A 55,023-nucleotide genomic window follows, 5' to 3' on the forward strand; every position below is an offset into this window, starting at 1 on the left:
AACAGAGCCAGATCCTCGAAGCGCAGGGCGACGCCATCTCGACCGTGCTGCGCGCGAAATCCGCCGAATCGATGGGCGAGCGCGCGATCATCGAAAAGGGGATGGAGACGCTCCAGAGCATCGGCGAGGGCGACTCCACCACGTTCGTCCTGCCGCAGGAACTCACCTCGCTGGTGGGCCGCTACGGCAGGCAGCTCTCTGGAAGCGACGTGCAGGATATCGAAGGGCTCGAAAGCCGGGGCTTCGACGAGGAGACGCGCGAGATGCTCGGGCTCGACAACATCGAGGAGATCCTCGGCGAAATCGACGAGGCGGCGGAGATGGACGTCGAGAAGCTCGAACAGGAGGCGCAGGCGGTCAAGGCCGGCGAGGGCGTGGACATAAAGAGCGCCGAGGAGGTGCTCGAAGAGGCCGAGACCGCCGAGACGACCGCCCCCGGCGACGGTTCGCGTTCGACCGCCTCCGGCGGGCGTCCGGGCGGATCGAGCGCGGACGCCGACGGCGAGGAGACGGAAAAAGAGCTGGAATAGCGAAGCCTTTTCTTTCCCGGGTCGCGTAACCCGAAGCAGATGCCCGAGGGAGTCGACGAGGACAAGCGGGCGACGCTCCGGCGGTTCGCCGCGCTGGGCGCCGCGACCCCGTTCGTGGGGTTCGGCGACGGCGACGGTTCGCGCGAGGGGAGCGACGTCCGCGACGCCATTCTGGGCTACCTCGCGACGACGCCGGGCGCGCACTTCTCGAAGCTCCGCGACGACCTCAAACTCGGCACCGGCGAGACGCAGCACCACCTCCGGCGGCTGCTCTCGGACGGCGCGATCGAGTCGCGGCGCGACGGCGACTACCGGCGCTTCTTCCCGTCGAACCGCTTTTCCGAGTTCGAACAGGTCGCGCTCGGCTACCTCCGGCGGAACACCCCGCGGGGGATGCTCATCCTGCTCCTGCGCGACCCGGACGCGACCGGGAGCGACCTCGCCGCGGCGCTCGACGTGTCGCGGGCGACGGTGAGCACCTACGCGAAGGAACTGGAGGACGCGGGGCTCCTCAGCAGGGAGGACGGCTACGCGGTCGTCTCTCCCGAGTCGGTCATCACGCTCTTGATCCGGTACGCCGACTCGTTCGGCTCCGACGCGGTCTCGTTCGCCGCGGAGGCGGATCGGTTCATCCGGTTCGATCCGTGAGCGGAGGGCCGTCGAGCGTCAGTCGGGGGGTTCGATCGGCGGCGTCCCGAACAGCGATCCGCCGCCTCGTCGGCGGACCGCCGCTCGGGCGCTGGTTCACACGCTGACCTTCCAGGTCGTCCCGGAGGAGTATCCCCACTTCTCGACGGTGATTTCGAAGTCGCCGTTGAGGATGGCGCGCATGTTCGCGCCGACCTCCTTGGCGGTCAGCCCGAGGTCCTCGGCGATGAGTCTGGATTTGAAGTACGTCCGCGTCTCCGCGTTCTCGCGGAGGTACCGCAGGATGCGCTCTTGTTTCTCCGTCAGGTCGGTCGCCGCGGATGCGGTCGCGGTCGCGCTCATACCTCAGTAGTGGTAGGTTCGGCTAATATGGGATTTGGTACGAGCGGTTAACACACCGGAGTCTTGCGATTTCTCGCGAATCGGGTGGTTCCCCCGTCCCCCCGACGCCCGCGTTGGGTACGGTCGCCTAACAGCCGATCGGTCCGCCAGTACGCGCGCCTAGCGCCGGGTGTTATCTCGCCGCAACCGCCCGAAGCGCGTTCCTCGGGGGCTAACGTGCCAGCTCTCGGTCAGAATCTTCTTACGTCTGCCTCCCGGACCGATGCGTTATGAGCAGCCCGGCTGCGGAGGGCGTCGCCGACGCGTCGCGGGTCGACGTGAGCGTCGTCCTCCCTGCCTACAACGAGGAGCGAACGATAGAGCGGACGGTCCGGACGACGCTCTCGGCGCTCGGCGACTTCCTCCCGGAGGGAGCGTACGAGGTCATCGTCGCCGAGGACGGCTGCGACGACCGGACCCCCGAGATCGCGGATCGGCTCGCGGAGCGGGATCCCCGCGTCCGGCACTTCCACAGCGACGAGCGGCTGGGCCGCGGGGGCGCGCTCGAACGCGCGTTCGACGCCGCCCGCGGCGACACGCTCGTCTACTTCGACACGGACCTGGCGACCGACATGAAGCACCTGGAGGAGCTCGTCGAGCGCGTCCGGTCGGGCGAGTACGACGTGGCCACGGGTTCGCGCTGGATGCCCGGCCGCGAGGCTGACCGACCGCCGAAGCGCAGCGTCCCCAGCCGGGCGTACAACGGGCTCGTCCGGGTGTTCCTGCGCTCCGACCTCCGCGACCACCAGTGCGGGTTCAAGGCCGTGAGCCGCGACGCGTTCGATCGCCTCCGGGACGACATCGAGGACAACCACTGGTTCTGGGACACGGAGCTGCTCGTGCGCGCCCAGCGCGAGGGCCTGCGCGTCGCGGAATTCCCCGTCGATTGGACGCCGAAGGGCGACACGAAGGTCGACCTCGTGCGCGACGTGCTCGGGATGGGCAGCCAGATCGGTCGGACGTGGTGGCAGCTGTCGGTCCAGCCGCGAATCACCCCGCAGGTGACCGCGGCCGCGGGACTCCTCATGACGCTCGTGGCGCTGGCGCTCATGAGCGTCTACCTCGATCCGCGGGCCGTCCTCGACGAGATGGCGCGGGCCAACCCGGCCCTGATCCTCCTCGCGGCGGCCGTCTACGTGATCTCGTGGCCCATCCGCGGCGTCCGCTACCGCGACATTCTCGGGGAGCTGGGCTTCCGCGAGAAGGTCGGCTTCCTCACCGGGGCGATCTTCATCAGTCAGACCGGCAACCTCGTCTTCCCGGCCCGCGCCGGCGACGCCGTGCGGGCGTACGTGGTGAAGGCCCGCCGGGGCATCCCCTACCCGTCCGGCTTCGCGTCGCTCGCCGCCGAGCGCGTGTTCGACCTGCTGTCGCTCGTGGCGCTCGCGGGGGCCGTCCTCGTCGGCATCGCCGCGACGGGCGGCCTCCCCGACCTCATCGCGGGCATCACCGGGAGCGGTTCCGTGGGCGACGTCGAGCGGCGCGCAGGGCGCATCGCCGCCTACGTCGCCGCCGGCGTCGGGTTCGCCGCCATCGGCGCCGTCGTCGCCATCGTCGCCAGCGCCCGCTCCGACCGGAGCTACGTCCGGCCGGCGATCCGGCGCATCAGCTCGGACTCGTACGCAGACTACGTCGCGGGCGTCATCGAGCGGTTCGTCGGCGACCTCCAGCGCGCGGCGGGGACCCGCGAGGCGTTCACCCGCGTCGGGGTCAGCAGCCTCCTGATCTGGACGCTCGACGTGTTCACCGCGGTCGCCGTCCTCCTCGCGCTCGGCGTGCGGCTGCCGGTCGTGACGCTGCTCGCGGTGAGCTTCTTCGCCGTCAGCGTCGGCAACCTGGCCAAGGTTCTGCCCCTGTCGCCGGGCGGGATCGGCCTGTACGAGGCCGCGTTCACGGTGCTCGTCGTGGCGCTCACCACGATCGATCCCGCGGTCGCGATCGGCGCGGCGGTGCTCGATCACGCGGTGAAGAACGTCGTGACGGTCCTCGGCGGCGTCGGATCGATGGGCGCGCTGAACGTGTCTCTCACCGAGGCGGTCGAGGAGAGCCGCGACGTGCGCGAGACCGCGGAGCCGACGCAGGACTGACGCGGCGATCACCTTTTTATCGACGTCAGCGAATCACGCGGTGTGTACTCCCGCGCAAACCTCGACGACCTGGAGAGCCGAGAGATCGACGGCGTCGAACCGTCGCTGAAGGCGGTCGGATACGAGCTCCGCCCCGAGCGGATGCGTCCGAGCGTCTGGGCGTTCGAGGCCGGCGAGTCGAACAACCGACACTACCAGCGCGAGCAGGAGGAGCTGTACCACGTCCTCTCCGGCCGGTTCGAGATGGCGGTCGACGACGAGACGTTCGAGATCGGCCCCGGCGAGATCGTCGTCGTCCCGCCGGAGGCGGAGCGACAGCTGACGGCCGTCGAGGCCGGCGAGGTGTTCGTCGTCGGCGCGCCGAACGCGAAAGATGACGGCGTCGTGGTGGAGGAGTGAGTCGAACGCGGTCGGGGACGGGGTAGAGTTCGACCGAGGGAGAGGTCGACCGAGACAGAGTTCGAACTCAGCCGTACAGGTCGGTCACGAACGGCCCGAACGCCCCGGCGGCCGCCGCCGAGAGCGCCGCCTCCCGGTCGATCCGGCCGGCGGTGAGCGCGCCCGCCGCGCCCTGCTTTTTCGCCACGTCGTCCGTCCCGAGCACGTCGTCCATTACCGGTCCGAGCTCCTCGCCGGCGCGGATCCGGTCGGCGATCGATCGGGGGAGTTCGAGGCCGGGGCCGGCCCCCCGCCCCGTCCGCTCGCCGTCGGTGACGGCGGCCCACATCACGAGGTACAGCCCCTCCGCCCCGTCGAACGTCGCGACGCCCCCTTCGACGCCGACGCCGTAGTCGTACCCGCCGGCGTCGAGGACCCGCCGCGCCCGGTTCTCCGCGCCCGCGACAGTCTCGGCGTGGCCGACGGGCTGTTCGCTCACGCCCGATTCGACCGGGACGGACTCGACCGTCGCGTCGCCGTCGACGACCGCCTCGACGGCCCGTCGCTTCACCGGATTCCCGCTGCCGACGCCGATTCGCATACCCGGTCGTCCCGGCCGACGGCCTATCGCTCTGTCGGAATTCCCCCGTGGAGGGCGTCGGCGAGCGCCTCGATCCCCTGGATCAGGTTCGGGCTCGGCTGGTTGAGGAGCGCGTTGTCGAGGACGTGGATCTCGGCGTCGACGTTCCAGTCGCGCTCTGCGACGACCGACGGATCCACCCGATCGCCGCGGCCGCAGACGTGCAGGACGACGTAGTCAGGCGCTTCGGCCTCGACCTCGGCGGCGCTCACCTCGCGCGAGCGCGCGCCGGGCTCGACGAACGGGTAGGAGCCGCCCGCGGCGACCGCGGCGTCGGGGACCCAGTTGCCCGCCGCCATGGGCGGGTCGGACCACTCCTCGCAGTACACGGTCGGTCGCGGCCGACCGGCGACCCGCTCTCCCACCCGATCGAGCCGCTCGCGCGCGCCGGCCGCGAGGCGCTCGCCCGCGTCGGGGCGGCCGATCGCCCGCCCCAGGTCGGCGAACGACGACAGCACGTCGTCGAGCGTCGCCGGCTCCGCGTGGTGGACCCGATAGCCCCGCCCGCGGAGTTCGTCGCGAATCTCCGCCTGGAGCGCGTCGCAGGTGCAGACGAGATCGGGATCGAGGTCGGCCACCCGGTCGTAGTCGGGGTTGAGCCAGCCGCCGACGATCGGTCGATCCGCCTCGCAGTGGGTCGTCACGCCGACGAGCGCGTCCGCCGCCCCCATCGCCGAGATGGTCGCGGTCGCGCTCGGAGCGAGCGAGACGATCCGGAGTCCGTCGGTCACACCGTTGTGACGGTGCTCCGAGGACAAATACGCTCCGCCATCGCTCGTATTTTTAGCGTTTGCTATTCAAAACCAAAGAACGTCGTTTCGGCGCTCGATTCGACGGAACGCGCGCAAGACACCAAACGATTTAAATACCTTTCGACCCTCTTTCGCCCAAGGAACGCTTCCGGTTTTTTCAGGGCATTCGCCCCCGGCAGCACCGGCCGTCCCATCTATGAGTGAAAAGACGCACACACAGACGCGAACGAACGAACGAGAGTCCACGCGCGGCGAGGCGCTTCAGTGTCCCGAATGCGGGGGACACGTCATCGCCGACGAGGGCCGCGGCGAGACGATCTGCGCCGACTGCGGCCTCGTCGTCGAGGAGGATTCGGTCGACCGCGGTCCCGAGTGGCGCGCGTTCGACGCCGCCGAGAAGGACCAGAAGTCCCGGGTCGGCGCGCCCACGACGAACACGATGCACGACAAGGGCCTGTCGACCAACATCGACTGGCGGAACAAGGACGCCTACGGCAACTCCCTCGGCTCGCGGCAGCGCCAGAAGATGCAGCGGCTGCGCAAGTGGAACGAGCGGTTCCGCACGCGCGACTCCAAGGAGCGCAACCTCAAGCAGGCGCTCGGCGAGATCGACCGCATGGCCTCCGCGCTCGGCCTCCCCGACAACGTCCGCGAGACCGCCTCGGTGATCTACCGCCGCGCGCTCAACGACGGTCTCCTGCCGGGGCGCTCGATCGAGGGCGTCGCCACCGCCTGCGTGTACGCCGCCGCCCGGATGGCGGGCGTCCCGCGCAGCCTCGACGAGATCACCGACGTCTCCCGCGTCGAGAAGAGCGAGGTCGCCCGGACCTACCGGTACGTCGTCCGGGAGCTCTCGCTCGAAGTCAAGCCCGCCGACCCCGAGCAGTACGTCCCGCGGTTCGCCTCCTCGCTCGGCCTGTCGGACGAGGCCGAACACCGCGCCCGCCAGCTGCTGAAGAACGCGAAGGAGAAGGGCGTCCACAGCGGGAAGAGCCCGGTGGGGCTGGCGGCCGCCGCCGTGTACGCGGCCGCCCTCCTGACGAACGAGAAGACCACGCAGGCCGCGGTGAGCGAGGTCGCCGACATCAGCGAGGTTACCATCCGCAACCGGTACCACGAACTGCTCGAAGCGGAAGAGAGCCTCGGCGTGGCCTGAGCGGGCAGAGAGCGACGCGACTTTCGGGGATCGCTTCGTCCCCGCTCCGGCTCGGCTCGGGATTCGGGTCCTCGGTTCCGTTTTACGAGGTCCAGTACGTGCGCGTGAGCAGCACCAGCACGGGGATGATCTCGATGCGGCCGATCCACATGAGGAACGTCATCGCCAGCTTGGTGCTCGTCGGAAAGTCCGTGAACCCGGCGAACGGGCCGGCGATCCCGAACGCCGGCCCGATGTTGAGAAACGTCGCCGCCGCGGCGCTCATCGCCTCGAACTCGGTGAGCGACAGCCCGGCCCGCGCGCCGTCGGCGACGATGAACACCGTCGCGAGGAAGAAGATCACGATGCTAAGCAGCGTGTACCCGTAGATCTGATTCACGGCGTCCTCGTCGACGACCTCGCCGCTCAGCCTGACCGGCCGAACCGCGCGCGGGTGAACCGTCGTGAAGAGCGTCCGGCGGAACGCCTTGAGGACGACGAGCCAGCGGAGCGCCTTGATGGAGCAGGTCGTGCTGCCGGCCATCCCGCCGGTGAACATACACAGAAAGAGGACGTTCTTGGCCGCCGGCGACCACGCGTCGAAGTCCGCGCTCGCGTACCCCGTGGTGGTCACGATCGACGTCACCTGAAACAGCGAGTGCCGGAGGACCTCCTCCGCCGTCAGGTCTCCCTGCGCCGGATCCGCGACGAGAAGGGCCGCGACGACGAGCGTGAAGAAGACCAGTACCCCAGATAGAAGTGTAACTCCTCGTTCCGCCGGAGGCGCGAGAACTCCCCGCGCGTGACCTGGTACAGGAGGACGAAGTTGACCGCACCGACCGCCATGAGCGGGACCGTCGCCCACTGAACCGCGGGCGAGAACGCGGCGATGCTGTCCGCCCGCGGCGAGTAGCCGCTCGTCGAGACGGCGGTGAAGGCGTGTGCGACCGCGTCGTACAGCGTCATCTCGGGGGCGAGCCCGGCGAGCCGAAGCCCGTAGAGGGCGCCGACGGCGAGGAGCGTCAGCCCGAGGTAGAGCTTTCCGAGGAGGGCGGCGGTTTCGGCGATCCGCGGGGTGAGCTTGTGGAGGTCCCGCGTCTGCGTCTCCGTCTCCATGAGCTGCGCGCCGCCGTACGAGAGCGTGCTGAGGACGGCGATCGCGAGGACGAGGATCGAGAGCCCGCCGAGCCACTGCAGCAGCGACCGCCACAGCATGATCGCCCGGGAGTGCGCCCCGAAGTCGACGACGACGGTCGCGCCGGTGGTCGTCACCCCGCTCATGCTCTCGAACAGCGCGTTCACCGGGTGCGCGAGCACGCCGTTGCCGGCGAGGACGAACGGCACCGCGCCGACGAGCGCGAGCGACAGCCAGGTGAGAGACACCATGAGGAACGCCTCCCGTCCGCCGAGGTCGGGGTCGGGGTCGAGGCGCTCCAGCAGGCCGCCGAGCGCGACGGCGACGGCGATCGCGGCCGCGAACGGGGCGACGTCCTCGCGGTCGGCGACCGCGACGAGGAGGGGCAAAAGGAGCGGGCCGGCGCTCCACTTCTGGATGGTCCCGACCGTGCTGAGGCTCGCGCGCCAGTCGACTCGAACCGCCATCGGCGTTCGTCCCACGCGGGGACCACACGCCGTTCGCGAAAGAACGCTTCGGTCGACCGACGAGCCGACCGCGAGCCGTGGGCGAGCCGAGGGCGACCCGCGAGCCAAAGACACTAGTCGCAGGCGTGCGCAGAGGCCGGTGATGCAGACGGAACACGCCCTCCGCGTCGGCGACGCGGCCGAGATGAGCGCCGTCGCCGACGAGTCGGTCGAGCTGGTCGTCACGTCGCCGCCCTATCCGATGATCGAGATGTGGGACGACCTGTTCGCGTCGCGCGACCCCTCGATCGGGGCGGCGCTCGAACGCGGCGACGCCGAGGCGGCCTTCGAGCGGATGCACGCCCAGCTCGACGCAGTGTGGGACGAGGTGGTCCGCGCGCTCGTCCCGGGCGGCATCGTCTGCGTGAACGTCGGCGACGCCACGCGCTCCGTCGGCGGCGGCTTCCGGCAGTTCCCCAACCACGCCCGGATCGTCGACGCCCTCACGGAGCGCGGCCTGCGGCCGCTTCCGGACGTGCTCTGGCGGAAGCCGACCAACCGGCTCACGAAGTTCATGGGTTCGGGGATGCTCCCGCCCAGCGCCTACGTCACCCTCGAACACGAGTACGTCCTGATCTTCCGGAAGGGCGGAACCCGCGCGTTCCCGGCCGGCGACCGCGCCCGGTACGAGAGCGCGTTCTTCTGGGAGGAGCGCAACGAGTGGTTCTCCGACCTCTGGGAGCTGCAGGGCGAGGGACAGTCGCTGTCCGACTCGACGGACCGAGAGCGGTCGGGCGCGTTCCCGCTCGAACTCCCCCTGCGGCTGATCCGGATGTACTCGCTGTACGGCGACACGGTGCTCGACCCGTTCGCCGGCACCGGAACGACGGCGCTCGCCGCGATGCTCGCGGGGCGCAACTCGCTGGGGCACGAACTGGACGCCGACCTGATCGCGGCGTTCGACGAGCGACTCTCCGACCTCCCCCGGCGCTCGCGGGAGCGGATCGCGGCGCGGCTGGACCGGCACCGGACGTTCGTCGCCGGGTGCGAGGAGCGGCCTTCGTACGAAGCGGTCCACTACGACTTTCCGGTCGTCACGAAGCAGGAGCGGCGGATCCGGCTGTACGCCGTCGAGTCGGTGAGCGAGAGGGCGACGCCGACGGACGATCGCGGCTCGCGGTACGTCGTCGAGTACGTCCCCGTCGACGGGGACTCGGCGGCCGACCACGGTTCGCCGGTCGACGACGGCTCGGCGGTCGACGGTACGTCGCCAATCGACGGCGACTCGCCGGCCGGATCCGGCGGCTAACGCTGCCACGGGGGACAACCCTTTGCGTCCCCGGCGCGGGGGTCGACGTATGGATCTGGACTTCGACTCGTTCGTGCTCGCCGCCAGTGCGGCGGACCTCGGCGAGGAGCCCGCCGCGCGCGAGCGCGCCGACGCGATCGAGTTCCGGATGGACCTCGCGGCCGACCCCCTCGGCTCGCTCGCCGACTACGACGGCGACCTGCCGATCATCGCGACGAACCGCGCCCGCTGGGAGGGCGGCGAGGCGTCGCCCGACGGGCGGCTCGCCGCGCTCTTTCGAGCCGCGGAGTTCGACGCGGTCGCGGCGATCGACGTGGAACTCGCCTGCTTCCGCGCCGACGCCGTCCCGCGGTCCGAAGCGCCCTCCGTCGACTCCGGCCGCGCGGCCGACCTCCGCGCGCACGCCCGCGACCGCGGCGCCGCGGTCGTCGTCTCCGTCCACGACTTCGAGTCGACGCCCCCCGAGGCGGACCTGCGGGACCTTCTCTCCGCGGCGGCCGCGGAGGGCGACGTGGGTAAGCTCGCGGTCACGGCCGCCGGACGGGCCGACGCGCTCGCGCTCCTGTCCGCGACGCACGGCGCGACGGCGGCCGGCGAGCGGGTGGCGACGATGGCGATGGGCGAGGCCGGCCGGCACACGCGGGCCGTCGCGCCGGTGTACGGCTCGAAGATCGGCTACGCGCCGGTCGATCCGGCGAAGGCGACCGCGCCCGGGCAGTATGACCTCGACACGCTAGCCTCGCTCGTCGAGCGGCTGTCGTGATCGGCCTCGCCGAGGCGCGCCCGCGGAGGATCGCCCGTCGCGGCGGACAATCCCGAATGTTAAACACTGTGGCGACTAACACGGCGTAAGACATGGCAGACACACGACGGCGGGCCGTGATCGCCGCGCTCCTGGGCACCCTCGGCGCGCTCGCCGGCATCGCGGGGTTCGGTCACGTCTACCTCCGGGAGTGGCGGCGGGCGATCGCCTGGTTCCTGTTCGTGCTGGGCGCGAGCATCCTGCTCATGGTCGCGTTCGTCGATCCCGAGGTGCTCGCCACCGACCCGATGTCGATCACGGCGGACGACCTGCCGATGACCGTGATCGGGCCGATCTTCCTCCTGCTGTCTTTGAGCATCTTCGACGCGTACTACGTCGGTCGCCGCGGGAACAGGGGAGGACGCGGCGACGACGACGGCCACGCCTGTCCGCACTGCGGCCGGGAGGTCGACGCCGACCTCGATTTCTGTCACTGGTGCACCGAGCGCCTCGACCGCGCGGTCGAGCCGACGGACGGAACGGACGGAACGGACGCCGACGCGACGAAGTAGCCGACGAGGTGCGAAGCGGGCGCGGCCGGGTTACGTGGCGGTAGAGGGGGGGGGGTCGGGTTCAGTGACGAGAGAGGGATGTTGAGTGACGAGAGAGGAACCGGGCGCGCCGACTTCGTCGCGCCCGATCAAGTAACGGCGACACTCCCTCGGACGGGGACCGAGGGGCGGTCAGCTCACTTCTCGATGATGCTCTCTTCGACCGCCTCGCCGAAGTGCCGCGCGGTGTCCTCGTAGTAGACGAGCACTTCGTCGCCCGCTTCGAGGTCAGTCACCGCCTTCCGGCCCTCGCTGGTGGCGACTTTGATCGTCTCCGCGTTCTGGAGCAGCGTCTCGACCCGATCCTCGTCGTCGTCGGTCTCGACGCGCGCCTGGATCCGGAACATGGGGCGCTTTTCGATCTTCACCCGGCCGACGATCGCCTCGCGGGTCCGCCCCTCCGTGTCGACGATCTGCACCTCGTCGCCGCTTTTCAGCTCCGAGAGGTACTTCGTCCCCCCGCCGGGCGTCCGGACGTACGCGTGGACGGCCCCCGCGTTGACGCGGAACGGGCGGGAGGCGACGTAGGGCGACTCGGCGGTCTCCGCGTGGACGAAAAACAGGCCGCGACCCATGCTGCCGACGAGCATCCCCTCGTCGTGCTCCATGAGCGAGCCGGTGTCGACGCAGACGCGGTCCGCCATCCCCGTCCGGTCGACGGCCGTGACCTCCGCCCACCGGAGTTCCAGCGTCTCGCGCTCGGTCGCGTCGCGCACCTCGACGGTCCGGCGGATCTCGTCGGGGTCGTCCGCGTCGAGCAGGACGCCGTCGGCGCCGAGTTCGAGCGTCTCGAACGCCGTCTGCGCCTCCTCGGCGTCGGTCACGCCGGCGATGAGCTCCGTCTCCTCGCCGATGCGGGCGATCAGGTTCTCCAGGGGGATGATCTTCCAGTCCTCCCCGATCACGATCGTGTACTCGGCGTCGGCGGCGGCCTCCTCCGCGAACGACTCGTACTCCTTGTCGATAATGCGGACGTACGCCCCCTGCGCCCGGTTGTCGTACCGGCGGAGGGTCGTCAGGTCGGCCGATCCGGCGAAGTCCGGGGGGAGGGTGACCGTCCCGTCGCCCTCGCCGCCCTTGCCGACGACGTACGCGTCGGCCGTCGCGTCCGCCTCGGCCGCCTCCTCGCCCTCCGCGCCCCCGTCGACCCTGTCGATCAGCCCCTCGTCTTCGGCCTCCATGACGTGGGCTTCGAGGTCGGTCAGGAAGGCGGCGACCTTCACGTCCCCGAGTTCCCGGACGCGGGCCACGTCCGACTCGTCGACGAGCACCCAGTCGACGCCCGCTTCGAGCCCGGCCGTGATCCGCTTTTTCCTCGTCTCCCAGTCTCCGACCGCGTCGTCGGCTTTCAGCCACACGCTGCGTGTCATTATCGGTGGCACTCGGCGGCACGGCTTGAACGTGGCGGATGACACAGATCCGGTGGAGCGCGGCGGGGCGAGGGGACGCGACGGTCAGCAGATCTGCCAGCCGCCGTCGACGTGCAGCAGTTCGCCCGTGACGTACCGGGCGTCGTCGCTGGCGAGAAAGAGCGCCGCGCCCGCCACGTCCTCCGGCGTCCCCGCCCGCCCCAGCGGGATGGGTTTCAGAAGCCCCCCCGTCGCGCCCTTCTCGGTCGCCTCCTCGGTCCACCCCTCCGCGAACTCGGTGGCGATCTGTCCGGGCGCGACGGCGTTCACCCTGACGCCGTGCTCGGACAGTTCGAGCGCCGCGCCGCGGGTGATCATCCGAACCGCCCCCTTGGTCGAGTCGTACTGCACCTGCCCCTTCTGGGCGAGGTTCGAGCTGATCGACGCCGTGTTGACGACGCGCCCCGGCTCGCCGCGGTCGAGCATGTCCTTCGCCGCCGCCCGAACGCCGAAGTAGACGCCGCGGACGTTCACCGCGTGGATGCGGTCGAACTGCGCTCTCGTGATATCGAACATCCGGCCCGGGATCTGGACGGCGGCGTTGTTCACCATCACGTCGACGCCGCCGAACTCGCGCGCCGCCTCGACGACGGCCTCGATCTGGTCCGGGTCGGACACGTCCGTCTCGACGTACTCGGCCTCCCCGCCCGCCTCGCGGATCACCTCGTGGGTCGCCTCGGCCTCGTCGAGGTCCTTCGGCGCCTCGCGGACGTCCGCGACGACGACCGTCGCGCCCGCCTCGCCGAACCGCCTCGCGATCTCCCGGCCGATGCCGGAGCTTCCGCCCGTCACGATCACCGTCTCGTCCGCGAAGTCGTAGGTTACAGACGCCATGCCCTCACATCTCGCTCCGGGGTCAAAAACGCCGACCCGGAGGGGGATGGCGACGGGGGCGCGCGCTGGCGGCCGGAGATCGCGCGCTGGAGGTCGGTGGTTGCGCGCGGGGGATCGAACCAGGGTTACGCGCTGGGGTCGCACCTCCGACTGCGCCTCGGAGGTGCGTTTCGGGGTTACGCCTCGGCGGACAGCCCCGCCCGACCGAGCGCCTCCTCCGCGCTCCGGTTCTCGTGGACGACCGCGGAGACCGCGCGCGCGATGGCCTCGGGGTTCTCGTGCTGGAAGATGCTGCGGCCCATCGAGACGCCGGCCGCGCCCGCGTCCATCGCGCCGCGGACCATCTCGACGGTGCGGCGGTCGGTGCCGCGGCTGCCGCCCGCGATCACCACGGGCAGCCGCGTCGACTCGACGACGTGCCGGAAGCTCTCGGCGTCGCCGCTGTAGGCGGTCTTGATCACGTCCGCGCCGAGCTCCTCCCCCAGGCGGACGGCGTGGCCCAGGCTCTCGGCGTCGTGTTCGTCGACGCCGGGACCGCGGGCGTAGGTCATGGCGAGAACGGGCATGCCGAGCCGCTCCGCGTCCTCGGTCACGCGCGCGAGGTCCTCGATCTGCCCGGGTTCGTGGGTGCTGCCGACGTTGATGTGAAAGGAGACGGCGTCGGCGCCGGCGCGGACGGCCTCCTCGACGGTGCCCGTGACCCGTTTGTCGTTCGAGTCGGGGCCGATGACGGTCGAGGCGTTCAGGTGGACGACGTACCCCTTGCCGTTCTTGTGGGGGTGAACGCGCGGGGCGATCCCCTTCTGGGTGAGCACCGCGTCCGCGCCGCCGCGCGTCACCGCGTCGATGGTTCCTTCGATGTTCTTGAGGCCGGTGACGGCCCCGAGCGTGATTCCGTGGTCCATCGGGACGATGAGGTACCGCCCCTCTGTGGAGATGCGATCGAGTCGAGAACTGATTCCTGCGTCGGTGATCATGGTATGTGAAACTGTGACAACACGCGGTTATGTGCGTTCCGGATGCGGTACACGTTGCTCCGCCCCGCGTCGCGCGCCCGCCTTCAGCTCGCGGGCCTTCTCTTCTAAGCGCGCGGCGACGTCGCTCGTGGCGGCGTCGTTCTCGTGCCCGTCGGCGACAATGTCCACGAGGGCGCTCCCGACGATAACCCCGTCGGCGCCCGCGGCGACGACGCGCTCGGCGTGCTCGCCCGTGGAGATGCCGAAGCCGACCGCTTTCGGCACGTCCCAGTCGGCGAGCCTCGCGAGGCTCGCGTCGGTCTGGTCGGACACGTCCGCCCGCGCGCCGGTCGTGCCGAGCCGCGCCTGCACGTAGACGTAGCCCGACACCCGCTCCATGATGCGCTCCAGGCGCTCGCCGCGCGTCGTCGGGGCGACGATGAAGATCAGGTCGCGGTCGTGGGCGTCGCACGCCGCCCGGAGCGGGTCGCTCTCCTCGGCCGGGAGGTCCGGGACGACGAAGCCGTCGATGCCGACCTCGGCGGCGCGGCGGACGAACGGTTCCGGCCCCCGCTCGTCGCCGAAGCGGTAGATGAGGTTGTAGTAGGTCATGCAGACCAGCGGCGCGTCGACGTCCAGCTCCTCGACGAACCCGAAGAACCGCTCGGGGGTCATCCCGGCCTCCAGCGACCGGACGACGGCGCTCTGGATCGTCGGCCCCTCGGCGACGGGCTCCGAGAACGGGAGGCCGAGTTCGATCACGTCCGCCCCGCCGCGGGCGAGCGCCTCGACGTATTCGAGCGACGACTCGTAGTCCGGATCCCCCACCGCGAGGTACGGGACGAACGCGGGGCCGGCGGCGAAGGCCTCCGGGACGCGGCTCATCGGAGTCCCCCCGTTCCGCCCGCGAACACGTCCAGGTCGGGGGCGTTCTTGACGTCGCGCTTCGCCGTCTCCTCGATCACCGATTCGAGGTCCTTGTCCCCCCGCCCGGAGACGTTCACGATCACCGTCTCGCCGAGGTCCTCGCCGGCGTCTTCGAGGTAGCCGAACGCGTGCGCCGTCTCCAGCGCGGGGATGATCCCTTCGAGCTGCGAGAGCCGGTGGAACGCCGAGATCGCAGCGTCGTCGTCGACGTTCACGGGCGTCACCCGGCCGGCGTCGACGAGGTGGGCGAGTTCGGGACCGACCCCCGCGTAGTCGAGGCCCGACGAGACGCTGTGGGACTCCATGATCTGCCCGTGACGGTCCTGGAGGAGCTTCGTCCGCGCGCCGTGGAGGACGCCCTCGCTGCCGGTCGTGAGCGACGCGGAGTTGGGCGCGACCCCGGCCTCCTCGTCCACGTCGAGGCTGCTGCCGCCGGCTTCGACGGCGTAGAGGTCGACGCCCTCGTCGTCCAGAAAGCGCGCGAACGCGCCCATCGTGTTCGATCCGCCGCCCGCGCAGGCCAGGACGCTGTCGGGGAGGGTGCCCGCCCGCGTTCTGATCTGCTCGCGGGCCTCCTCGGAGATGACCGCCTGGAAGTCCCGGACCAGACTCGGGAAGGGGTGCGGGCCGACGACGGAGCCGATGACGTAGTGGGTGTCCTCGACGTTCGTCGCCCAGTCGCGCATCGTCTCGCTGATCGCCTCCTTGAGCGTTCCGCGGCCGACGGAGACGGGATTGACCGCCGCGCCGTTGAGGCGCATGCGGAACACGTTGGGGCGCTGGCGGTTGATGTCGCGCGTGCCCATGTACACCTCGCAGTCGAGGCCGAGGTGCGCGCAGGCCATCGCCGTCGCGGTGCCGTGCTGACCGGCGCCCGTCTCGGCGATGATCCGCTCTTTGCCCATGTACTTCGCAAGGAGCACCTGCCCCAGCGCGTTGTTCAGCTTGTGCGCCCCGCCGTGGACGAGGTCCTCGCGCTTAAGGTACACCTCGCGGCCGTAGCGCTCCGAGAGGCGCTCGGCGCGCTGCAGCGGCGTCGGGCGGCCGCCGAAGTCGCGGAGCCGGCACCTGAACTCGTCGAGAAAGCCGTCCTCGTTTTCCACCGCGTACCGCTCGTAGGCGTCCGCCAGCTCCTCGATCGCCGGCATCAGCGCCTCCGGCACGTACTGTCCCCCGTAGTCTCCGAATTTTCCGTCGTTCGTACTCATGCGTTCCCGCCTCCGTCCCGCGGCGTCTTCGATCGATCGTCTCCTCGACGGGCGCGCTCGGCCCGGACGAACCGTTCGGTGTTCGCCCGCACGTCCCCGTCCATGATGGCGGTCCCGACGAGCAGGGCGTCGGCGCCCGCCGCCCGCATCCGCCGGGCGTCGGCCGGCGTCGTCACGCCGCTTTCGGCGATCAGGGTCACGTCCTCGGGGACCGCCGGGGCGACCGCCTCGAACGTCCCGAGGTCGACCTCCAGCTTCGCGAGGTCGCGGTTGTTGACCCCGACGATGCTCGCCCCGGCGGAGAGCGCCTCGCGCAGCTCGTCGGCGTCGTGCACCTCGACGAGCGCCTGAAAGCCGCGCTCTTCCGCCGCGCGGAGTAAGGACGGGAGGTCGTCGACGAACCGCGCGATGAGCAGGACGAGATCCGACTCGACGAGGTCGAGCTGATCCTCGCGCACGACGAAGTCCTTGCGGAGCACGGGGACGTCCACCGCCTCGCGCACGCGCCGGAGGTTCTCGACCGATCCGCCGAAGTGCTCCGGCTCCGTCAGCACCGACAGCGCCGCGGCGCCGCCGTCGACCATCGCCTCGGCGAGTTCGACGGGGTCCTCCTCGCGCCGCCCCTCGGTCGTGGGGCTCGTCGGCTTGACCTCCGCGACGATCGGCACCCGGCCGTCCGCCTCCGCCGCGGCGATCGCGTCCGGCAGCGACCGCGCGGCGATCGACAGGCGCTCCTCCCCGCCCGATCGCTCGCGCGCGGCGTCGAGGATGGAGCGGACCGCGGGCGCCATCGATCCCTCATTAGCGTTCATCGTTGTACACTACTGTGCTGTTTTGGACATAAGGCTTGCGTCCGAGGCTCAACTTTCATGGGGGAACTGCGCGACGGTACCGACATGGACGACACCGGCATCTACGCCCGCGAGTCCGCCGCGCTCGGTCGAGCGGTCCAGATCGGCGTCGCGAGCGGCCGCGTCATCAGCGTCTCGTTCCCCGAGTCGGTCCCCGAGGACGCGGAGTCCGATCACCCCCTGCTCGACCGCGTGTTCGACTACGTCGGGGGTGCCGAGGACGACTTCGAGGACGTGGCCGTCGCGCTGACGGTCCCGACGGAACAGCGCCGGGTGCTCGACGCCGTCCGAAACGTGCCCCCCGGCGAGACGGTCTCCGTCGAGTTGCTCGCCCGCGCGGCCGGGCTGGACGCCGACGACGAGGGGGACCTGGCGACGGTTCGGGAGGCGCTTTCGGAGAACCCGACGCCGATCTTCGTCCCGGATCACCGGGTGCGGGACGCGTCGGGCGCGACGCCACCGGACGTGGCGGAGCGGCTCCGGGCGGTCGAGTGAGAACGCGCGGAGGCCGACCGCGTTCACCGCCGAAACCGACGCACGAGATACAGCCCGAGTCCCACCGCGAGCAGCAGGTCGGAGGCTGCGCCGGCGGCCGACGCGCCGGTCGCGAGTTCGATCCCCTGGGCGACGCCGGATCCGGCGAGCGTCGCGGCGGTGAGGATCCCGACGGGGTCGTCGCCCCACCACGTGAACGCGAGGACGCCGAACACCACCATCACGACCGCGAACGCGACGTCGACGGCGAAGAGCGCGAGCGGATCGCCGGTCGCGCCGGCGTACAGCACGAGCGCGACGTACCCGACGACGAGAGCAATCTGCGCCAGCGTCAGCGGATCGCTGAGGTCGAAGCCGGACGGGGATGCGGACATACCGGAACGCACGACCTCCTTCACCTTACGCGGTGGGTTCGGCGAACCGCCCGCGCTCTATCTCCTCCTCGTCTTCCCCCTCACGCCCGTTCGAGCGCCGCGGCCCCGAACGGGACGCCGAACCGGTCGCACCAGATGCTCACGCCGTCGTACTCGTTCGGGTCGACGTCGTCCGGCAGCCGCTGGACGAACGTCCCGACCTTCGTGCTCTCGCCGCCGTCCGCGCCGCCGTCGACGAGCACCCGCGTCCCGGCCGCGACCTCCTCGCCCGTGTCGGGGTCCGACGAGGGGGTGAGGTAGACGAACACGTCCGGTCCCTGGGTCTGCTCGTACTCCTCGAAGAGGAGGAAGTAGCCGTCGCCGTCGCGGTACAGCGTCACGGTTCCCGAGACGTCGTGGCCGGCCTTGCCGACGAACGTTCCGGTCTTCAGCGCTTCGGCGTCGTCTCCGACGGGCGATTCGTCCACCGCGGTCACTCGCTCGGGGACGAACAGTTCGGCCGCGAAGACGCCGCCCGCGGCGACGAGGACGACCGCCAGCGCCCCGACGAGGATGGTCCGCCGTTCCATGGGTGGTAGAGGTTCGCGCTGGTATTCTCCGTTGGTCGGTAGTGCGCGCACCGTGCCCACACCGCACTCGGCTCGTCGACGGACTGTCGTGCTCGTGTTCGTTCCACGCCCGCGCGGCCGTCGAAGGGGCCCTCGGCGTTTCGGGAGTCCCGCCGTCGTCGAACCCCGGCTACGACGCCCACTCGACGTCGAGCGCCTCGTGGACGACGAACTCCAGGGCGTTCACGAGGTAGTGCGCGACGACGACGACGAGCAGGCTCCCCGTGAGGACGAACGCCGCCGCGAGGACGAAGCCGAGCAGGCCGGTGACGACGACGCCCGCCGGCCCCTGCGCGCCGTGTCCGAGCGCGAACGCGGCGGACGAGAGCACCGCGAGGAGCCACGGCGAGAGGCCGAACCCCGCGCTCAGCGCGCCGACGAGCGCCCCGCGGAACAGGAACTCCTCGAAGCCGGCGATGATCGGGAGGACGACGAGGAGCAGCACGGCCCACCCGGCGAGCGTGTCGGGCGCGAGCGCCTCCCGGAGCTCCTCGGACCGCCCCAGCCCCCACCGATCTCCGACAGACGCGCCGACCTCGTTCAGCGCGTAGAGGGCGATCCCAAGACCGATCCCCAGCGCCAGGGACGTCGGACCGACCGCGTCGGGGGACGCGCCGAACGCCCAGGCCGGGATCTCGGCGTACCACGCCCCGGCGAGCAGCAGGGCGCCGAACAGCCCCTGCGAGAGCGCGACGTTCGCCAGGAGCGCCCCGGTGGAAAACTGCGCCGCGGGCGGCGTCGGAGCCGCCGGGTCCGGCGAGGCGGCGTTCCGGGGGCCCGCCTCGGCGGGTCGGAAGCGGTCGGAGTCGAAGCTGTCACCGTCGAAGCGGTCGGAGTCGCCGCCGCTCGGTGCGGGCGTCCGCTGCGTTTCGCGCGGAGAGTCGCCGTCGGCTCGGCGGTGGTCGGGACGGTCGTGATAGTCGGGATGATCAGGACGGTCCGGACGGTCACCGGCCGGACGGTCGGGACGGTCGGAACGACGATGGTCAGGACGGGACCGGTCAGAACGATCGGGACGATCGAGACGGTCGGAGCGGTCGCCGTCGTGGACGAGATCCTGCGACGCGCGCGCCAGAAGGAGCAACAACCCGAGGACGACGCCCGCGAAGCCCGCGAACGTCGTCCAGTCGGCCATCGACGCTTACTGGGGGCTGGGGCTGCTCGGTCCCTTGCTCACGCTCTTGTCCGAGAGCGCGGAGCCGGTGATGCTCTTGAGCCGGTCGACCAGCGAGTCCTTCTCGGGTTCGCCTTCGAGGGCGACGTCGAGCACCTCGCTGATGTGGCTGACCGGCACGATCTCGATCATCTCCTTGTACTCGTCTTCGATCATCACGTCCTGGAGGTTCGCCTTCGGGATGATGACCGTGTCCATGCCAGCCTTCGCGGCGGCCTCGATCTTGTGGGTGACGCCGCCGACCGGGAGCACGTCGCCGCGGACCGACAGCGAGCCGGTCATGGCGATGCTCTGGTCGATGCCGACGTCCTCCAGCGCGCTGATGACCGCGGTCGCCACGGTGATGGAGGCGGAGTCGCCGTCGACGCCGCTCTGCCCCGCCTGGACGAACTGGATGTGGATGTCCTTCTCGGAGATGTTCTCGTCGGAGAACTTCTTGATGATGGCGGAGACGTTGTCGACGGCCTCCTGGGCCATCTCCTTCAACTGGCCGGTGGCGATGACCTCGCCGGGGCCCTGCGAGGGCGTGACCTCGGCCATGACGGGCAGGACGATCCCAGAGTCCTCGCCCATGACCGCGAGGCCGTTGACGCGGCCGACCACGTAGCCCTCGTTGACGGAGAGCTCGTAGTCCTTGCGGCGCTGGATGAAGTCGTCCGCGAGCTGCTGTTCGATGCTGCGCGAGCGACCCTTCGCCTGCAGCACATGCTCGCGGGTGACCACGTCGGCGCCCTCCGCGCGGGCCATGTCGCCCGCGACGCGGACGAGCCCGCCCAGGTTCCTGAGTTCGAGCGTCAGGTGGCCCTTGCGCCCCGCGCGGCGGCGGGCTTCGAGGATGACCTCCTCGATCGCCTCCTCGGAGAAGTCGGGCAGGCGGCCGTCCTTGGCGACCTCCTGCGCCACGAACCGGGCGTACTTCCGGCGCATCTCGGGGGTGTCCTCGATGGTGTCGTCCATGTACACCTCGTACCCGTAGCCCTTGATACGGCTGCGGAGCGCGGGGTGCATGTTCTCCATCGCGTCGAGGTTCCCCGCCGCGACCATGATGAAGTCCGTCGGGACCGGCTCCGTCTGGACCATCGCGCCCGAGGACCGCTCGGACTGGCCCGTGATGGAGAACTCGCCCTCCTGGATCGCCGTCATCAGGTGCTGCTGGCTCCGGATGTCGAGCGTGTTGATCTCGTCGATGAACAGCACGCCCTTGTTCGCCTTGTGGATGGCGCCGGGCTCGACGCGGTCGTGGCTCGGCGTCTCCATCCCGCCGGACTGGAACGGGTCGTGGCGGACGTCGCCGAGCAGCGCGCCGGCGTGGGCGCCCGTCGCGTCCTCGAACGGCGCCGTCGTCGTGTCGGCGTTGTTGACGATGAGGTTCGGGATCATCGCGTCGCTGCTGCGGCTGCCGTAGCGGAACGCGAGGTAGATGATACCCGCCGCGAGGATGCCGAGCAGGATCTGCCCGGCGATGATGAGCGAGTAGCCCAGGACCACCGCGATGATGATCCACATGAGGAACGAGCGCATCTGGTTGCGCTTGCGCGCCTCCTCCTTGTGGGCCTCGACGATCTGCTCGCCCTTGCCCGCGGGGACGGTCCGCACCTTCGGGCGGTTGCCGTCGTCCGGGTTGTGGTAGACGAGCACGTCCTGAAGCTCCTCCTTCGGGAGGAGTTCCGCCATCGCCTTCGCGAGCATCGACTTCCCCGTCCCCGGGGAGCCGATCATCATCACGTGCCGCCGCTGCTTCGCGGCCTTCATGACGACGTCGCGGGCGTGTTCCTGCCCGATCACCTGGTCGACGAGTCGGTCCGGGACTTCGATGTCGGCGGTCGAATCGACCATCAGTCCGCCGAGGAGGTCGTCCTCGTCGATCTCGTCCGCGACTTCCGCCTCGACTTCGACCTCGCTGCCGAGGTCGTCGAGGGTCGGCTCGTCGGAGGCGGACCGCTCGTCGTCTCCCCCCCGGTCGTCCGGTGCGGGAGCCCCGTCTCCCCGGTCGCCCGATGCGGGAGCCTGTTCGCCGCCGTTCGTGAGTTCGTCGGACACGGCCTCCTCGCCGTCGTCCGGCTGCTCCGAACGGTCGGGCGTGTTCGCCTCCTGCTCCGGGAGGCTGTCGTCGTTGTCCATGTCGTTGCTCATAGAACTATGTCGCTACATAAACGGTGGGTCGCGCAACTGATATACTTTCTCCCCCAGGACGAGCACGCCACAAGCACGCGTACTGACGTGTCGGGACTCCTACTCCCGGAATTCGTTGCCGTAGTCGTCTCGTCGTTTTTATAAATGGGCGTGCGAAACAGACGTGGTATGCGGGGGTTCTACATCGGCCGGTTCCAGCCGTACCACAACGGCCACCACCACATGGTCGAGGCCATCGCCTCGGAGGTCGACGAACTCGTCCTGGGCATCGGGAGCGCGGGTGACTCGCACACGACGCGCAACCCGTTCACTGCGGGCGAACGTATCATGATGCTCACGAAGTCGCTCGCCGAGTTCGACCTCACGACGTACGTCGTCCCCATCGAGGACCTCGAACGCAACTCCGTGTGGGTGAGCCACGTCCAGAGCATGAGCCCGACGTTCGACGTCGCCTACTCGAACAACCCGCTCGTCATCCAGCTGTTCGAGGAGGCCGGCGTCGAGGTTCGGCAGTCGCCCATGTTCCGCCGCGAGGTGCTCGAAGGGACGGAGCTGCGCGAGCGGATGATCGAAGGCGGCGACTGGGAGGGCCTCGTCCCGGAGCCGGTCGTCCGGGTGGTCGACGAGATAAACGGCGTCGAGCGGATTCAGCGGATCGCCGACTCCGACGCCAACGGCGACACCGGGACCGACCCCGAGTGATCGGCCGTGATCACCATCGCTTCCGACTTCGGCACCCCGTACCCCGCGGCGATGAAGGGCGTCATCCTCCGGCGGACCGACGCCCGGCTCGTCGACGTCGCCCACGACTTCCCCCGGCAGGACGTGCGCGCGGCCGCGTTCTGGCTCCGCGAGGTGCTGCCGTACTTCCCCCCGGCGGTCCACCTCGCGGTCGTCGACCCGGGCGTCGGCACGGACCGGGCCGCGGTGGTGGTTCGCGCGGGCGACCACGCGCTCGTCGGCCCCGACAACGGCCTGTTGCTCCCCGCCGCTCGACGGATCGCGGCCGAATCAGCGGGGTCCGACGGCCGGAACGACGGCGAGGGTGACGTGGACGACGGCGACGAGGACGAGGCGGGTAACGACGAGGTGGAAGTGTTCGAGTACGCCTACGAGGACCCGGACTCGGCGACGTTCCACGGGCGGGACGTGTTCGCCCCCGCGGCCGCCGAGGTCCACGAGGTCGGCGTCGACTCGCTGGAGGCGCTGGACGCGGTGTCGCCGGCGTCCGAATTCGTCGACCTCGCACTCCCGGAGCCGGCGGTCCGCGAGGACGACGAGACGGGCCGGGTGCTCGCGGTCGACGGCGAGGTGCTCGTCGTCGACGACTTCGGCAACGCGATCACGAACGTCCCCGGCGCGCTCGTCCGGGGACGCGACGCGGTGACCGTGAACGGCGAGCGCGTCCCGGTCGGGGAGTCCTTCGCGGCCGTCGGGGCCGGCGAACGGCTGGTCACGGTCGGCAGCCACGGGTACGTCGAGTGCGACGTGAACCGCGGTCGGGGCGACGAGGCGTTCGGCCTCGCGCCGGGCGACGCGGTGACGATGCAGTTCGACTGAGCCGGGCTGGCGACTCAACTCGACCGAACTGGGCCGAGGACTCGACTCGATTGAGCGACCGTTCGGCGAAGATCCGATCCGTTCGGTGAGTGCCGAGCGTCAGATGACGACGACCGGCAGTTCTTCGACGACCTCCGAGTCGGTGTCACCGGTGTAGAGAGCCGAACAGTCGTACAACTCCCTCGCCACTCCTCGCTCTCTACCTCTCAGTCTCGCGCCACACTTTCTGTGACTTCTTTCCGTCGCGTCGCTACGGGCGTTCCACTCGGGTCGAACAAAAATCGGGAATCGCTTCCGCGAGGGTTACTCGGCGGCGATGACGTCGTCGATGCGGACGATCATCGTGGCCGCCTCGGTGGCGGACTCGACGGCCTCGCGCTTGACGGCCGCGGGGTCGATGATGCCCCGCTCGACGGGGTCGCCGATCTCGCCGGCGCGGCCGGTCGAGATGATGCCCGCGCGACCCTCCTTCTCGTACAGGGCGCGCAGGTCGACGAGCGCGTCGATCGAGTCCATGCCGGTGTTCTCCGCGAGGGTGCGCGGGAGGCTGTCGACCGCGTCGGCGAACGCCTCGACCGCCAGCTGCTTGCGGCCCTCGATGCCCGCGGCCGCGCTGCGGACGTGGTCGGCGATGGCGATCTCGGTCGCGCCCGCGCCGGGGACGACGCCGCCCTTGTCGATCGCGGCGATGACCACGTCGACCGCGTCGTTCATCGCGCGCTCCAGCTCGTCGACGACGTGTTCGGTGCCGCCGCGGAGGAACAGCGTCACGGCCTTCGCCGCGGAGCCCCCCTCGACGAAGGTGAGCTCGTCGTCGCCGTACTTCTCGACACGGACGCTCTCGACGTGGCCGAAGTCGGCCTCGTCGAGGTCCGACAGCGAGCCGAGGCGCTTCGCGCCGGTCGCGCGGGAGATGGCCTTGGCGTCCGACTTCTTCACGTTCTTGAACGCGAGGATGCCCGCGTCGGCGAGGTAGCCGGCCACGCGGTCGTCGATCTTCTTCGAGCAGAAGACGACGTCGACGCCGGCGTCGGCGAGCGTCTTGGCGTAGCCGCGGAGTTCGCTGTCCTCCGCCTCGATGGCGGCGTTGAGCTGGTCGACGCTCGTGATGTTGTACTCGGTGTCGACCTCGCCCTTGCGGACCTCGAGCTTCATGTCGAGGACGGCGACCGTCGCGTCCTCGACCCGCTCGGGCATGTTGTCGTTCGCCGGCTCCTTGTCGATGATGACGCCCTCGACGAGTTCGGTCGCGCTCGAACTCGCGCCGGTCTGCGTCTGGACGTGGATGTCGTCGCGGTCGATCCGCCCGTCGTCGTCGGCGACCTGCCGGACGGCGGTGACGACCTGCTTGGCCAGGACGTCGGCGGTCACGTCGCCGGTTCCCTTCCCGGTCATGCTCGACTCCGCGACCTGTTCGAGGGTGTCGTCGTCGAGGTCCGCGGGACTCGACGAACCGTCGTCGTTGAGGTCGACGTCGAGCACCTGCGCGTCGATGGCCTCCTGCGCCAGGCGGGCGGCCTCGTGGTACCCCTCGACGATGACCGTCGGGTGGAGGTCGGAGTCGAGCAGGTCCTCGGCCTGCGCGAGGAGCTCGCCCGTCAGGACGGCGGCCGTCGTGGTCCCGTCGCCGACCTCGTCCTCCTGCGTCTCGGCGACTTCCACGATCATCTGGGCCGCCGGGTGCTCGATGTCCATCTCGTTGAGGATGGTCGCGCCGTCGTTCGTGATGACGACGTCGCCCGACGAGTCGACGAGCATCTTGTCCATCCCGCGCGGCCCGAGCGTCGTCCGTACCGCGTTGGCGACGGCTTTCCCGGCTCGGATGTTTGAGTCCTGCGCGGCCTGGCCGCGGGTGCGCTGGCTACCCTCCGCGAGGATGAACAGTGGTTGCTGCATCTGTGTTGCCATGATGAGTAAACCTCACCGGATCCAAGGATTGCGGTTCTATATATACTTTTCCATCCGTTTCGATGAAACCCCCGGACGCAAGCAACCACGCCTGCCTGTGACTCGCTCGCCTCCGGCGCGGTCGCGGGAGCCGTCGTCGACGGAGGGGCCCCTCGTTGACAGCGGGTGGCTAGTATTCACCTCAGGGCCCAGAACCCACCTCAAAGTATACATAACGTCCGATACATGTCGGGCGTACGATGCTGGAACTGGAGCACGGCTTCCGGGTGGTCGACGTGCGCGCGCGGCTCGACCCCGATGCGAACGACGTGGCGACTCACGGGCGGGAGATCTCCCCGGAGCGGCTGGAGCGCGAGATGCACCAGGCGGGGGTCGTCCGGGCCGTCGTGTCGCCGGGGCCGCGTGAGTCGGGGGAGGGGTACCTGAGGGCGAACAACGCGGTCGCCCGGCTGAGCGTCGACCGGCCGTTTCTCGCCTTCGCGCGGCTCAACGGCGCGAGGGACGTGGCGCGACGGCCGACCGCCAGGCTTCGAAACCTCGCCGCCTCCCGGCAAGCGCACCACGCCGCCCCGGACGACGTCGAGCGATACGCCTACGACGACCGCTTCCACGGGTTCGTCCTCGATCCGGCCGCGGACGGGTTGCCCGACGACGAGGTGCTGGACGAACTCGACGCGGTCGGCCTGCCGGTTCTCGTGCGCGCCGGCGAGCGGTTCGCGCCGGACGCCGCGGCGGAGACGCTCCTCGGGCGGTCGTTTCCGGTGGTTCTCACGAGCTTCGGGGGGTTCCCGCTGAACCGGGAGTTGATGAGCGAATCGCTCGACCTGCTCGACGAGCACGACCAGCTCCACCTGGACACGAGTTTCGTCGGCTACCGATCCCTTCTGGAACGCGGCCTGCTGGAGCACCCCGACCGGATTCTCTTCGGCAGCGGCGTCCCGGACGCGCATCCGAACGTCGGGGTCATGGAGATTCTGACGTTGAACGTGCCGGAGGACGCGATGCGGCGCGTCTTCTCGAAGAACCCCTCGCGGGTCGTGCCGGGGCTCGGACCGGGCGAGGAGCCGTAGTTCGACCTACCAGGAGCCGTCGTCCGTCTGCCGGATGAGACTGATCCGCCGGACGAGACCGGTCCGCCGGGCGAACACGATCCGTCTGTTCGGTCCCTTCACCGCCGATCGTATCTCGCCGCCCTCACCGCCAATCGTACCGCGCCACCGCCCGGTCGGCCCGCTTCGAGAGGCCGTGCGGGTTCCGCGCGGTGGTTCTGTCCCGTGCTCGTGCGACCAGCCCGTCGGAGGCCCCGGTGGCGATTCCGGCGACCACGTCGCGGCCGGTGCCGAACCACGTCGTCGGTGCAGCGTTGCCGCCGACGACGTCCTTCGCGGTGGAGACGGCGTCGCTCGCCGCGTGCGAGAGCGTCCGCCGCACGACGGTCGGCCGGAGGCCGTAGTTCTTCACGAGGCGGTAGGTCAGCGCGCGGTACTTCCACCCCCAATCGTGCTCCTCGACGCCTCCGTCCGCCTCGTACTCGCGGCGGACGCACATTCTCGGCTGCCACCTCACGGTCGCGTCCATCCCGGCGACCCGGTGTGCGGCGTCGCGCGCCCCGCCCGTTTCGAGGTACTCGTCGAAGCCGTCGATCGCGCCGAGCGTCTCGGCCCGGAACGCGACGTTGTTGCCGCTGAAGTACGTCACGCGCCGGTGCGCGATCTCCCGGCGTTCCGGCTCGTCTGTCGTCATCCCGACGCGGAGCGTCTGGTGGGTCGGCCCCGTGACGACGTCGGCGTCCGCGAGCCCCTCGACCACGGCGCCCAGCCAGGACTCCTCGATCACGAAATCCTGGCCGAGAAAGGCGATCGCGTCCCCCGACGCGGCCTCGATCCCGGCGTTCCGCGCGACGTTCAGCGTCCGAGCGGAGATCTCGACGAGCACGTCGACGTCGTCGCGCTCGCGTACCATCCCGGTGGTGCCGTCCGCGGACGGGCCGTTGACGACGACGATCTCGGCGTCCGGCGCGTACGCTGCCAGCGAATCGAGGCTGGCCGCGAGGCGATCCCGCCCGTTCAGGGTCGGGACGACTACCGAGAGGTCCATACGGGGACGTATACGACCGAACACTTAAATGAACGCGTCTCGCGTTCTTTCCTCCTCGCGCCTCCTCGATCTCGCGCTCCCCCCGGTTTCTCATTTTCTCACCTCCTCCCTCTCTCGCCCTCTCATCTTCTCGCTCTCTCTCTCTCGGCCGATCTCCTTCTCGCTATCCCGCCCGGTCCGCGGTGGGTCGGTGGTCCGGTTGCGATGCGGACGGGACGACACCCCCACCCCCCTGCTTCCGGATAAATAGGGGAAGAGGGTAGACCGACGGGAGGACGCTCGGAGTGGCTCGGTGGCGAGCGTAGCTCGGGGACCCCCGTGTTTCCGGATAATTTCCAGGATAGCTTACGATCGCCCGGTTCGTCTCTCTCATCTTCTTACCTCCTCCCTCGTCGGCTCGCCGTCGGTTTCCCGCCCGGTCCGCTACCGGACGGTTTCTCGGAGCGCATTATGCGGAACCAGGGGGGTCCCCCCGTCCCTCCTGGGCGGAACGAACACGGTCGAGGCGAACCTATCCGCCGTTCGGCCGGAGCGGTGGCGAGAGCGCGCAGTTGTGACAAGGAATCAGACGGACGGGGAACTGGACGAGCGGTAGAATCGGAGACGCGGCGGATCGGGCGAGCGATGGAATCGGGAGAGCGGCGAATCGGACGAGCGCGCGATCGTCGGTCGGCGGCAGACGACGGACGGCCGACGGCGGCGCGCTCTACGTGTTCAGGAAGTAGACCTGCTTGCGGGCGTCCTTGAAGCTGTAGCGCGACCCGACCAGATCCGAGTCCTCGAGCCGGTTCAGGGCGTACCGTACAGTGCGGTCGGGGAGCAGGGACTCCTCGGCGAGTTGCCCCTGCGAGAGGGGGGCGTCGGTTTCGAGTACTTTCGCGACGAGTTTCGCGCTCGGGGGAAGTTCGCGGAGGCGGTCGCGGAACTCCTGTTCCGAGAGGCGGTCTTCGTGGTTGGGTTCTGCGGTGGTACTGGTGCTCATGCCCGTAGTGTGAAAACCCTGCGTGGTAAAGGTTAGCTACATATGCGACAAAAGGCTGAAGATTCCTTAAAGTCCTTATATCTGTCCTAACTGCCGCTCCCCTCGTACGTTTTTACGCATCCACCCCGATAGTTCGTGTATGATCCCGGAGTCGCACCGAGAGATATTCGAGAAGCAGTCGTTCGCCCACCTCGCCACGCTGATGCCGGACGGCACGCCGCACGTCACCCCCGTCTGGGTCGACCAGGAGGACGGGGAGTACGTCCTCGTCAACACCGCCCGCGGTCGGCGCAAGGAGAAGAACGTCAGCCGGAATCCGAAGGTCGGCCTGTCGGTCGTGGATCCCGACGATCCGTACCGGTTCGTGTCGGTGCGCGGGGAGGCGACGCTCTCGGAGGAGGGCGCGGTCGAGCACATCAACCGGCTCGCCCAGCGGTACATGGGCGTCGACGAATACCCGAATCTCGGCCAGGAGTCGGGTCCGCGAGTCATCGTCAGAATTCCGACCGAGGATATCGTCACCGGCGGCGACTGATCCGCGATCGCCGACTCAGTGTTCGAGCGTGTCCGTGTCTGGGTCGTCCCCGTGCCGGCGATACCGCCCGAGCAGGCGCTGACACTCCGGGCAGTGAACCAGGAGAACGCCCGGTCGCTCGTGTCGGATCAGTTCCGACGGCTCCCGCTCCGCCCCGCAGTACTTGCAGGTGGGCATGCCGAACGGTACGCCGGTCAGTCACATAAGCGCAGTCTCGACGGCGGATCGACGACAGGATCAACTCTATCGACGGCGGAATCGACGATGGGGTCGACGACGGATCAACGGTGGAATCCACGGCGGGTCGACGGCGGGTCGGTCCCCGGCGCGAGATTCATCCAATACGCCTTTAATCCTCGGGCGAGGATCCGTCAACAACGTGAAAGGGAAGGAGTGGTACCAGGCCGACGAGATCGCCGAGGAGTACGACGCCAAGCGCTTCTCGAAGGGCGGTCAGCTCATAGACCACCGGGAAAAACAGGCGGTTCTCGAAGCGCTCGGCGACGTCCGGGACAAGCGGGTTCTCGAGATCGCCTGCGGGACCGGCCGGTTCACCGTCATGCTCGCGGAGCGGGGGGCGGACATCGTCGGACTGGACATCTCGTCGGCGATGATGGCGCAGGGTCGGCAGAAGGCTCGCGAGGCGGGCGTCTCCGACCACATCGAGTTCATGCGCGGGGACGCCGCGCGCCTGCCGTTCCCCGACAATCACTTCGATTCGGTGTTCGCCATGCGATTTTTCCACCTGGCTGACACGCCGGCGAAGTTTCTCGCCGAGATGGCTCGCGTCTCCCGAAATCAGGTGTTCTTCGACACGTTCAACCGATTCAGCACGCGCAGCGTTTACAACTGGCTCCTGCCCATGGGGTCGCGGCTGTACGCCAGAACCGAGGTCGAGCGGCTACTCGGAGACGCCGGCTTAGTGCTGGCCGGCGAAGACCACGACTTCGTCCTCCCGTACGGGTTCTACCGGGAGATTCCGAACGGGCTCGCGGGACAGTTCAGGGATCTCGACGCCACGCTTCGGGACAGCGCGATCGGCGAGAAACTCGCGTCCGTCTCCTACTGGGACGCTCGCGTCCGCTAAAAAAGCGCAGGTCAGAAGTCGTCGTCGATGATCTCCCCGACCGCGAAGTTCGATTTCACCTCGGTGATCTCCACCTTCACCCGCTCGCCGATCTCGGCGTCGGGGACGATGATGACGTAGCCGCGTTCGACGCGCGCGATGCCGTCCCCCTGCTTGCCGATGTCCTCGATCTCGACGTATCGAAGCTCTCCGACCTCCACCGGCGGCTGCGGCTCCGTCGACGCGCCGCTGCCGCCGCTGCTGGCGCTGCCTCCCTCGCTCGCGGCCGCGGCCTTTCGGGAGATGAGCGCGACGCGGTAGACTTCGCCCGCGTCGATCGAACCGGTGTCGACCTCGCGGCGGGGAACCTCGACTACGTACTTGTCGTCTTCCGCCCGCACCTCAGCACTGAACAGACACAGGAGCTTATCTGAGATTTCCAACGTGCAGACCTCCGGTTTGTACTCGGTTTGCGTGGTTAAAGGTGTACCGCCGCCAGACGGCGTCGCTGCGGCGCTCGCCGTGCCTGTCGGCGCGACCGCGCCGATCGTTCCTGCCGCGACTGCCCCGCCCGTGAGTGACTGCTCCGCCCGTCGGCGACTGTCGGCTGCTCCGCTCGTTCGAGCCTCAGCGCGCGTGCGCCGTCCCGCACCGCCGACGTGCGCTCACTCGCGCCGCCTCCGCGCCGTCCCGTCGGATCGCGGCGTTCCGTCGGCTCGCTTCGCGCCCTCGGAGTCGTGGACGACGACTTCCCCGGGCTCCGCCTCGGCCGGGCGGTACGCGTCGCGCACGGCGATCGCCTCCTCCAGTTCCCGGACGGCGCGCGCCTTCAGCGCCTGCGCGAGATCCTCGGCGTCGGCGCGGGAGATGTCGCGACCCAGGCCCTCGCACTCGTGCGCCCGGACCACCCCCTCTTCGTCGACGGCTTCGCCCATCGGCTGACTCGTCCCGCCGAGCGCTCCGTCAGCGCCTTGCGCTGACGCGCCCTCGCCCCCTTCGCTCGCGAGGACCACGCTGAAGGGGTACGTCTCGCAGATGAGCGGCCGATCGTCGTGGACCGAGCAGGCGCCGACGCCGTCGGCGTTCTCCTCGTAGAACGTGCAGTCCCCGCAGGAGTCGGTCTGCAGCGCCCACTCGAACGTCTCCCCTTCGAGATCGCCGTCGGCGTTTTCGGAGAGTCCGTACGGCATCGGGCGGGCGACGTCGCGCCAGTCGTAGTCGGTGACCGACTGGAGCTCGCGCACCTCGTCCGGAAATACCGTGGCCGTGTGCGGTTCGCGCTCTCCGTCCGGCGCGTCTTCGGTTTCTTCGGTTTCTTCGGTTTCTTCGGGGTCGTAGCCCTTACAGCACGCCCCGCAGCGGGTGCACTCGAAGCCGATGGACTCGATCGCGTCGGCGAGGTCGGAGACGCGGAGGTCGCGGGCGCGGTCGAGTTCGGCTTCCAGGCTCTGCATTCGTGTGGTGTGCCCTCGGGGACGCGGGCTGAAAACGGCGTCGGGATGGACCTCGATCTCGCGGGAACGGAAACTCGGTTACGTCGGTTCACCTGTATCGACTGCGTCGGCCCTCCGACGTCTTTCGAACGAGTCGGCTCTCCGGTATCGTCTCTCGCCCGGGTCCGCTCTCTGGCATCGACTGCCGCCGCCGACAACGACGAGACGCCTCGGACCTCCCCAGCCGTCTCCCTCGCTCGCTCAGTCGCCCCTCGCGCGCCGCGGTCGCCCCCGACGGGGCGACAGCGCGCGCCGGACGGACGGGCATCCCCTCCCGAGCCGATCCGGCGGACGTTTCTCTCCGTCTTTCAGCCGCCGTTCGTCCCCTTTCGACGGCGACGAACGTCGCGGTGAGGATTCACGGCGAGGATTCACGGCAAGGACTCGCGGCGAAGACGCCTCAGCGGGGTCGGACCGTCGCCCCGTCTCCCGGCGTCCCCCAGCCGGACCCCGCTCCGTCCAACGCCACCTTTCCCTCGTGGGCCAGCTTCTCGACGTGCGCGACGACCGTCGCGCGCGCGAGGTCCCGAACCCCGCCGAGATCCTTGTCGTACGCCGCGTCGAGGATCGCGTCCGGGTCCGACGCGCCCTCCCGAACCGCCGCCAGCACCCGCCGCTCCCGATCCAGACGGTGCCGGATCAATCGTACGAGCGTCGCCCGCGGGTCGTCGATGACGGGCCCGTGCCCCGGCAGCAGCCGCGACGGATCTCGGGCGTGAAGCCGCCGAAGCGCCGTCAGGTACGCGCGAACGTCCCCCTCCGGCGCCCCGACGACGACGCTCCCCTCGGCGACGGCGAGATCGCCGCAGAGGACGTCCCCGCCGACCGCGAACGCGACGTGGTCCGGCGCGTGTCCGGGAGCGTCGAGCACCTCGACGCGTCCGTCCCCCACCGCGATCTCCGTCCCCTCGCCGAACGTCCGGTCCGGCCGGACGCCCGTCGCGGCCTCGAACCGATCCTCCCTGCCCCGGCGCGCCCACACCGTCGCGCCCGTCTCCGCGGCGTAGTCGGCGACCGCACCCACGTGGTCCGGGTGGGTGTGGGTGACCGCCACGTGCGCCACCTCCCGATCGGCGACCGCCTCGTCCAGCTCGTCCGTCCGGGCAGGCGGGTCGACGAGCAGCGCGTCCGTCTCGCCGACGAGGTACGCGTTCGTCCGCCCGGTCGGCGCGCGGGTTGCCACGGGGACCGAAACGCGGTCTATGCGGGTTCGCATCGGCTCAGTCCGCGCTCTCCGCGCTCCGTGCGACCGCGAACTTCGAGAGGTCGACTCCGCTCCCGATCTCCTCGGGGGACTCGTACGGACGGTTGACGATGATGTCGCCCGCGCGCCGCTTGCCGAGGCCCGGAATCGCCGTGAGCTCGTCCATCGTCGCGCGGTTGAGGTCGAGGGGGTACGGAACGCCCGTCACGGAGCGGTAGCCGTGGTCGACGACGGCGACGTCCACCGTCGTCCCGAGTTCGCGCTCGCCGGGAATCGCCACCAGCAGCGGGTAGGTCCCGAGCTGGCGGCCGAACGTCCGGCCGTCCCTGTGGTATTCGAGGTGGACGTCCGGCAGCACCGTGCCCGGCGGCGCGACGCGCTCCAGCATCGGTCGGTCGATCTCCTCGCGCACCTCCCGCTTGTACCTCTTGAACAGCTTCTTGTGGTCCTTCGCTATCTGCGCGCCCGTGTCGGACATCTCCGTCCCGGCGAACGCCATCACCTGCCGGATGTTGATCCGCCGGAGCATCAGTCCCTCGTCGTAGACCCGCCGCAGGAAGCGCTTGTTGCGCTCGAACGTCTCCTCGCGCTCGCCCTTCAGGCCGTGCAGGAGGTTGATACCCGGCAGGAGCTTCGGCAGGCGATTCGCCGCCGACTCGCCGTGCGTCGGCGCGGCGGACGGATCCTCCCCCGGTCGCCACCCGGCCTCCTCGTTCACGATCCTCACGGCCTCGAAGCACTCGTCGGCGCTCACGTTGAGGTTGTTCTCCTCCTGCACGACGGGATCGGCCGATTCGAGCCCGAACGCCGCCGTGTCGCCGGCCGTGTTGTGCTCGGCGATGATCCGGATGCACTCGCGGCTCTCCTCGGGCCACCGGGCGATCGTGATCGGGTTCATGTTGTCGAGGTGGAGCGTCCCGAGGTCGGGCGCCACCTCCCGGATGCCGCCGTAGAGCCGCCGGAGCGCGTCGGGGTTCGGTGACTCGCCGTCGCCGCCGAACGCGAGGATGTCCGCCTGCCTGCCGAGTCGGAAGTGGCGCGCGCCGCGCTCGTAGAGCCGCTCGACCTCCTTCACGACGGACTCGACCGCGCGGAACGCCGGGTTGCCGTACAGCGGCTCGGTGCAGAACGAACAGCGGTAGGCGCAGCCGCGGGAGGTCTCCAGCTCGCAGATGAGGTAGTCGGGGTGGTTCGGGTGCTGTTCGATCACGAACGCGCCTTTCGCGGCCCAGCGGTCCAGCTCCTCGTTGTCGCGGACGCGGTCGCCGAACCCCTCCAGGCCGTTCTCGACGAGGTCGTGCGCGGCGGCCTCGACGTCGCCCTTCGCCACGAAGTCGAAGTCGAGGTCGCGGCGCTCCGTGTCCGTTCCGCCCGCGTTCTCCTCGCCGACGCCGAAGCGGATCGGCCCGCCCATGAGGGACGTTCCCTCGGCGGTCCAGGCGAGCTCGCGCACCTCGTCCGGTTCGGCGGGCGTCCCGCCGACGTACTTTCCGGGCACGGTCATCCCGCCGAGGTAGATCAGCAGGTCGGCGTCGGCCACGTCGCGCCACTTCCGGCGGTCCTCGCGGAGCTCGTCGATCGTGTGGTAGGTGACGTTCCCCTCCGGAACGCCGGCGTCGACTAGCGCCCCGGCCGTGAAGCGCGGGTACGTCGAGACGTACGGCGGCACGCCGAAGTGCGCCGGCTCGTCGACGTACCCGTCGACGAGCGTGACGGACACGTCGGCGGGGTGCGGCGGCGCACCGCCGCCCGCACCGCCTCTGCCGTCGCCACCGCCTCCGCCGCCGAAGTCGGCCGGATCGGTCATACGCCCCGCTTGTCGGCCGAGCGGTAAAACGGTGCGGTTCCGCGCTTCGACAGCGTCGCTCCGCGTCTCGACGGTACGGTTCCGCGCCCCGACGCCGCGGTTCTCGCCACGCGGACGCGACCGCGGAACGGACTGCCGCAGTTCGGATCGCGGTCCCCGCGGCCCTGGCTCCCCGCCCCCGCGTCACTTATCAGGGTGGGCGAACTAGCTCCGGGTATGCCGGCCACGCTCGAAGTCAAGTGTGCGAATCCCGACTGCGAGCTCGACATGTTCGAACTGCACTACACGTACGACATGCCGGACGACGTCGGGGTCGAAGACTTCGCCTGTCCGTACTGCCGCGAGACCGAGACGCTGGAGGAAATTCGGGTATGAACGGGCTCCGCGAGCTGGGCCGATCGACGGCCAGCGCGGTGCTCGAACGCGTCGGACGCGGGATGAGCAAGGTCCAGGAGCGAAAGCCGCTCCCGCACGACGTGCTCGAGAGCGACGACGCCTACCTCGTCGTTTTCGACGCCCCCGGCGCGACGCGGGAGGACGTGCAGGTCAGATTCGTCGACAACGAGGTGCAGGTCCGAATCGACCGCTTTCGCGACTTCTACGAGGGGTTCGAGATGCGCTTTCCCGGCCGCGGCCTCTCGCTCGACGGCGCGGCGGAGCTCCCCGACGACGCCTCGGTCGAGGCGGGCGAGCCGAACGCGACGCTGACGAAGAACGGGGTGCTCCGCGTCCGGATCCCGAAGGACGACCGCGGACGAACCGTCGCTGTCGAGGAGGAGGAGGAGGCGGGCGAGGAAGGCGAAGCCGACGTCTCCGATATCTCCGAAGCCTCCGAAGCCTCCGAAGGCGACGAATCCGGCGAGGAGTAACCGACGAACGAAGGGCCGAACCGGATCGAATCGCCTAGTCGATCACCATCCCTTCCGCGATCTCGAACTCCTCCGAGCCGTCGAACCGGTTCGGATCGAACGCCGTCGGCAACGCTCCCTCCTCGCCGAGCATCGCCGCCGCGACGGCTTCTCCGATCGCCGGCGCTCGCATGAAGCCGTGCCCCTGCCAGCCGGCGGCGACGAAGACGCCCCGCTCCGCCCCCGGAGGCGCTCCCTCGGATCCGAGTTCGCCGAGGAGCGGATTTCCGTCCGGCGTCGCGGTGCAGAGTCCGGCCCAGGCCCGCTCGACGCGGAGATCGTAGCCCGCCCGCTCGCGCAGCCCCGATCGGATGGCCTCGACGAACCAGCCGTCCGCGGTGCGGTCCCACGCGTCCGGATCGGCCTCGACCGGCTCCGTCCCGTCACCGGCCAGCAGACCCGTCGGGTGCGGCCGGAAGTAGATCCCCGCCGTGGCGTCGTAGCACATCGGGCCGTCGTACCGCGCGCCGCCGGTGAGCGCCTGCACGCGGTACGGCTTCAGCGGGACCGCGACCCCGGCGTCCGCGAGGACCCGCTTGGTGTGCGCGCCGGCCGCGACGAGCACCGCGTCGAACCGCTCTCTCTCCCCTCCGGCGGCGACTCCCGGCGGATCGAGCAGCACGTCCGCCGCCGCGCCCGTCTCGAACCTCGCGCCCGCGGCGGCCGCCCGGTCGGCCATCATCGAGACGTAGTTCCCCGGGTCGGTCCAGCCGGCGTTCTCCGCGACCGCCGCCGCCTCCGCGCCGCCGGTCAGGGTCGGGAACCGCTCGCCGAGTTCGGCCGGCGACAGCGGCGAGACGTCCCGGCCGCGGCGCCGCATCCGCTCTGCGCTCTCTTCGATCGCGGCGGCCCGCTTCGCGTCGCCCTCGCGGGCCAGGAACACGTACGGGCACTCGACGAACTCGAAGTCCCCCTCGCCGGACAGCTCGCGGAAGCGTTCGAGCGCCCGCGCGCCGATCGCCGCGTCGACGTCCCCGGCGTAGGCGTCGTAGAGGACGCCGGCGGCCCGCCCGGAACTGCCGCTTCCGGGCTCGCCCCGGTCGTACACCGTCACGTCGGCCCCCGCGGCGGCGAGGTCGTGAGCGGCGGTGACGCCGACGGCTCCGGCGCCGACGACCGCGACGCGGTCCGTCATCGGTGGTCTCTCGGCAGCAGATCCTCGAACCGCTGGTCGGCGAGCCAGCCGACGAGCGCGTCCAGTTCCTCGCTCGCCCGGTCGAACAGCCGACGACCCGCCTCCGGGGACCCGTCGGTCGGCGTCCCGGTCGCGCCGCTCTCGCTGAAGTCGGCCGTGTCGAAGCCGACCTCCGCGCCGTGGACCCGCTTCCCCCAGACGGGGCTCGCGCCCGCCTCGGCGTCCGGGAGGGCGTCCTCGCGGACCAGTTGCGGGTTCACCGCGTACATCATACTCGTCTCCATGGCGTCAGCGTGGCCGATGCCCTCGACGCCGAACAGCTCCTCCGCGAGGTCCGAGAGCGCGCCCCACCAGCTCCACGGGGCGACGAACGCCGTCCCCGCCGCGCGGAGGCGGCGGGCGACCCGGCGGAGCGACTCGACGTTCCCGCCGTGACCGTTCACGACGACGGCCTTCGAGACGCCGTGGCTCGCGACGCTCGCGAGCACGTCGGCCACGTAGGATTCGAAGGTCTCCGGCTCCGCCCAGAGCGTCCCGTCGAACTGCCGGTGGTGATCGCTCACGCCGACGGGGATCGTCGGCAGGACGACGGCTTCGTCGCGGTCGACGTTGCGCGCCGCCGCCTCGGCCGTCATGAAGTCCGTTCCGAGCGGGAGCGCCGGCCCGTGCTGCTCGACCGCGCCGACCGGGAGCACCGCGACGGTGCTCCCGCCGTCGAATCGCTCCTTCGCGCTCGTTGTCGTGCGTTCGGCTAGCAGGTTTCGGCTCATACCCGCCGGTCGAACGCCGAGAACTTAGCTGTGGCCGGCGCGGTAGTTCGTTCGGACCGCCCGCGCTAGCCGAGGAACTCTTCGACGCCCCGGGCGGGGTACCCGACGACGACGTCTGCGCCGGCTTCCTTGAGCGCCCTGACGCGGTCGCCCACTTCGGCCGGCGCGCCGACGAGCGCGTAGTCGCGGGCCGCAGAGAGGAGCACCTCGCGGGCGCGACCGGTCGCGGACGAGTCCGCCGCCGCGCCGTCGGGCAGCGCGCGCGCGACCGGTCGGCGGCGCGAGACGTAGGCGCCCACCGCGTCGAGCACCGCGTCCTCGTCGTCCGTCAGCACCGTGGGGGCGTACACCGCGAGCTCGCCGTCGAAGCCGGCGGCCCGGAGCGCGCGGAAGCCGCGCTCGGTCGTGCGCGAGAGCAGCTCGTACTGCGTCCCGCCCGCCGCGAGCGCGACCCGCTCGACGCCCTCCGTGCCGACCCACGCGTCGGGGACCCGCTCTCTGGCCGCGCCGAGGCGCGGCGCGATGGCGCGCGAGCGCTCCCCGTCCGTGAGGTACGCGGGGTGACCCGCGACGAGCACCTGGCCGACGCCCTCGGGCACCCAGTCGTAGAGCGAGTCGTCCCCGAGGGGGTCGAACCCGTCGGCGCGGACGGGCGTCGTGAGCCGGACGTCTATCTCCCCGGCGAGCTCGCGGAGCGTCTCGGCGTCGGGGAGGCGTTCGTGCCCCTCGTAGTCGATGGCGACCGACCCGAGCGGCAGGTCGAGCGCCCGCCGCACGTCGCACTCCGCGGGCTTCAACGCGGCCGCGTCCAGCCCCGTCTTCGCCAGCGCGCGCTCACCGGTCAGCATCGGCCGTCACCTCGTTCGGTATCACTGTCGAGAAGATCCTGTTCACCGTCGCGGAACGCGATCCATCGTCTGTGCGACCATGTGATCTCCCGTACCGCCGTCCGCAAAATAAGGTTGTCGTTGCGCCCAATACTCCGATCCGAGCGCCGATCGGCGATTGCCGCTTCGTCGCGGGCGCGCGGCGGCGGTTCGCCGCGGTCGCCAGCGGTGGTTCGCCGTAGGCCGCCGCCCGCCGCCTCACCGCGGCAGGTCGGCGTCGGGGTCGACCACCCGATCCACCTCGGGCGGCATCCGCCAGTCCGTCGTCAGTTCGAGCAGCTGGACGAGCATCCGGGCCGTCGCGCCCCAGACGGTGTAGCCGTCGACGCGGAAGAAGTGCAGGCGGATGTCGCCGTAGTGCGGGTGGTCCCGGCGCTCCGACTCGTAGTTCCGTCGGTCGGTCAGGTCCGCGACCGACAGCACCGCGATCTCGGCCACCTCCCGCTCGTCGGGGGTGTACTCGCGGTCGGGGACGCGCGCGACGAACGGCCGCACGGAGTAGTCCGTCACGGTTCGGATGTCGTCCAGTCGGCCGACGATCTCCGCCTCGTCCGGTCGCAGTCCGATCTCCTCCCGCGCCTCGCGGAGCGCGGTCGCTTCGAGATCGGAATCGCTCGGCTCGCGGCCGCCGCCGGGGAAGCTCATCTGGCCCGCGTGTTCGCCGAGGTGGTCCGCGCGCTTCGTGAACAGCACGTGCGGCTCCCCGCCCCGCTCCAGCACGGGCGCGATGACCGCTGCCCGGCGTCCGGCGTCCTCGACCGCCTTCGGCGCGTGGCGCCTCACCCCCGAGAGATCCATATCCTTCCCTCTCGTTCTACGCTCTTATCTTGCCGGGCTTCGGTCGGTGATAGTGTTCGGCTAAGCAGTCACCCCGACGAATTCCATCAGGGACCACCAGAAAGCCTTCGGACGGGTCGGCGAACCCCGGCGACGCAAGCACGTGAGCGACCGCCGGGAGCGACCGCGCGCAGCGAGCCGCGGGAGTCGACCCGCCCTTGCCCTTTCAATCCACCAGGACGACGGCTGAGCGACTCCACGGAACTGACGGCGGTAACGTCCGTCTCTGAACAGTGCCTCGATCGGTCGCCCACCCCTCGGCATTTCTAGCGCTCAGCTTTTTCGGTCGCGCAGCTCTTTCAGCTCCCTTTCCGGTCGCTCAGCTCTTCCAGACCCTCTGGTTTCTCGCCCGATCCGTCGCGCCCGAGCGCGTCGTTCAGCCGCTCCCGCGCCGAGCCGACGTCCACCGGCGCCCACGCCTCCAGGTCGTAGCTCACGTCCAGCAGGCGGTCCATCCGCTCGTCGTCGCCCGCGGCGGCGGCGCGCGCCGCGTCGGCCAGGAGGCGCTCGCCGACCTGCCGCCCGAGCGCCTCCCGGTCGATCCGCCGGGGCTCCACGTCCATGATGTGCGGGAGGTCCTCGGCGTTCTCCGGGAGCGTCGGGAACGCGACCGGTCCGGGCGTCAACAGCGGTTCGTCCTCGGAGTCGCCTCGCTCGCCGCGTTCGTCCGCTCCGTCGTGTCCGTCCGCTTCGTCGCGTTCGCCCGTCCCGCCGCACTCGCGTCCGTCGTCGCCCTCCGACGCCCGAGTCCGCTCGTACTCGACGAGGTAGTACGCGTCGACGGCGTCTTCGATCGCCGCGGCCAGCGCCTCCGGGTCCGCGTCCGTCCCCCGCTTGAACGCGAGTTCGTCCAGCGCCCGCCGCAGCTCATCCCGCGTCAGCGCGCCGAACAGGTCGACGACGCCCGCGAGCTCGTCCCACGCGGCGGGGCTCGCGCCGGTCGGTTCGCCTCCGCCCATCTACCCGACCCCCTCGAGATCCTTCACGGCCGCCTCGTGCACCTCCGCGGACGTAACCGGCGCGTCCTTCCACGCCGGGAGGCGGCGATCCGCCGACGGCTCGACGATCGACTCGGCGTACCGCTCGACCTGTTCGCGCTCGCCCGCGCGGTCGAAGTCGAGGCCGTTGAACGCCGCGTCCAGCGCGTAGCGTTCGACGAACTCCAGGGCCGTCTCCCGGTACCGGTCGGGCAGCGTCGCGTAGTCGGGCTCGACGCCGTGGTCCGCCGCCGCCCGCAGGACGGCGTCCCCGACCGCCCGGCTCATGTCGGACAGTCCGGTCGGGCCGCCCACCGCGCGGTGGTCGTGCTCGTACCTGCCGAGGTCGACCTGCGCGCTCCGCTCGAACCCCGCGGCGGCGAACGCGTCGCCGAGCGTGCCGACTTCCAGCCCCCACGACCGCTGGACGCGGAGGCGCTCCGCGAGCGCGCTCGTCGCGGCGAACTCGCCGGCCAGGGCGTAGCGGAACGACGCGAGGTAGTCGAGTACCGGGGCGTCGCACTCGTCCCGCAGCGCCCGGACGAGCGGCGCGTAGAAGAGCCGGAAGAGGCGACCGTAGAGGCGGCCGCTCTCGACCCGCGCGTAGTACCCCTTCGAGAAGGCGTACCCCTCGAGGAGCGGGAACAGCAGCCGCGGCACGTACGAACGGGTGTAGCTTCGGGCGTCCGCGTCGTGGACGACGACGAACTCCGAGTCGAGCGCCCGGCCGAGCGCCAGCCACACGTCGCGGCCCTTTCCTCGCCCGCCGTCGAGGCCGTGGGCGTCGAGGAGCGACTCCACCCGCGGACCGTCGCACCAGAGCACCTCGACCGGCAGGTCGTACCCGGCGAGCCAGTCGCGGAACGACCGGACGCGGTCCGGCGGCGCGCGCAGGGGGACGATCACCCGCTCCGGGTCGACGCGCTCCAGTTCGGAGAGCGCGTGCTCCGCCGCGAGCGCCCCGTACTCCCGCTCCGTCATCGGCACGACGACGGCGGCGTCGTCGGTCGGCGCGGCGGGATGCGGGTCGCCGAGGTCGTGCAGCGTCGCGACCCGCTCCTGGACGTACTCCATCATCGGCACCTCAGGACTCGCCTGGTAAAAACGAGCCGGTTGCGTCAGAACGGTCCGGCTCGATTTCGCGCCGTCGGCTGATCGGCTCACCCTCACGCCGGGAGCCGTCCGGCGCGCCCGAGACCGCACAGCGCGACGCCGACGACGCCGAGAACGCCCGCCATCCCGGCGAAGATCGCGTCGTACGCCACCCCCCGCGCGACGAGGGAGCCGACGGCGGTCGACCCCGCCGCCTGCGCCAGCATCATCCCGCCGCTGTAGACGGCGTACGCGCCGGCGCGGTTCTCGTCGGGGAACGCGGCGAGCAGGAACGCGTCGACCGCCGGAAAGAGGCTGTGGACGAGGTAGCCGACGGCGGCCGTGACGACGAAGAGGGGGAGCAGACCGTCGGTCGCCGTCAGCAGGAACACGCCGCCGACGAACGTGAGGAGGGTGCCGAGGAGGTACGGGACGGACGGCAGCCGGTCGGCGAGTCGGCCGCTGAGGTAGAACGCGGGCACGCCGGCCGCGAAGACGACGGTCAGCATGTTCTTCGCGGCCGCGTCGGAGAGCCCCTTGTCGATCATGTACAGCTCGTAGAACGTGAAGAGGCCCTGCCAGACGAAGCCGACGAGTCCGAGGACCGCGACGCCGAAGGCGATGAGCCGCCACTCGGAGGCGGCCGCCCCGAACAGATCGCGGCCGCCGGCGCTCGCGCTCGGCAGGGCGGCCCGTCGGGCGGTCCGGTACAGCGCGACGGTGACGAGCGCGGCCGTGACGCCGATGAGGGCGAACGTCAGCCGCCAGTCGTAGACGAGCGTGAGCGTGACGAACGGCGCGGCGATCACCGCGGCGACCTGCGCTGCGGTGCCGTGGACGCCCATCACCCAGCCGACGCGCTCGGGGTAGAGTTCGCTCAGGAGGGGGTTGGCCGCGACGAAGTAGACGCCCGTCGCCAGCCCCATCAGGAACGCGCCGAGGGCGAGCGTGACGACGGACGTCGCGGCCGCGGTGAAAAGCGCCGACCCGGAGAGCACGACGCCCGTCCCGAGAACGACCCGGTGGCGCGGAACCTTCGTCAGCAGCCAGCCCGCCGGGACGCGCGGGAGCGCGCTGCCGACCCAGACCACGGTGGCGAGCAGGCCCGCCGTCGCCTCGTTGATGCTGAACTCCACCATCAGTTCCTTCAGGAGCGGCGCGAACACGACCCGGGCGAGGTTGACGAGCAGGACCAGAGAGCAGAGCGAGCCGAACAGCCGTCCGCGTGACACGGCGCTCCTTTCGCGCGCGGCGGGTCAAGCGTTCCGGAATCGGCGCCCCCTTTCCGATTCTTTCGACCCTCCTGATTTTTGACCTGTCGCGTCGAACGACGGGTATGCGATCGACCCGTAAGGGGCTCCGGGAGGGCGACCTGTACAAGGACACGTACGAGCGGCTGACCTGTTCAGACTGCGACGAGTCGCTGAAGAAGCGCAGCGACCCGGACGAGATCTACGCGGTCCGGACCTGCCCCGAGTGCGGGGCCGCGTGGAAGGAGCTCTGACCGCCTCCGGGGCCGTCCGCTCACTCGAACACCGCGTCGAACGCCTTCGCGCCGAGCGGGTCGAACGTCCCCGCGGCGACGTTCTCGTCCACGTGCTCCCGCCGGCTCATCCCGACGAGCGCGCACGTCACGCCGGGGGCGCTCCGGGCGAAATTGATCGCCCGCTGTGCCGCCGTGTCGCCCCGGAGCTCAGCCGCGATCTCCTCGGGGAGCGACGCGGCGAGGTCGCCCTGGGCGATGCTGGCGCTCGCAAACACGGAGAGTCCCGCCTCGTGGGCGTATTCGAGCGCGCTCGCCGGCCCCTCGTCGGTCGGGTGGGCCGCGACGGTGAACGCGTCCGCCATGGCGACGTTGAACGGGAGCTGCACGGCTCGCAGGCCGACCTCCTCGTTTCCCGCCGCCTCCGCGGCCCGCCGGGCGCGCTCTACGACCTCGGGTAGCGACAGGTAGCTCGGGTGCTCCGGCGGGACGCGGAACGCCTCCCACGTGGCGACGCCGTAGCCGCCGACGTCGCCCTCCGCGACGCGCTCTTCCAGCGCGGCGAACGCGGCTTCGAGCCGCTCGTACACCTCCTCTCTGCTCCGCGCGGCGAGCTGCGTCTCGGGGTTGTGGACGTAGTAGAGGTCGACCGTCTCGACGCCGAGGTTGTCGAGCGACCGGTCGAGCATCGCGTCGAGGAAGTCGGGGGCGATGCAGTGGCTCCCGCGGGCGAGGTCTGCGGGGTCGACGAGCCCCGTCTCGACGAACGCCTCCCGGATATAAGCGCTCGGATCGTCGGGGGGGCTCCCGTCGAAGGGGAGAAAGCCACCCTTCGTCGCCACTACGACCGACTCCCGGTCGGGGTCGGAGTCGCGCAGCGCCCGGCCGACGACGCGCTCGCTCCGCTGGCAGCGGTAGTTGATCGCGGTGTCGACGACGTTGATTCCGTTGTTCAGCGCGGCGACGAGCGCGTCGCGGTAGCGCTCGTCGGCCCCGTCGGTCGGCTCGCCGAGGTACGTGCCGACGCCGACGCTGGAGACGACGCCCGGACCGAACCGCCGGAAGTAGGTGCGGCCGAATCGATCGCCGAACCGGTTCCGATACCCCCACGTCCCGCTGTGGGTTGCCATGCCCGAGCTACGGCGGGGCCGATCAAAAGGAGACGGGGTCGCTCATAGGGAGTGTCGGAGCCGGCCGGCGGTTTCGAAGCCCGTCCCTGGGTGATGTCTCTCGGTTCTTCGCCGAGGATCGCTGCACTCCTCCGAGACTCCCTATCAGATGTCGCCCGCCATCGACTTGAAGAGCCGATCGACGAGGTCGGTCCGCGTGATCCCCCGCTGGTCCTGCACTCCGCCGGCGTCCTCGCCGCCGTTCGGGAGCGCCTCCGGCCGCCGTATCTGCCCGCCGCCCATCCGGGCGTGCCCGCCGGCGCTGGCGTTTTCGACCCCGTTCAGGGCGGCCTCCAGCGTCCGCCCCATGTGGACGCGGTCGTCGCGGGACCGCCCCGAGAGGTACACCGTGCCCTCGCGTTCGCCGCAGACGACGACCGCCGTGACTCCTTCGAGCTGGATGAGTTCGTCGGCCGCCTGCGGGATGGCGTCCACGTTGGAGAGTTGCCCCACGTCGCTCACGGCGAACGAACCCCGGATCTGCCTGCCGGCGATGGCTCTGGCCTTGATTTCGAGCACCTCCGCGCTCACCTGGGGGTTCGCGATGCGGTCGAGGATGTCCTCGTCGACGCCGGGCGAGAGGTAGGCGCTCGCCTCGAAGTCGGCGGCGGCGCAGCCGGACGTGAGGTGTTTCGTGTCGGCGAGGATGCCGTACAGGAGGCCCGTCGAGACGGTCGACGGGATCGTGTAGTCGGCGTCGATCTCGCTCGCGTGCTGGTCCGGCGGCACCGGTTTCGCGCCGATGTCGCGGAAGTACCCGGCGACGATGCTCGAACAGGAGCCGTAGTCGGTTCGGACGTCGGTGAACTCCTCGCCCGCGCCGTCTCCGGGGTGGTGATCGACGACGGCGAAGGGGAGCACCCCGCCGGCCCCCGCGAACCCCCGCGGGACGTTGTGGTCGACGAGGACGACGTCCGCCGAATCGAGCTGGGAGACGTGGTCGATCCTCTCGAAGTCGAGGTCGAGCACGGTCCTGAACGCGCGGTTCTCCTGGTGGCGGATCTGACCGGCGTACGCGATCGTCGCAGCGGTCCCGACCTGGTTTGCCAGGCAGGACACGCCGATGGCCGCGGCCATCGCGTCCGGATCGGGGTTGGGGTGCATCAACACCGCGATCTCGTCGCGGTCGGCCAGCACCTCCTTGAAGCGCGCCCCCATCGGCCGCTGGAACCGAAGCAGCGCGTAGGCGCCGAGAAGGAGCGTGAGCGCGCCCACCACGAGCACCGCCGCTAGCTGCGGGTCGATCCCTGCAAACGGCTCTATCTGGCCGGTGATCCCGGCTTCGGCGGGCCAGCGGCGCATGTTCCCCCTGACTGTTTCGACCTTGAAGAATGTTCCCCCCTGATATCGGTCCGGTGGAACGATAAACGCCGAGTTACCCGCTCTCCGCGGTCACGCGGAACGTCGCTCGCGGTACGCGACAACGGCGTCCTGGTAGCCCTCGCGGTAGGTCGGGTAGCGTAACGCGTAGCCTAACTCCCGGAGGCGGGCGTTCGAACACCGCTTGCTCGTCAGAATCCGTCGCCGGGCGGCCTCCGAGAGCTCACCCGCGGCCAGCCGTTCCTCCTTCGTCCGCTTCGGCGGCCGCTCGACGCCGCACCGGTCGGCCAGCCAGTCGGCGAACGCCCACTTCGACGCCGGTTCGTCGTCGACGACGAGAACGACCTCGTCCCGCGCGCGGTCCTCGGTCAGGAAGTGCGCCACCGCGCCCGCCGCGTCGTCGCGGTGAATCATGTTCAGGTACCCCTCGGTGACGGGCCCCTCCAGGTACCGTTCCAGCCGGTAGCGGCCGGGCCCGTAGAGGCCGGCGAAGCGCGCCACGGTCCCGTCGACGCCGCGGTTGGCCGCGTACTCGCGGGCGACGCGCTCGGCCTCCGCGAGCACGCGGGTCTTCTCCGTCGTCGGCTCGACCGGCGTCGACTCGTCGACCCAGTCGCCGCCGTGATCGCCGTAGACGCCCGTGCTCGACGTGTAGACGAATCGATCGGGCGCTGATTCGCGCGCGGCGAACTCGTCGAGGGCCGTCCGAACCCCCTCGACGAACACCCGCCGGGCCGCCTCGGCGTCCCGGCCGCCGGAGCTCGCGGCGAACACGAGCCAGTCGGCGTCCGGAACCGCCGCGAGCGACTCCGCCTCGGTCACGTCCGCCCGAACGGCCTCGAACCCCGCGGCCTCGACGGCCCGAAGCCCCTCCTCGGACCGTCGGACGCCCGTCACGTCGTGGCCGGCCGCCGAGAGCTGCCGCCCGAGCTCGAGCCCGACGTAGCCGCAGCCGAGAACGACAACTCGCATGGGCTCAGCGGTCGTTCCGCTCGGCGACGTACCGGTGGATCGCCGCGAGTTCGTCGAGCGTCATCGGGATTCGCCCCTCGATCGCCTGCTGTACCTCCTGGCCGGTCAGGTCGGCGTCGATGTCCGAGGCGATCGTGTCCACGTCGAGGACCCCGGTCGTCATTCCCATCAGGAGGTGGTCGCGGACCTCGAGGACGATGCTCCGGGCGTCGGGATACTCCTCGGACGTGGCGAGGACCGCGGCGGCCTCTTCGAGGGTGAGCTCGACCGGTTCGCCCGCAGCGACCGCCTCGACGGTTTCGCGGTCGAGTTCCGACTCCGCGGCGACGGCGTCGACGCCGACCTCGTCGACGACCGACCGGAGCTCGGCCTCGTACGCCTCGCGCAGTTCGGCCGCCGTCAGCGATCCGGGGCGCTCGGCTGCGTCGTAGAGCATACCCGACCGTGGACGGCCCGCGGGCAAAACGGTTGTCACTCCCGTCGGCACGCCGCGTCGCCGCGGTCTTCACATCCGGGGGAGGGCCACCCGGCCGACCGCTCGTCGGCGTTCCCGTCGACGTCGCCGACGCCGGTGCCGCCCGGCGGAACCGCCACGACGACGATCGTCCCCGTCTCGAACGACACGCGCTCGTTCCGCCCGAGGCGTTCGTCGTCGCCGTCCCCGTCGACGTCGAGCGCGACCGCCGCCCCGTCGCGGACGTACCGGACGGTCGCCCCGCCGCCGTCGGGTGCGCCGGTTCGCGCCCGGACGGCGAAGCGGTGGTACTCGCCGCGGACCGTGACCGTCCAGACGTTGACTGTCGCATACCAGTACCCGGGGACGGGCGCGACCGGCAGGCCCGCGGGGGCCGCTCCGAGCGCGTCGCCGATCCACCGCGTTTTCGCCCGCTCGGTCGCGTTTTCCAGCCCGCGCGAGACGAGTCGTTTCACCGCTCGTCGACCCAGTTCGCGGGTCGTCGCCGCCGTGCGGTTCGTCGGTCGCTCCGCGACGCGGGCGGCGTCGCTCCGCACCGCCCGTCCGAGTTCGACCCGGAGCAGCACGCCGAGCCTGTCAGCCCGCCGGCGCGAGAGATCCCCGCTCGCGCGCGCCTCTGCCGCGATCGCGCGCGCGAGGGACCCGTTCGACGCGGCGATCGCGCGGCGGCCCCTCCCGTCCCACCGCCGCACGGCCGCGGTCACGACCGCTCGGCGCTCCCGCGCCGACAGCGCGGTTTCGCGCCGGAGGACGCCCCGCGACTACCGGCGGACGACGGCGAGCGCCCGTCCGACCGACTCGTCGAGACGATCCCGCCGCCCTCGAAGGGTTTCGTTCCCCGTCGCGGCCAGCGTTCGGTTCGCGGCGACGAGCGCCCGGCCCGCCGTCCGCAGCGCGACTCGATCGTCGCGGCCGAGGAGCGCGTTCACGACGCCGTCCGCCGCGTCGTCGTAGGGGGCGGTGAAGACGTTCACGTTGCGCGCCGTCAGCGGCCGGTGCGATCCGCCGTCGGGAAGGGCGTCGACGCGGTCGCCCTCCACGGTCGAGAGCGTGAGATACCCCGGAGATCCGTCCGGAACGACCGGAAACGGGTCGCTCGGCCCGTCGGTTCCGAGTTCGGCGCGAGTCGGTCGCGTCGCGTTCTCGCGCGCGGCGAGGACGGCCCGCAGTCGATCGCCGGCTCCGACGCCGGCGTCGCCGAGGGCGCGCTCGAACCGCCCGTTCGTCCGCGAGGTCCGCTCCGCCCGCGCGTCCAGCGCTCCGATCACGCGGTCCAGGTACGCCGCCCGCGCCGCGACGCGCGCCCTGTCCGCGGCGCCGGCGGATCGATCAGCGCCGCCCGACGCTCGCGGAGCTCGGCGGCGAGCCGGGCGGGCGGATTCGCTCTGCCGGTCGCAATCGCCCCTCCGGAGGCGACGACCGAGACGTTTCGAACGCGCTCCCGGAGCGCCGAGACGTCGCGGTACGCCCACGTCGAGAGCCGGTCGGGGCGCGTCCCGTACACGATTATCGAGGTCCGACGGAGCGATCCGTCGACGGCGCGCCGGGCGATCGCGTCCGGGCCGCCGTTGGCGTCGACGAGGCGCTTCCGCGCGGTCGCCGGAACGTCGGCGAGGTTGGGGCCGTCCACCGCGCCGCCTGGCTCGAACGTCGGCCGCGTGGGCCGCGAAGGCGCGCGCCCGTGGGGATCGTACTGCCCCGTGAGAGCGATCGTGACCCGATAGCGGTCCCGTCACTCGGCGCGGCGCTCTCTCGTCCGATTCCCCTTCCGCCACGTTCGGACGATCCGGTGGTGCACCGTGACGTCGCGGGCGTCCGTCTCGAATATCGAACTCGATACGGACGGGTCGTTCCGGTTCGCCCCCGATCCGATTCTGAACGAGTCCCCGACGGCGGGGCGACGGTCGCCGCCGGTCCTATCGACGGTGATCCGATCCGCCGTTCGCTCCCCCGCGAGCGTCCAGTTCGGACCCGGCGGTCGGCGGCGCGGCCTGTCGCCGTCGCGCGTTTGAGTCACGTCGGTGCGAAGCCTCGCCTCGGTGCGGTACGATCCGCGCAGCGTCCCCTCGAAGGACTCCTCGTCGCCCGCGGCGACGAACGCGGCGAACGCTTCGTCCGCGGACCGGTTCACGCCGACCGTCACGCCGTCGTCGGCGTCGCGTGCGGGGGCCGGATCGAGCCGGGGGATCGGACCGTCCTCGATCGGTCCGTTCGGCCGCACGACGACGGTTTCGGCCCACTGTTCTCCCCGCAACGGGGTCGCCGCCAGGAGGTCCTGCACGCCGACCCGGGCGGTCGCGCGGGCGAGTCCCCGTCCGGCGGCCGGATCGCTCCGCCCGAACACCGATCGCTGGACGGCCAGGACGCCGCCGTTCGCCGAGAGTTCGACGTGGCGGTTGGCGACGACGTTCTCGATCGGAGCGCCGCCGTACTGGCCGTAGCCGCGCGCCCACGCCACCGGGTACAGTCGGGCCGTCAGCTGCCGACCGAGTCCCGGTCCGTCGAGCGGCCCGCGGTTCAGCCGCCGCTCGAACGCCCCGGTTCGCTCGTGGAGCGCCAACACCGGCGCGGCGACGGTGAGCGTCACGCTCCGGGACTCGCGGGCGACCGTCCTGCCGCCGCGCTTTGCCGTTCTCGCCACGTTTCGGACGACAACGCGCAGCGCCGTTCCGTCGGCGACGGGCTCGACGCTCACCCGACGCTTCGCCGGGCGAAGGTCGGCCGCACCGTCGACCGCCGGGAGCGACGCGACCGCGACGACGTCTCCCCGGCGGTAGCGCGTCTCCTTGAGCTTTGCCTCGGCCCGGAGATAGATCCGAATCCGGAGCGCGTCGCGGAACGGCGCGGTTTCGTTCAGCGCCCGCCCGGCCGGCGTCGACGCCGGCGCGGTCACCGGCGCTCTCGCGGCGTCGCGAGCGGCCTCCCGGACCGCGCTCCGAAGCGCCGTCGCGGCGTTCGCCTCGACCCGATCCATCGCGGCCTCGACGGCGCGGTCCTCGATCGTCGGCCCGCGGGTCGACACCGTCGACGCGAACGCGGCGCTCGTCACGAGCAGCAGCACGCCGACGAGCGCGAACGGTACCCGCGCCCGCCGGTCGTCGGCGAGCTTCACCGTCGAGACCCTCCCGGGGTCACGGCGACCACGTCCGGACGGTGATTCGGACGGATCGAACGTCCACGGTCCTGGCGGCGGCTCGCGGGGTCTCGAACCTCCGGCGGAGGTCGCGCTCTATCGCCGTCGACAGCGCCTCGGCGAGCCGGTCGTTCGCCGCCCCCGTCCGGTCCCGCCTCGCGGCGTTCTCGACGTCGCCGGCGTCTGCGCCGTACAGCGCCGCCGTTCGGAGGTACCTGTACGTGACCAGCTCCGGAAGCGGGTAGTCGTCTCGAAGCGCGAACCGGGTCCGCTCGGGCGGGAACAACCCGCCGACGATCCGATCGGCGACGACCCCCGCGACCGCCCCGAATCCGCCCCGCTCCGCGGCGGCGATCGCGTCACTGCGGGCCGCCGGCAGCCCGCTCGGCGCGGCGAGCGTCGCCGCGTGGACGGCGGCGCCCGCAGGAGGCGCTTCCCCGACGGCGAGCCTGCCCTGCAGGTGCGAACCGGGGTACGGCCGCCATACCGCGACGACGTGCGCTCTCGGACCCGTCGCGTTTCTCACCGCGCGACGCACCTTCCGGGCGAAGTCGTCGCCGGTTCGGGTGAGACGTTCTCCCCGAACGGTCGGCCGCTCGACCGCCGCGTCGGCCAGCAGCTCGGCGTAGGTCCCGTGGGCCGTCCGATCGAACTCCGGTCCGTCGGTCTCCGGAAACGGGACGAGCCGCTCGTCCGCCCGTCTCGCGCCGGGCGCCAGCGTGTACCGGACGTTCGTCGTGCTCGTCGCCAGCACTTCCGCCGTCGCGTCGGCGGTTCCTCCCTCCGCGGGTCGATCCGCGCCCGGAACCGCGACGAGCGTCGTCGCGGCCGCGCTCAGGAGGACGAGACAGAGCGTCGCGTCGAGCGCCGCGCTGGTCACGCCCAGACCACCACGCGGAGCTTGCCCGGCGCGATCACGCCGGGGCCGAGCCGGACGCTGACCGGCCGAGACGCGCTGTCAACCGTCGCAGTCGCTGCCCCGGTCGCCGCTTTTACCGGCGGCGTCGGTCCCGCGGTCCACTCGCGTCCGTCCGCGCGGACGGTGACGTTGAGGCGGTACCCGTCCGGACCGGCGGCCGGTCCCTCGCTGACGGATTCCGGCGCGACGACCCCGCCGGTGGCGAGCGCGTCGTGCACGCGTCCGAGCGTCGGCTCCGCGAGGTCGCGGTCGGTCCCCGGCAGCGCCTCGTCCAGAACGCCGGCGTACAGCCCCAGCCCGAGACAGACGGCGAACAGGGCCGCGAGCGCGACCGTCGGCTCGGCCTGTCCCCTACGCGCCGACCAGCGTGACATCGACTCCCTCCCACGAGGTGCGCCGCGCGACGAGCGTCCGGTCGACCGACGCCCACGTCGGCTCCCGCGTCCGCGCGTCGATGATCGCCTGCCTGAACGCCTCGGGGGAATCGAACGCGCGGTCGGGCGGCGTCCCGTACAGCACAGACTCCAGCGGCGAGTTCGATCGGACGGGCGTCACGGGACCGAACGCGAACGACGCGTGGGCCGTCCCGCCGTCGCTCTTGAGGCCGATCCGGTGCGGCCCGAGTCTGACCGCGGTCGCGTCGAGGGGGTGCTCGGCGGTCGCCGGGTAGTCGCTCGCCGCGACGGAGTCGACCGTGTCGGCGATCCCCGCGGCGTCCGGCGGCGCCGCCGTCGGGAGCGACCAGGCGGTCCCGAGAATCGCGGCGCTCGCGAGCGCCGCGCCGAGCCAGCCGTACCACGCGTCGAGTGGAACGTCGAACATGGTCCGGGATGGTCCCGTTTTCGCACTTAAACATCGGGTGCCGTCCGATCGATAGTCGGCCGATCTTCGGTCCGTCTCCGCATCAGACGAACACCCCGGCACAGACGACGGCCGAGAGGTACGTCGCCGTCGCGGCGAGAAGCGCCAGGCCGACGCGGTAGCCGACGAGCGCGCGGTCGAACCCCCGTTCGAGCCCGACCGAGAGCCCCGTCAGGAGCGCGGCGAGCAGGAGAACGTACGCGCCGACGGCGGTCCCCAGATCCGCGGTCGAAAGCGCGGCGCCGGCGCTCATTCCGGCGCGATCGAGGTTCCCGCCGGCCGCGGCTCCGGCTCCGACTCCGACTCCGGCCCCGGAGACGCGCGAGGCGAGCGCGACGGTCGCGCCGCCGACGAGCGGCGCGAAGACGGCCGCCGTGTTAGCGAGCGTCCCGGTCACCTGAGACAGCTCCCGCCGCGCGTCGCGTTCGGCCCGCCGGAGTTCGTCCAGCTGATCCGCCATCGCGACGAGGACGTTGCCTGCCGGCCGTCCCTCGGTCGCCGCGAGCGCGAGCAGACCCGCGGCTCCGCGGGCGCGCGGGCTCGGAACGTCCGAGAGCGCCCCGTACGGGCCGAGGAACGCCGCCCGAACGTCGACTCGAAGCGTTCGCAGGACGCGGACGGCGTCGCCGAGAACCGCGCCGGCCGGCCCGGAGACCTCCTCGCTCGCCCGCGCGAGAGCCGCCTCGACCGACTCCCCCTCGGACACCCGTCTTCCGACGAGATAGAGCGCGTCGGGGAGCCCCGATTCGACGGCCCGAACGCGGTCCCGGACGGCCTTCACCGGCCGATACCGGACGAAGAGCGCCGCGCCGATCCCGCAGCCGAGACCGGCGATCGGCCCCGCCCATCCGATCATCGCGGTCGCGGCGATCCACGCGACCGCCGCGGCGCAGCAGCCGACGGCTGGCGCCGGCCACGTTCTGTCGGGGATCCCCGGGTGGGTACGGTCGACCGTCGGCGGCGGAAACGCGACCGGCCGCCGCGCGAGCAACCACGCGCCGGCGGCGACGAGCGCGGCCGGTAGCGCGACGTCGTAGAGGAGGACGAATCCGGAGAGCGTGACGCCGACTCCCGCGACCCGCGCCGCGGGGAGGACGCCGACGAGCGCCAGCGGCAGGAGCACGCCGAAGGCGTACAGCCCGGTCGCCGGGCCGCGGACGGCCGCCGCGAACGCGGTCATCCGGTCGCGCGTTCCTTCGAGAACCGCCGACAGCGCCCGATCCAGCGTCCGTCCCCGCTCGGCGGCGGGGGCCTCGGCGCTCGCGACGAGGAGGGAGGTCGCCCTGTCGAGCGCCGGAAACCAGTCGGCCCACTCGGTGGCGAAGCCGTCGAACCCCGTCGCGGGCGTCCCCTCCGCTCTCCGGACGTGTTCGTCGAGGCTCCGCGCCAGCGCGCCGTCCCCCGTTCGGGCGGCGAAGCCCGCGGCCCGCTCGGGCGACGGTTCGATCCGCATCCGGAGCACGGCGCGGCCTAACAGGCCGGTCGTCGAACCGAGAGCCCTGGTCCGGCGGGCGCGTGCCACCGCCGACGGAAGGGCGTGGACGACGTGCGTCGCCGCGGCCGCCGCCGCGAGCGCCGCCGGAACCGCGAGCGCTCCGGAAGCCGAACGGACGAGCGAGCAGACGGCGAGCGCGCCCGCGCCGCAGACGATTCCGGCCCCGTAGCCGGCGCGGACGACCGTCTCCGGTGCGAGGTCGTCGCCGACGTAGGTGAGCGATCGGACGAGGTCGTCGCTCGGCTCGACTTCGAGCGGCCACAACCGCGCGAGCGCCCGGCAGAGGCAGAGTACGACGCGCGCGGTCGTCATTCGGTTCCGCCCCCGTCTCGATACGCCGCGACGACGTCTTCCGGTCGGGTGCGCTCCGCGTCCGCGAGAGCGGCGAGGAGCGACTCGCGGTCTTCCAGCGCGGTCAGGAGCGCCGCGTACGACTCGCCCGGCCGAGCGAGGCTCGCGACCAGCTCGCTATCGCCGCGAGCGATCGCGCCCGTCGGCGCGAGTCCGTCCTCACCCGGCGCGTAGAGCGGCTCGAAGTGCACGCCGTCCACCGCCGTTCGAACCTCCTCGATGCGCGAGACGCGACGCCGGTCGTCACCTCTCAGGGTCGCCACCAGGTCCGTCGCGCCGAACGAGGACTCCGGCACGCCGAGATCCGAGACGACCCGCTCGCGGACGGCGTCGCCGCCGTCGCCGTGGATCGTCCCGAGCACGGCGCTGCCCGCGGCGCCGACCCGCATCGCCTCGTACAGCGCCGCGGCCTCCTCGCCGCGAACCTCGCCGACGACGAGCGCGCCCTCTCCGAGCCGAAGAGCCGTTCGGAGTGCGTCCGTGGGCGAGAGCACCGCGTCGTCGTCGGTTCCGACCCGCAGGCGCTGCACGTCGCGCCCGCGCTCTTGGAGCGCCCGAACCGGCAGCTCCGGGGAATCTTCGATGACGACGGTGCGGGTCGCGGCCGGCAGCTCCCAGAGCAGCGCGCCGAGGGTCGTCGTCTTCCCCGCGCCGCGGGTACCGGCGACGAGCGCGGCCGCCGATCGCTCGACGGCGACGGAGAGGAGCGCCGCCGCGTCCGCCGGCACGGTTCCGTTGGCGATCAGACCGGGGAGCGTCCACGCGTCGCCGCCGTGTCGCCTGAAGGCGAACGCGAGGCCGTCGCTCGCCGGCGCGGTCACGCCGGCGACGCGGACGCGCCCCTCCCCGGTCGACGGCTCGACGACCGCGTCGATCGTCGGGTGCGCGCGCGAGAACGCCCGGCCGCTCGCGCGCCTGAACCGCGAGGCGAGGGCCGCCGCGCCGCCGGGCGTCAGCCGGACGTTCGTCCGCATCCGCTCGCCGTCGACGGTGACGCGGACGGGGTTTTCGGTCGCGGGAGCGGTGACGAACGCGTCCGACACGCGCGGATCGGCGAACAGGTCGTCGAGCACGCCGTGGCCCCGGGTGTACCGCTCCAGCACCGCCGAGAGCCGCTCGACGGGGTCAGCCTCGTCGGCGACGCGACGGACGGCCCGTCCGGGCGCCCGAGCCCCGCCCGAGACGCCGCCGGACGCGAGCAGTTCGGCGGCCGCCGCGAGCGTCGACGCCTCCCCCTCGCCGAGCGCGTGCGCGACCGGTTCCAGGTGGTACACCCGCCGATCCAGACCGGCGTCGTAGATCCGGACGGCCGCACCCGTGTCGAGTGGCCAGCGGTCGTCGAGCCGCGCCCCGGCCGGCGGTCGGATCGTCACGCGGGAGCGGGCGATCGTCGGGCCGACGAACGGCCGGAGCGCGTCGCCGTACCCGTCCGCCCTCGCCGCGCCCTCGGCGAGCCCCGTCTCCGCGGCGATGGCCGCGACCGGTCCCGCCCGCCCCGTCGCCTCGCGGGCGGCGCGAAGCGGGTCGCTCGCCGCGACCTCGGCGAGCCGCCCGTCGTGAAACGCCGCGCGCTCGACGAACCGCCCCGCCGCGAGGAGCAACGCCGCGGCGCCGTCGACGTACTGGCGTTCCCGCCCGTCCGCGCGGGTCCGAACGGCGTCGGCGTCGCGCCGTGAGAGGGCGCCGACGACGGTCGCCCGACAGTCGGACTCCGCCGCGAGATCGCCCCCGCCGGGGCAGTCGTCGCTCTCGACGACGAGATCGACGCGGTCCGAGCGGCCGATTCCGGCCGGTTCGACGAACATCGCCTCGCAGCGACAGGTC

56 protein-coding genes and 3 pseudogenes (1 of these 59 only partly in view) are annotated in these 55,023 nt (G+C 71.2%); 17 read left to right on the top strand and 42 right to left on the bottom strand.

The genetic code is table 11. The features are described 5' to 3' along the window. Positions 1-530 (top strand): annotated as a pseudogene (locus CNO20_RS11145) (SPFH domain-containing protein); the annotation flags it as partial. A 39-nt stretch (positions 531-569) separates the two neighbouring features. Beyond that, complete coding sequence (locus tag CNO20_RS11150; protein ID WP_101296212.1) at positions 570-1,178, top strand: winged helix-turn-helix transcriptional regulator; 609 nt, start codon at positions 570-572, stop codon at positions 1,176-1,178. 96 nt (positions 1,179-1,274) lie between these two features. Here the strand turns inward: CNO20_RS11150 and CNO20_RS11155 are convergent, their stop codons facing one another. Then, positions 1,275-1,520: a DUF7123 family protein gene (locus CNO20_RS11155; RefSeq protein WP_101296213.1), complete on the bottom strand. Its 246-nt coding sequence runs from the start codon at positions 1,518-1,520 to the stop codon at positions 1,275-1,277. Between the two features lie 269 nt (positions 1,521-1,789). Between CNO20_RS11155 and CNO20_RS11160 the strand changes: the two genes are divergently transcribed. Further along, positions 1,790-3,646: a flippase-like domain-containing protein gene (locus tag CNO20_RS11160; protein WP_101296214.1), complete on the top strand. Its 1,857-nt coding sequence runs from the start codon at positions 1,790-1,792 to the stop codon at positions 3,644-3,646. 42 nt (positions 3,647-3,688) lie between these two features. Beyond that, positions 3,689-4,045: a cupin domain-containing protein gene (locus CNO20_RS11165; protein ID WP_101296215.1), complete on the top strand. Its 357-nt coding sequence runs from the start codon at positions 3,689-3,691 to the stop codon at positions 4,043-4,045. A 67-nt stretch (positions 4,046-4,112) separates the two neighbouring features. Here the strand turns inward: CNO20_RS11165 and yjjX are convergent, their stop codons facing one another. Beyond that, positions 4,113-4,625, bottom strand: a complete 513-nt coding sequence (gene yjjX, locus CNO20_RS11170) for an inosine/xanthosine triphosphatase (protein WP_101296216.1) — start codon at positions 4,623-4,625, stop codon at positions 4,113-4,115. Between the two features lie 23 nt (positions 4,626-4,648). After that, a complete protein-coding gene (locus tag CNO20_RS11175) occupies positions 4,649-5,395 on the bottom strand; it encodes a cobalamin-binding protein (protein WP_101296217.1) in 747 nt (248 codons plus the stop codon). Positions 5,396-5,612: 217 nt separating this feature from the next. On the opposite strand from CNO20_RS11175, the gene CNO20_RS11180 reads away from it, so the two are divergent. Continuing rightward, positions 5,613-6,572: a transcription initiation factor IIB gene (locus tag CNO20_RS11180; RefSeq protein WP_101296218.1), complete on the top strand. Its 960-nt coding sequence runs from the start codon at positions 5,613-5,615 to the stop codon at positions 6,570-6,572. Positions 6,573-6,654: 82 nt separating this feature from the next. Here CNO20_RS11180 and CNO20_RS24360 read toward each other — a convergent pair. Continuing rightward, a pseudogene (locus tag CNO20_RS24360) lies at positions 6,655-8,153 on the bottom strand (TrkH family potassium uptake protein). A gap of 142 nt (positions 8,154-8,295) precedes the next feature. Between CNO20_RS24360 and CNO20_RS11190 the strand changes: the two are divergent. The 3 genes from CNO20_RS11190 (at position 8,296) to CNO20_RS11200 (ending at position 10,755) form a co-directional block, all read left to right on the top strand. Then, the gene (locus CNO20_RS11190) at positions 8,296-9,441 is read left to right on the top strand and encodes a DNA-methyltransferase (protein ID WP_101296219.1); all 1,146 of its coding nucleotides are present in this window, start codon (positions 8,296-8,298) and stop codon (positions 9,439-9,441) included. Positions 9,442-9,490: 49 nt separating this feature from the next. Further along, positions 9,491-10,204, top strand: coding sequence for a type I 3-dehydroquinate dehydratase (locus CNO20_RS11195; RefSeq protein WP_101296220.1), 714 nt, complete (start codon positions 9,491-9,493; stop codon positions 10,202-10,204). A 92-nt stretch (positions 10,205-10,296) separates the two neighbouring features. Further along, positions 10,297-10,755, top strand: coding sequence for a zinc ribbon domain-containing protein (locus CNO20_RS11200; RefSeq protein WP_101296221.1), 459 nt, complete (start codon positions 10,297-10,299; stop codon positions 10,753-10,755). A gap of 176 nt (positions 10,756-10,931) precedes the next feature. On the opposite strand, the gene CNO20_RS11205 is transcribed toward CNO20_RS11200, so the two are convergent. The 6 genes from CNO20_RS11205 to trpC all read right to left on the bottom strand — a co-directional run bounded on the left by CNO20_RS11205 (position 10,932) and on the right by trpC (position 16,940). Then, on the bottom strand, positions 10,932-12,164 hold the full coding sequence (locus CNO20_RS11205; RefSeq protein WP_101296222.1) for a 3-dehydroquinate synthase II: 1,233 nt from the start codon (positions 12,162-12,164) through the stop codon (positions 10,932-10,934). Positions 12,165-12,248: 84 nt separating this feature from the next. Next, entirely contained in the window at positions 12,249-13,037 is a 789-nt protein-coding gene (locus tag CNO20_RS11210) for an SDR family NAD(P)-dependent oxidoreductase (RefSeq protein WP_101296223.1), read from the bottom strand. A 176-nt stretch (positions 13,038-13,213) separates the two neighbouring features. After that, positions 13,214-14,014: a 2-amino-3,7-dideoxy-D-threo-hept-6-ulosonate synthase gene (locus CNO20_RS11215; protein WP_101296224.1), complete on the bottom strand. Its 801-nt coding sequence runs from the start codon at positions 14,012-14,014 to the stop codon at positions 13,214-13,216. A gap of 27 nt (positions 14,015-14,041) precedes the next feature. Further along, complete coding sequence (trpA, locus tag CNO20_RS11220) at positions 14,042-14,878, bottom strand: tryptophan synthase subunit alpha (RefSeq protein WP_101296225.1); 837 nt, start codon at positions 14,876-14,878, stop codon at positions 14,042-14,044. Next, positions 14,875-16,128, bottom strand: a complete 1,254-nt coding sequence (gene trpB, locus CNO20_RS11225) for a tryptophan synthase subunit beta (protein ID WP_101296226.1) — start codon at positions 16,126-16,128, stop codon at positions 14,875-14,877. The genes trpA and trpB overlap by 4 nt, the downstream gene beginning before the upstream one ends. Next, positions 16,125-16,940 (bottom strand): indole-3-glycerol phosphate synthase, encoded by an 816-nt coding sequence (gene trpC, locus CNO20_RS11230; RefSeq protein WP_101296227.1) that lies wholly within the window; start codon positions 16,938-16,940, stop codon positions 16,125-16,127. Before trpC ends, trpB begins: the two co-directional genes overlap by 4 nt. Positions 16,941-16,997: 57 nt before the next feature. Between trpC and CNO20_RS11235 the strand changes: the two genes are divergently transcribed. Next, on the top strand, positions 16,998-17,474 hold the full coding sequence (locus CNO20_RS11235; protein WP_394337262.1) for an MGMT family protein: 477 nt from the start codon (positions 16,998-17,000) through the stop codon (positions 17,472-17,474). 23 nt (positions 17,475-17,497) lie between these two features. Here the strand turns inward: CNO20_RS11235 and CNO20_RS11240 are convergent, their stop codons facing one another. The 4 genes from CNO20_RS11240 to lonB all read right to left on the bottom strand — a co-directional run bounded on the left by CNO20_RS11240 (position 17,498) and on the right by lonB (position 21,763). Beyond that, positions 17,498-17,848 carry a hypothetical protein gene (locus CNO20_RS11240; protein WP_101296228.1) on the bottom strand — a complete coding sequence of 117 codons (351 nt, stop codon included), beginning with the start codon at positions 17,846-17,848 and terminating at the stop codon, positions 17,498-17,500. A gap of 80 nt (positions 17,849-17,928) precedes the next feature. Further along, complete coding sequence (locus CNO20_RS11245) at positions 17,929-18,417, bottom strand: DM13 domain-containing protein (protein ID WP_101296229.1); 489 nt, start codon at positions 18,415-18,417, stop codon at positions 17,929-17,931. A gap of 169 nt (positions 18,418-18,586) precedes the next feature. Beyond that, entirely contained in the window at positions 18,587-19,591 is a 1,005-nt protein-coding gene (locus tag CNO20_RS11250; protein WP_101296230.1) for a CPBP family intramembrane glutamic endopeptidase, read from the bottom strand. Between the two features lie 6 nt (positions 19,592-19,597). Continuing rightward, positions 19,598-21,763, bottom strand: coding sequence for an ATP-dependent protease LonB (gene lonB, locus CNO20_RS11255; RefSeq protein WP_233204158.1), 2,166 nt, complete (start codon positions 21,761-21,763; stop codon positions 19,598-19,600). A gap of 168 nt (positions 21,764-21,931) precedes the next feature. On the opposite strand from lonB, the gene CNO20_RS11260 reads away from it, so the two are divergent. Beyond that, entirely contained in the window at positions 21,932-22,465 is a 534-nt protein-coding gene (locus tag CNO20_RS11260) for a nicotinamide-nucleotide adenylyltransferase (protein ID WP_101296231.1), read from the top strand. Positions 22,466-22,471: 6 nt separating this feature from the next. Then, the gene (locus CNO20_RS11265; RefSeq protein WP_101296232.1) at positions 22,472-23,323 is read left to right on the top strand and encodes an SAM hydrolase/SAM-dependent halogenase family protein; all 852 of its coding nucleotides are present in this window, start codon (positions 22,472-22,474) and stop codon (positions 23,321-23,323) included. A gap of 303 nt (positions 23,324-23,626) precedes the next feature. Here CNO20_RS11265 and thsA read toward each other — a convergent pair whose 3' ends face one another. Next, positions 23,627-25,219, bottom strand: a complete 1,593-nt coding sequence (gene thsA / locus CNO20_RS11270) for a thermosome subunit alpha (protein ID WP_101296233.1) — start codon at positions 25,217-25,219, stop codon at positions 23,627-23,629. Between the two features lie 251 nt (positions 25,220-25,470). Between thsA and CNO20_RS11275 the strand changes: the two genes are divergently transcribed. Further along, positions 25,471-26,301, top strand: a complete 831-nt coding sequence (locus CNO20_RS11275) for an amidohydrolase family protein (RefSeq protein ID WP_101296234.1) — start codon at positions 25,471-25,473, stop codon at positions 26,299-26,301. A 124-nt stretch (positions 26,302-26,425) separates the two neighbouring features. Here CNO20_RS11275 and CNO20_RS11280 read toward each other — a convergent pair whose 3' ends face one another. Together CNO20_RS11280 and CNO20_RS11285 are read right to left on the bottom strand one after the other, a co-directional pair. Further along, complete coding sequence (locus CNO20_RS11280; protein ID WP_101296235.1) at positions 26,426-27,328, bottom strand: glycosyltransferase family 2 protein; 903 nt, start codon at positions 27,326-27,328, stop codon at positions 26,426-26,428. 706 nt (positions 27,329-28,034) lie between these two features. Further along, complete coding sequence (locus tag CNO20_RS11285; protein ID WP_101296236.1) at positions 28,035-28,310, bottom strand: MarR family transcriptional regulator; 276 nt, start codon at positions 28,308-28,310, stop codon at positions 28,035-28,037. 139 nt (positions 28,311-28,449) lie between these two features. Here CNO20_RS11285 and CNO20_RS11290 point away from each other — a divergent pair, with 139 nt between their 5' ends. After that, on the top strand, positions 28,450-28,845 hold the full coding sequence (locus CNO20_RS11290; RefSeq protein ID WP_101296237.1) for a PPOX class F420-dependent oxidoreductase: 396 nt from the start codon (positions 28,450-28,452) through the stop codon (positions 28,843-28,845). Positions 28,846-28,860: 15 nt separating this feature from the next. On the opposite strand, the gene CNO20_RS23370 is transcribed toward CNO20_RS11290, so the two are convergent. Then, the gene (locus tag CNO20_RS23370) at positions 28,861-29,022 is read right to left on the bottom strand and encodes a hypothetical protein (RefSeq protein ID WP_199174830.1); all 162 of its coding nucleotides are present in this window, start codon (positions 29,020-29,022) and stop codon (positions 28,861-28,863) included. Positions 29,023-29,224: 202 nt separating this feature from the next. On the opposite strand from CNO20_RS23370, the gene CNO20_RS11295 reads away from it, so the two are divergent. After that, the gene (locus CNO20_RS11295) at positions 29,225-29,932 is read left to right on the top strand and encodes a class I SAM-dependent methyltransferase (protein ID WP_101296238.1); all 708 of its coding nucleotides are present in this window, start codon (positions 29,225-29,227) and stop codon (positions 29,930-29,932) included. 11 nt (positions 29,933-29,943) lie between these two features. Here the strand turns inward: CNO20_RS11295 and CNO20_RS11300 are convergent, their stop codons facing one another. The 4 genes from CNO20_RS11300 to CNO20_RS11315 all read right to left on the bottom strand — a co-directional run bounded on the left by CNO20_RS11300 (position 29,944) and on the right by CNO20_RS11315 (position 34,415). Next, the gene (locus CNO20_RS11300) at positions 29,944-30,354 is read right to left on the bottom strand and encodes a TRAM domain-containing protein (RefSeq protein ID WP_101296239.1); all 411 of its coding nucleotides are present in this window, start codon (positions 30,352-30,354) and stop codon (positions 29,944-29,946) included. A gap of 222 nt (positions 30,355-30,576) precedes the next feature. After that, positions 30,577-31,365 carry a YkgJ family cysteine cluster protein gene (locus tag CNO20_RS11305; protein WP_101296240.1) on the bottom strand — a complete coding sequence of 263 codons (789 nt, stop codon included), beginning with the start codon at positions 31,363-31,365 and terminating at the stop codon, positions 30,577-30,579. Positions 31,366-31,804: 439 nt separating this feature from the next. Continuing rightward, the gene (locus tag CNO20_RS11310; RefSeq protein ID WP_101296241.1) at positions 31,805-32,620 is read right to left on the bottom strand and encodes an MBL fold metallo-hydrolase; all 816 of its coding nucleotides are present in this window, start codon (positions 32,618-32,620) and stop codon (positions 31,805-31,807) included. 4 nt (positions 32,621-32,624) lie between these two features. Continuing rightward, positions 32,625-34,415, bottom strand: a complete 1,791-nt coding sequence (locus CNO20_RS11315) for a radical SAM protein (RefSeq protein WP_101296242.1) — start codon at positions 34,413-34,415, stop codon at positions 32,625-32,627. Between the two features lie 216 nt (positions 34,416-34,631). Between CNO20_RS11315 and CNO20_RS23375 the strand changes: the two genes are divergently transcribed. Further along, positions 34,632-34,790 carry a DUF7559 family protein gene (locus tag CNO20_RS23375; protein ID WP_199174831.1) on the top strand — a complete coding sequence of 53 codons (159 nt, stop codon included), beginning with the start codon at positions 34,632-34,634 and terminating at the stop codon, positions 34,788-34,790. Continuing rightward, on the top strand, positions 34,787-35,284 hold the full coding sequence (locus CNO20_RS11320) for an Hsp20/alpha crystallin family protein (RefSeq protein ID WP_101296243.1): 498 nt from the start codon (positions 34,787-34,789) through the stop codon (positions 35,282-35,284). Before CNO20_RS23375 ends, CNO20_RS11320 begins: the two co-directional genes overlap by 4 nt. A gap of 34 nt (positions 35,285-35,318) precedes the next feature. On the opposite strand, the gene CNO20_RS11325 is transcribed toward CNO20_RS11320, so the two are convergent. The 7 genes from CNO20_RS11325 to CNO20_RS11355 all read right to left on the bottom strand — a co-directional run bounded on the left by CNO20_RS11325 (position 35,319) and on the right by CNO20_RS11355 (position 42,253). After that, the gene (locus CNO20_RS11325) at positions 35,319-36,458 is read right to left on the bottom strand and encodes an NAD(P)/FAD-dependent oxidoreductase (protein WP_101296244.1); all 1,140 of its coding nucleotides are present in this window, start codon (positions 36,456-36,458) and stop codon (positions 35,319-35,321) included. Further along, positions 36,455-37,228: a creatininase family protein gene (locus CNO20_RS11330; protein WP_101296245.1), complete on the bottom strand. Its 774-nt coding sequence runs from the start codon at positions 37,226-37,228 to the stop codon at positions 36,455-36,457. The genes CNO20_RS11325 and CNO20_RS11330 overlap by 4 nt, the downstream gene beginning before the upstream one ends. Before the next feature lie 65 nt (positions 37,229-37,293). Next, the gene (locus CNO20_RS11335) at positions 37,294-38,076 is read right to left on the bottom strand and encodes a DUF7388 family protein (RefSeq protein WP_101296246.1); all 783 of its coding nucleotides are present in this window, start codon (positions 38,074-38,076) and stop codon (positions 37,294-37,296) included. 237 nt (positions 38,077-38,313) lie between these two features. Next, on the bottom strand, positions 38,314-38,913 hold the full coding sequence (locus CNO20_RS11340; RefSeq protein ID WP_101296247.1) for an NUDIX hydrolase: 600 nt from the start codon (positions 38,911-38,913) through the stop codon (positions 38,314-38,316). Between the two features lie 338 nt (positions 38,914-39,251). Further along, a complete protein-coding gene (locus CNO20_RS11345; protein WP_101296248.1) occupies positions 39,252-39,911 on the bottom strand; it encodes a DUF7109 family protein in 660 nt (219 codons plus the stop codon). Next, complete coding sequence (locus CNO20_RS11350) at positions 39,912-41,003, bottom strand: glycosyltransferase family protein (RefSeq protein WP_101296724.1); 1,092 nt, start codon at positions 41,001-41,003, stop codon at positions 39,912-39,914. 92 nt (positions 41,004-41,095) lie between these two features. Further along, positions 41,096-42,253 (bottom strand): MFS transporter, encoded by a 1,158-nt coding sequence (locus tag CNO20_RS11355; RefSeq protein ID WP_394337263.1) that lies wholly within the window; start codon positions 42,251-42,253, stop codon positions 41,096-41,098. A gap of 104 nt (positions 42,254-42,357) precedes the next feature. On the opposite strand from CNO20_RS11355, the gene CNO20_RS23380 reads away from it, so the two are divergent. Then, positions 42,358-42,525, top strand: coding sequence for an HVO_0758 family zinc finger protein (locus tag CNO20_RS23380; protein ID WP_199174832.1), 168 nt, complete (start codon positions 42,358-42,360; stop codon positions 42,523-42,525). A gap of 20 nt (positions 42,526-42,545) precedes the next feature. On the opposite strand, the gene CNO20_RS11360 is transcribed toward CNO20_RS23380, so the two are convergent. The 13 genes and pseudogenes from CNO20_RS11360 to CNO20_RS11420 all read right to left on the bottom strand — a co-directional run. Continuing rightward, a complete protein-coding gene (locus tag CNO20_RS11360) occupies positions 42,546-43,634 on the bottom strand; it encodes an aldo/keto reductase (protein ID WP_101296249.1) in 1,089 nt (362 codons plus the stop codon). 144 nt (positions 43,635-43,778) lie between these two features. Continuing rightward, positions 43,779-44,975, bottom strand: a complete 1,197-nt coding sequence (locus CNO20_RS11365; protein ID WP_101296250.1) for a DHH family phosphoesterase — start codon at positions 44,973-44,975, stop codon at positions 43,779-43,781. 90 nt (positions 44,976-45,065) lie between these two features. Beyond that, on the bottom strand, positions 45,066-45,965 hold the full coding sequence (locus CNO20_RS11370; protein WP_101296251.1) for an SDR family oxidoreductase: 900 nt from the start codon (positions 45,963-45,965) through the stop codon (positions 45,066-45,068). Between the two features lie 4 nt (positions 45,966-45,969). Then, positions 45,970-46,401 carry a DUF5791 family protein gene (locus tag CNO20_RS11375; protein WP_101296252.1) on the bottom strand — a complete coding sequence of 144 codons (432 nt, stop codon included), beginning with the start codon at positions 46,399-46,401 and terminating at the stop codon, positions 45,970-45,972. Between the two features lie 35 nt (positions 46,402-46,436). Further along, positions 46,437-47,144, bottom strand: a complete 708-nt coding sequence (locus CNO20_RS11380; RefSeq protein WP_101296253.1) for a DUF7286 family protein — start codon at positions 47,142-47,144, stop codon at positions 46,437-46,439. A 57-nt stretch (positions 47,145-47,201) separates the two neighbouring features. Next, on the bottom strand, positions 47,202-47,708 hold the full coding sequence (locus tag CNO20_RS11385) for a DUF7286 family protein (RefSeq protein WP_101296254.1): 507 nt from the start codon (positions 47,706-47,708) through the stop codon (positions 47,202-47,204). Next, a pseudogene (locus CNO20_RS11390) lies at positions 47,705-48,160 on the bottom strand (DUF7286 family protein); the annotation flags it as partial. The gene CNO20_RS11385 and the pseudogene CNO20_RS11390, both read right to left, overlap by 4 nt. Before the next feature lie 12 nt (positions 48,161-48,172). Further along, positions 48,173-49,552, bottom strand: a complete 1,380-nt coding sequence (locus tag CNO20_RS11395) for a DUF7286 family protein (protein ID WP_101296256.1) — start codon at positions 49,550-49,552, stop codon at positions 48,173-48,175. A 19-nt stretch (positions 49,553-49,571) separates the two neighbouring features. Beyond that, entirely contained in the window at positions 49,572-50,453 is an 882-nt protein-coding gene (locus CNO20_RS11400; RefSeq protein WP_101296257.1) for a DUF7284 family protein, read from the bottom strand. Then, positions 50,450-50,866 (bottom strand): DUF7285 family protein, encoded by a 417-nt coding sequence (locus CNO20_RS11405; protein ID WP_101296258.1) that lies wholly within the window; start codon positions 50,864-50,866, stop codon positions 50,450-50,452. Before CNO20_RS11405 ends, CNO20_RS11400 begins: the two co-directional genes overlap by 4 nt. Continuing rightward, on the bottom strand, positions 50,844-51,314 hold the full coding sequence (locus CNO20_RS11410; protein WP_101296259.1) for a DUF7283 family protein: 471 nt from the start codon (positions 51,312-51,314) through the stop codon (positions 50,844-50,846). Before CNO20_RS11410 ends, CNO20_RS11405 begins: the two co-directional genes overlap by 23 nt. Positions 51,315-51,396: 82 nt before the next feature. Further along, positions 51,397-53,160 (bottom strand): type II secretion system protein, encoded by a 1,764-nt coding sequence (locus CNO20_RS11415; protein WP_101296260.1) that lies wholly within the window; start codon positions 53,158-53,160, stop codon positions 51,397-51,399. Beyond that, on the bottom strand, positions 53,157-55,023 hold the 3' portion of the coding sequence (locus CNO20_RS11420; protein WP_101296261.1) for an ATPase, T2SS/T4P/T4SS family. Its footprint extends 38 nt past the window's final position; only the last 1,867 of its 1,905 coding nucleotides appear in the window; its start codon lies beyond the right edge, outside the window — the gene reads right to left on this strand; the stop codon is at positions 53,157-53,159. The genes CNO20_RS11415 and CNO20_RS11420 overlap by 4 nt, the downstream gene beginning before the upstream one ends.

It is taken from the genome of Halegenticoccus soli (assembly GCF_002844195.1).
In the GTDB taxonomy this organism is placed as follows: Archaea; Halobacteriota; Halobacteria; order Halobacteriales; family Haloferacaceae; genus Halegenticoccus; species Halegenticoccus soli.

Coding starts and splice junctions, on each gene's coding strand:
- CNO20_RS11150 (WP_101296212.1), top strand. CDS start 570: ATGCCCGAGGGAGTCGACGAGGACAAGCGGGCGACGCTCCGGCGGTTC.
- CNO20_RS11155 (WP_101296213.1), bottom strand. CDS start 1,520: ATGAGCGCGACCGCGACCGCATCCGCGGCGACCGACCTGACGGAGAAA.
- CNO20_RS11160 (WP_101296214.1), top strand. CDS start 1,790: ATGAGCAGCCCGGCTGCGGAGGGCGTCGCCGACGCGTCGCGGGTCGAC.
- yjjX (WP_101296216.1), bottom strand. CDS start 4,625: ATGCGAATCGGCGTCGGCAGCGGGAATCCGGTGAAGCGACGGGCCGTC.
- CNO20_RS11180 (WP_101296218.1), top strand. CDS start 5,613: ATGAGTGAAAAGACGCACACACAGACGCGAACGAACGAACGAGAGTCC.
- CNO20_RS11190 (WP_101296219.1), top strand. CDS start 8,296: ATGCAGACGGAACACGCCCTCCGCGTCGGCGACGCGGCCGAGATGAGC.
- CNO20_RS11195 (WP_101296220.1), top strand. CDS start 9,491: ATGGATCTGGACTTCGACTCGTTCGTGCTCGCCGCCAGTGCGGCGGAC.
- CNO20_RS11200 (WP_101296221.1), top strand. CDS start 10,297: ATGGCAGACACACGACGGCGGGCCGTGATCGCCGCGCTCCTGGGCACC.
- CNO20_RS11205 (WP_101296222.1), bottom strand. CDS start 12,164: ATGACACGCAGCGTGTGGCTGAAAGCCGACGACGCGGTCGGAGACTGG.
- CNO20_RS11210 (WP_101296223.1), bottom strand. CDS start 13,037: ATGGCGTCTGTAACCTACGACTTCGCGGACGAGACGGTGATCGTGACG.
- CNO20_RS11215 (WP_101296224.1), bottom strand. CDS start 14,014: ATGATCACCGACGCAGGAATCAGTTCTCGACTCGATCGCATCTCCACA.
- trpA (WP_101296225.1), bottom strand. CDS start 14,878: ATGAGCCGCGTCCCGGAGGCCTTCGCCGCCGGCCCCGCGTTCGTCCCG.
- trpB (WP_101296226.1), bottom strand. CDS start 16,128: ATGAGTACGAACGACGGAAAATTCGGAGACTACGGGGGACAGTACGTG.
- trpC (WP_101296227.1), bottom strand. CDS start 16,940: ATGAACGCTAATGAGGGATCGATGGCGCCCGCGGTCCGCTCCATCCTC.
- CNO20_RS11235 (WP_394337262.1), top strand. CDS start 16,998: ATGGGGGAACTGCGCGACGGTACCGACATGGACGACACCGGCATCTAC.
- CNO20_RS11240 (WP_101296228.1), bottom strand. CDS start 17,848: ATGTCCGCATCCCCGTCCGGCTTCGACCTCAGCGATCCGCTGACGCTG.
- CNO20_RS11245 (WP_101296229.1), bottom strand. CDS start 18,417: ATGGAACGGCGGACCATCCTCGTCGGGGCGCTGGCGGTCGTCCTCGTC.
- CNO20_RS11250 (WP_101296230.1), bottom strand. CDS start 19,591: ATGGCCGACTGGACGACGTTCGCGGGCTTCGCGGGCGTCGTCCTCGGG.
- lonB (WP_233204158.1), bottom strand. CDS start 21,763: ATGAGCAACGACATGGACAACGACGACAGCCTCCCGGAGCAGGAGGCG.
- CNO20_RS11260 (WP_101296231.1), top strand. CDS start 21,932: ATGCGGGGGTTCTACATCGGCCGGTTCCAGCCGTACCACAACGGCCAC.
- thsA (WP_101296233.1), bottom strand. CDS start 25,219: ATGCAGCAACCACTGTTCATCCTCGCGGAGGGTAGCCAGCGCACCCGC.
- CNO20_RS11275 (WP_101296234.1), top strand. CDS start 25,471: ATGCTGGAACTGGAGCACGGCTTCCGGGTGGTCGACGTGCGCGCGCGG.
- CNO20_RS11280 (WP_101296235.1), bottom strand. CDS start 27,328: ATGGACCTCTCGGTAGTCGTCCCGACCCTGAACGGGCGGGATCGCCTC.
- CNO20_RS11285 (WP_101296236.1), bottom strand. CDS start 28,310: ATGAGCACCAGTACCACCGCAGAACCCAACCACGAAGACCGCCTCTCG.
- CNO20_RS11290 (WP_101296237.1), top strand. CDS start 28,450: ATGATCCCGGAGTCGCACCGAGAGATATTCGAGAAGCAGTCGTTCGCC.
- CNO20_RS23370 (WP_199174830.1), bottom strand. CDS start 29,022: ATGCCCACCTGCAAGTACTGCGGGGCGGAGCGGGAGCCGTCGGAACTG.
- CNO20_RS11305 (WP_101296240.1), bottom strand. CDS start 31,365: ATGCAGAGCCTGGAAGCCGAACTCGACCGCGCCCGCGACCTCCGCGTC.
- CNO20_RS11310 (WP_101296241.1), bottom strand. CDS start 32,620: ATGCGAACCCGCATAGACCGCGTTTCGGTCCCCGTGGCAACCCGCGCG.
- CNO20_RS11315 (WP_101296242.1), bottom strand. CDS start 34,415: ATGACCGATCCGGCCGACTTCGGCGGCGGAGGCGGTGGCGACGGCAGA.
- CNO20_RS23375 (WP_199174831.1), top strand. CDS start 34,632: ATGCCGGCCACGCTCGAAGTCAAGTGTGCGAATCCCGACTGCGAGCTC.
- CNO20_RS11320 (WP_101296243.1), top strand. CDS start 34,787: ATGAACGGGCTCCGCGAGCTGGGCCGATCGACGGCCAGCGCGGTGCTC.
- CNO20_RS11325 (WP_101296244.1), bottom strand. CDS start 36,458: ATGACGGACCGCGTCGCGGTCGTCGGCGCCGGAGCCGTCGGCGTCACC.
- CNO20_RS11330 (WP_101296245.1), bottom strand. CDS start 37,228: ATGAGCCGAAACCTGCTAGCCGAACGCACGACAACGAGCGCGAAGGAG.
- CNO20_RS11335 (WP_101296246.1), bottom strand. CDS start 38,076: ATGCTGACCGGTGAGCGCGCGCTGGCGAAGACGGGGCTGGACGCGGCC.
- CNO20_RS11340 (WP_101296247.1), bottom strand. CDS start 38,913: ATGGATCTCTCGGGGGTGAGGCGCCACGCGCCGAAGGCGGTCGAGGAC.
- CNO20_RS11345 (WP_101296248.1), bottom strand. CDS start 39,911: ATGGGCGGAGGCGAACCGACCGGCGCGAGCCCCGCCGCGTGGGACGAG.
- CNO20_RS11350 (WP_101296724.1), bottom strand. CDS start 41,003: ATGGAGTACGTCCAGGAGCGGGTCGCGACGCTGCACGACCTCGGCGAC.
- CNO20_RS23380 (WP_199174832.1), top strand. CDS start 42,358: ATGCGATCGACCCGTAAGGGGCTCCGGGAGGGCGACCTGTACAAGGAC.
- CNO20_RS11360 (WP_101296249.1), bottom strand. CDS start 43,634: ATGGCAACCCACAGCGGGACGTGGGGGTATCGGAACCGGTTCGGCGAT.
- CNO20_RS11365 (WP_101296250.1), bottom strand. CDS start 44,975: ATGCGCCGCTGGCCCGCCGAAGCCGGGATCACCGGCCAGATAGAGCCG.
- CNO20_RS11370 (WP_101296251.1), bottom strand. CDS start 45,965: ATGCGAGTTGTCGTTCTCGGCTGCGGCTACGTCGGGCTCGAGCTCGGG.
- CNO20_RS11375 (WP_101296252.1), bottom strand. CDS start 46,401: ATGCTCTACGACGCAGCCGAGCGCCCCGGATCGCTGACGGCGGCCGAA.
- CNO20_RS11405 (WP_101296258.1), bottom strand. CDS start 50,866: ATGTCACGCTGGTCGGCGCGTAGGGGACAGGCCGAGCCGACGGTCGCG.
- CNO20_RS11410 (WP_101296259.1), bottom strand. CDS start 51,314: ATGTTCGACGTTCCACTCGACGCGTGGTACGGCTGGCTCGGCGCGGCG.
- CNO20_RS11415 (WP_101296260.1), bottom strand. CDS start 53,160: ATGACGACCGCGCGCGTCGTACTCTGCCTCTGCCGGGCGCTCGCGCGG.